At 40.0% G+C, this 49,972-nt stretch carries 48 protein-coding genes, 2 pseudogenes and 1 other annotated feature; of the genes and pseudogenes, 17 read left to right on the top strand and 33 right to left on the bottom strand.

Annotated elements, in window-relative coordinates; genetic code table 11:
* Positions 1 to 588 (top strand): annotated as a pseudogene (locus FTT85_RS10570) (hypothetical protein); the annotation flags it as partial.
* A 55-nt stretch (positions 589 to 643) separates the two neighbouring features.
* Here FTT85_RS10570 and FTT85_RS10565 read toward each other — a convergent pair.
* The 6 genes from FTT85_RS10565 to FTT85_RS10540 all read right to left on the bottom strand — a co-directional run bounded on the left by FTT85_RS10565 (position 644) and on the right by FTT85_RS10540 (position 6,266).
* Positions 644 to 1,423 carry a M48 family metallopeptidase gene (locus FTT85_RS10565; RefSeq protein WP_180183510.1) on the bottom strand — a complete coding sequence of 260 codons (780 nt, stop codon included), beginning with the start codon at positions 1,421 to 1,423 and terminating at the stop codon, positions 644 to 646.
* A 112-nt stretch (positions 1,424 to 1,535) separates the two neighbouring features.
* Positions 1,536 to 1,844: a hypothetical protein gene (locus FTT85_RS10560; RefSeq protein WP_078194385.1), complete on the bottom strand. Its 309-nt coding sequence runs from the start codon at positions 1,842 to 1,844 to the stop codon at positions 1,536 to 1,538.
* Positions 1,845 to 1,941: 97 nt separating this feature from the next.
* Positions 1,942 to 2,745, bottom strand: coding sequence for a M48 family metallopeptidase (locus FTT85_RS10555; protein ID WP_180183509.1), 804 nt, complete (start codon positions 2,743 to 2,745; stop codon positions 1,942 to 1,944).
* A gap of 192 nt (positions 2,746 to 2,937) precedes the next feature.
* On the bottom strand, positions 2,938 to 4,257 hold the full coding sequence (locus tag FTT85_RS10550) for an adenylosuccinate synthase (RefSeq protein ID WP_078189071.1): 1,320 nt from the start codon (positions 4,255 to 4,257) through the stop codon (positions 2,938 to 2,940).
* Positions 4,258 to 4,323: 66 nt separating this feature from the next.
* Complete coding sequence (locus FTT85_RS10545) at positions 4,324 to 5,490, bottom strand: ATP phosphoribosyltransferase regulatory subunit (protein WP_180183508.1); 1,167 nt, start codon at positions 5,488 to 5,490, stop codon at positions 4,324 to 4,326.
* A gap of 320 nt (positions 5,491 to 5,810) precedes the next feature.
* Positions 5,811 to 6,266 (bottom strand): Lrp/AsnC family transcriptional regulator, encoded by a 456-nt coding sequence (locus FTT85_RS10540; protein ID WP_078189073.1) that lies wholly within the window; start codon positions 6,264 to 6,266, stop codon positions 5,811 to 5,813.
* Positions 6,267 to 6,408: 142 nt separating this feature from the next.
* Between FTT85_RS10540 and FTT85_RS10535 the strand changes: the two genes are divergently transcribed.
* A complete protein-coding gene (locus FTT85_RS10535) occupies positions 6,409 to 7,155 on the top strand; it encodes an AzlC family ABC transporter permease (protein ID WP_180183507.1) in 747 nt (248 codons plus the stop codon).
* On the top strand, positions 7,152 to 7,451 hold the full coding sequence (locus FTT85_RS10530; protein WP_180003989.1) for an AzlD family protein: 300 nt from the start codon (positions 7,152 to 7,154) through the stop codon (positions 7,449 to 7,451). Before FTT85_RS10535 ends, FTT85_RS10530 begins: the two co-directional genes overlap by 4 nt.
* A gap of 158 nt (positions 7,452 to 7,609) precedes the next feature.
* On the opposite strand, the gene FTT85_RS10525 is transcribed toward FTT85_RS10530, so the two are convergent.
* Positions 7,610 to 7,912 (bottom strand): hypothetical protein, encoded by a 303-nt coding sequence (locus FTT85_RS10525; protein WP_180183513.1) that lies wholly within the window; start codon positions 7,910 to 7,912, stop codon positions 7,610 to 7,612.
* Between the two features lie 200 nt (positions 7,913 to 8,112).
* Entirely contained in the window at positions 8,113 to 9,141 is a 1,029-nt protein-coding gene (locus FTT85_RS10520) for a type I glyceraldehyde-3-phosphate dehydrogenase (RefSeq protein ID WP_180183506.1), read from the bottom strand.
* A 573-nt stretch (positions 9,142 to 9,714) separates the two neighbouring features.
* Here FTT85_RS10520 and alaS point away from each other — a divergent pair.
* The 3 genes from alaS (at position 9,715) to csrA (ending at position 14,538) form a co-directional block, all read left to right on the top strand.
* Entirely contained in the window at positions 9,715 to 12,408 is a 2,694-nt protein-coding gene (alaS, locus tag FTT85_RS10515) for an alanine--tRNA ligase (RefSeq protein WP_180183505.1), read from the top strand.
* A gap of 346 nt (positions 12,409 to 12,754) precedes the next feature.
* A complete protein-coding gene (locus FTT85_RS10510; RefSeq protein ID WP_180183504.1) occupies positions 12,755 to 14,035 on the top strand; it encodes an aspartate kinase in 1,281 nt (426 codons plus the stop codon).
* A 248-nt stretch (positions 14,036 to 14,283) separates the two neighbouring features.
* Positions 14,284 to 14,538: a carbon storage regulator CsrA gene (gene csrA, locus FTT85_RS10505; protein WP_078189080.1), complete on the top strand. Its 255-nt coding sequence runs from the start codon at positions 14,284 to 14,286 to the stop codon at positions 14,536 to 14,538.
* Positions 14,539 to 14,633: 95 nt separating this feature from the next.
* Here csrA and rnhB read toward each other — a convergent pair whose 3' ends face one another.
* Positions 14,634 to 15,200, bottom strand: coding sequence for a ribonuclease HII (gene rnhB / locus FTT85_RS10500; protein ID WP_180023961.1), 567 nt, complete (start codon positions 15,198 to 15,200; stop codon positions 14,634 to 14,636).
* A 93-nt stretch (positions 15,201 to 15,293) separates the two neighbouring features.
* The gene (locus FTT85_RS10495; protein ID WP_168379346.1) at positions 15,294 to 15,680 is read right to left on the bottom strand and encodes a hypothetical protein; all 387 of its coding nucleotides are present in this window, start codon (positions 15,678 to 15,680) and stop codon (positions 15,294 to 15,296) included.
* A gap of 212 nt (positions 15,681 to 15,892) precedes the next feature.
* Here FTT85_RS10495 and FTT85_RS10490 point away from each other — a divergent pair.
* Positions 15,893 to 16,451, top strand: a pseudogene (locus FTT85_RS10490) (cytochrome b).
* A 52-nt stretch (positions 16,452 to 16,503) separates the two neighbouring features.
* Here FTT85_RS10490 and FTT85_RS10485 read toward each other — a convergent pair.
* The 4 genes from FTT85_RS10485 to yaaA all read right to left on the bottom strand — a co-directional run bounded on the left by FTT85_RS10485 (position 16,504) and on the right by yaaA (position 21,065).
* Positions 16,504 to 16,878: a hypothetical protein gene (locus tag FTT85_RS10485; protein ID WP_180183503.1), complete on the bottom strand. Its 375-nt coding sequence runs from the start codon at positions 16,876 to 16,878 to the stop codon at positions 16,504 to 16,506.
* Between the two features lie 56 nt (positions 16,879 to 16,934).
* Positions 16,935 to 17,936: an adenosine deaminase gene (locus FTT85_RS10480; RefSeq protein ID WP_180183502.1), complete on the bottom strand. Its 1,002-nt coding sequence runs from the start codon at positions 17,934 to 17,936 to the stop codon at positions 16,935 to 16,937.
* 66 nt (positions 17,937 to 18,002) lie between these two features.
* A complete protein-coding gene (locus FTT85_RS10475) occupies positions 18,003 to 19,325 on the bottom strand; it encodes an NCS2 family permease (protein ID WP_180183501.1) in 1,323 nt (440 codons plus the stop codon).
* A gap of 957 nt (positions 19,326 to 20,282) precedes the next feature.
* Positions 20,283 to 21,065 (bottom strand): peroxide stress protein YaaA, encoded by a 783-nt coding sequence (gene yaaA / locus FTT85_RS10470; RefSeq protein WP_078189087.1) that lies wholly within the window; start codon positions 21,063 to 21,065, stop codon positions 20,283 to 20,285.
* A 124-nt stretch (positions 21,066 to 21,189) separates the two neighbouring features.
* Between yaaA and FTT85_RS10465 the strand changes: the two genes are divergently transcribed.
* A complete protein-coding gene (locus tag FTT85_RS10465; RefSeq protein ID WP_078189088.1) occupies positions 21,190 to 21,816 on the top strand; it encodes an alpha/beta hydrolase in 627 nt (208 codons plus the stop codon).
* 283 nt (positions 21,817 to 22,099) lie between these two features.
* Positions 22,100 to 22,624 carry a hypothetical protein gene (locus FTT85_RS10460; RefSeq protein WP_180183500.1) on the top strand — a complete coding sequence of 175 codons (525 nt, stop codon included), beginning with the start codon at positions 22,100 to 22,102 and terminating at the stop codon, positions 22,622 to 22,624.
* Between the two features lie 82 nt (positions 22,625 to 22,706).
* On the opposite strand, the gene FTT85_RS10455 is transcribed toward FTT85_RS10460, so the two are convergent.
* The 4 genes from FTT85_RS10455 to pheA form a co-directional block, all read right to left on the bottom strand.
* Entirely contained in the window at positions 22,707 to 23,078 is a 372-nt protein-coding gene (locus tag FTT85_RS10455) for a hypothetical protein (RefSeq protein ID WP_180010854.1), read from the bottom strand.
* A 112-nt stretch (positions 23,079 to 23,190) separates the two neighbouring features.
* The gene (locus FTT85_RS10450) at positions 23,191 to 25,440 is read right to left on the bottom strand and encodes a bifunctional prephenate dehydrogenase/3-phosphoshikimate 1-carboxyvinyltransferase (protein ID WP_180095076.1); all 2,250 of its coding nucleotides are present in this window, start codon (positions 25,438 to 25,440) and stop codon (positions 23,191 to 23,193) included.
* 3 nt (positions 25,441 to 25,443) lie between these two features.
* Positions 25,444 to 26,535, bottom strand: coding sequence for a histidinol-phosphate transaminase (gene hisC, locus FTT85_RS10445; RefSeq protein WP_180010858.1), 1,092 nt, complete (start codon positions 26,533 to 26,535; stop codon positions 25,444 to 25,446).
* Between the two features lie 69 nt (positions 26,536 to 26,604).
* Positions 26,605 to 27,714, bottom strand: a complete 1,110-nt coding sequence (gene pheA / locus FTT85_RS10440) for a prephenate dehydratase (protein ID WP_078194414.1) — start codon at positions 27,712 to 27,714, stop codon at positions 26,605 to 26,607.
* Between the two features lie 571 nt (positions 27,715 to 28,285).
* On the opposite strand from pheA, the gene FTT85_RS10435 reads away from it, so the two are divergent.
* Positions 28,286 to 28,816 (top strand): DJ-1/PfpI family protein, encoded by a 531-nt coding sequence (locus tag FTT85_RS10435; RefSeq protein ID WP_180009485.1) that lies wholly within the window; start codon positions 28,286 to 28,288, stop codon positions 28,814 to 28,816.
* 145 nt (positions 28,817 to 28,961) lie between these two features.
* On the opposite strand, the gene FTT85_RS10430 is transcribed toward FTT85_RS10435, so the two are convergent.
* Together FTT85_RS10430 and FTT85_RS10425 are read right to left on the bottom strand one after the other, a co-directional pair.
* Complete coding sequence (locus FTT85_RS10430; protein ID WP_180009486.1) at positions 28,962 to 30,104, bottom strand: acyl-CoA dehydrogenase family protein; 1,143 nt, start codon at positions 30,102 to 30,104, stop codon at positions 28,962 to 28,964.
* Positions 30,105 to 30,275: 171 nt separating this feature from the next.
* The gene (locus tag FTT85_RS10425) at positions 30,276 to 31,622 is read right to left on the bottom strand and encodes a dicarboxylate/amino acid:cation symporter (protein ID WP_180005246.1); all 1,347 of its coding nucleotides are present in this window, start codon (positions 31,620 to 31,622) and stop codon (positions 30,276 to 30,278) included.
* Positions 31,623 to 32,030: 408 nt separating this feature from the next.
* On the opposite strand from FTT85_RS10425, the gene FTT85_RS10420 reads away from it, so the two are divergent.
* Positions 32,031 to 33,026, top strand: a complete 996-nt coding sequence (locus tag FTT85_RS10420) for a glycosyl transferase family protein (protein ID WP_180183499.1) — start codon at positions 32,031 to 32,033, stop codon at positions 33,024 to 33,026.
* A 420-nt stretch (positions 33,027 to 33,446) separates the two neighbouring features.
* On the opposite strand, the gene FTT85_RS10415 is transcribed toward FTT85_RS10420, so the two are convergent.
* The 3 genes from FTT85_RS10415 to FTT85_RS10405 all read right to left on the bottom strand — a co-directional run bounded on the left by FTT85_RS10415 (position 33,447) and on the right by FTT85_RS10405 (position 35,152).
* Positions 33,447 to 33,863, bottom strand: a complete 417-nt coding sequence (locus tag FTT85_RS10415) for a hypothetical protein (RefSeq protein WP_180183498.1) — start codon at positions 33,861 to 33,863, stop codon at positions 33,447 to 33,449.
* An 81-nt stretch (positions 33,864 to 33,944) separates the two neighbouring features.
* Positions 33,945 to 34,211 (bottom strand): YeaC family protein, encoded by a 267-nt coding sequence (locus tag FTT85_RS10410; protein WP_078189099.1) that lies wholly within the window; start codon positions 34,209 to 34,211, stop codon positions 33,945 to 33,947.
* A gap of 2 nt (positions 34,212 to 34,213) precedes the next feature.
* Positions 34,214 to 35,152 carry an NAD(+) kinase gene (locus FTT85_RS10405; RefSeq protein ID WP_078189100.1) on the bottom strand — a complete coding sequence of 313 codons (939 nt, stop codon included), beginning with the start codon at positions 35,150 to 35,152 and terminating at the stop codon, positions 34,214 to 34,216.
* Positions 35,153 to 35,304: 152 nt separating this feature from the next.
* On the opposite strand from FTT85_RS10405, the gene mrcB reads away from it, so the two are divergent.
* Together mrcB and FTT85_RS10395 are read left to right on the top strand one after the other, a co-directional pair.
* Positions 35,305 to 37,698: a penicillin-binding protein 1B gene (gene mrcB, locus FTT85_RS10400; RefSeq protein WP_180183497.1), complete on the top strand. Its 2,394-nt coding sequence runs from the start codon at positions 35,305 to 35,307 to the stop codon at positions 37,696 to 37,698.
* 76 nt (positions 37,699 to 37,774) lie between these two features.
* Complete coding sequence (locus FTT85_RS10395) at positions 37,775 to 38,257, top strand: tetratricopeptide repeat protein (protein ID WP_180183512.1); 483 nt, start codon at positions 37,775 to 37,777, stop codon at positions 38,255 to 38,257.
* Positions 38,258 to 38,398: 141 nt separating this feature from the next.
* Here FTT85_RS10395 and FTT85_RS10390 read toward each other — a convergent pair whose 3' ends face one another.
* Positions 38,399 to 39,298, bottom strand: a complete 900-nt coding sequence (locus tag FTT85_RS10390; protein WP_180183496.1) for an NUDIX domain-containing protein — start codon at positions 39,296 to 39,298, stop codon at positions 38,399 to 38,401.
* Positions 39,299 to 39,445: 147 nt separating this feature from the next.
* Here FTT85_RS10390 and hemP point away from each other — a divergent pair, with 147 nt between their 5' ends.
* Positions 39,446 to 39,616, top strand: coding sequence for a hemin uptake protein HemP (gene hemP / locus FTT85_RS10385; protein WP_078189103.1), 171 nt, complete (start codon positions 39,446 to 39,448; stop codon positions 39,614 to 39,616).
* A gap of 196 nt (positions 39,617 to 39,812) precedes the next feature.
* Here the strand turns inward: hemP and FTT85_RS10380 are convergent, their stop codons facing one another.
* The 4 genes from FTT85_RS10380 to FTT85_RS10365 all read right to left on the bottom strand — a co-directional run bounded on the left by FTT85_RS10380 (position 39,813) and on the right by FTT85_RS10365 (position 44,164).
* Positions 39,813 to 41,132, bottom strand: coding sequence for a HAMP domain-containing sensor histidine kinase (locus FTT85_RS10380; RefSeq protein ID WP_180183495.1), 1,320 nt, complete (start codon positions 41,130 to 41,132; stop codon positions 39,813 to 39,815).
* 4 nt (positions 41,133 to 41,136) lie between these two features.
* Positions 41,137 to 41,805, bottom strand: coding sequence for a response regulator transcription factor (locus FTT85_RS10375; RefSeq protein WP_180183494.1), 669 nt, complete (start codon positions 41,803 to 41,805; stop codon positions 41,137 to 41,139).
* A 133-nt stretch (positions 41,806 to 41,938) separates the two neighbouring features.
* Positions 41,939 to 42,301: a NirD/YgiW/YdeI family stress tolerance protein gene (locus tag FTT85_RS10370; RefSeq protein WP_180183493.1), complete on the bottom strand. Its 363-nt coding sequence runs from the start codon at positions 42,299 to 42,301 to the stop codon at positions 41,939 to 41,941.
* Positions 42,302 to 42,406: 105 nt separating this feature from the next.
* Positions 42,407 to 44,164: a GspE/PulE family protein gene (locus FTT85_RS10365; protein ID WP_180027311.1), complete on the bottom strand. Its 1,758-nt coding sequence runs from the start codon at positions 44,162 to 44,164 to the stop codon at positions 42,407 to 42,409.
* A 327-nt stretch (positions 44,165 to 44,491) separates the two neighbouring features.
* On the opposite strand from FTT85_RS10365, the gene FTT85_RS10360 reads away from it, so the two are divergent.
* Positions 44,492 to 45,478, top strand: a complete 987-nt coding sequence (locus FTT85_RS10360) for a hypothetical protein (protein WP_180183492.1) — start codon at positions 44,492 to 44,494, stop codon at positions 45,476 to 45,478.
* A 47-nt stretch (positions 45,479 to 45,525) separates the two neighbouring features.
* Here FTT85_RS10360 and tsaA read toward each other — a convergent pair whose 3' ends face one another.
* Positions 45,526 to 46,233, bottom strand: coding sequence for a tRNA (N6-threonylcarbamoyladenosine(37)-N6)-methyltransferase TrmO (gene tsaA, locus FTT85_RS10355; RefSeq protein ID WP_180183491.1), 708 nt, complete (start codon positions 46,231 to 46,233; stop codon positions 45,526 to 45,528).
* A gap of 106 nt (positions 46,234 to 46,339) precedes the next feature.
* Between tsaA and FTT85_RS10350 the strand changes: the two genes are divergently transcribed.
* A complete protein-coding gene (locus tag FTT85_RS10350) occupies positions 46,340 to 47,119 on the top strand; it encodes a ferredoxin--NADP reductase (protein WP_078189109.1) in 780 nt (259 codons plus the stop codon).
* Positions 47,120 to 47,201: 82 nt separating this feature from the next.
* On the opposite strand, the gene FTT85_RS10345 is transcribed toward FTT85_RS10350, so the two are convergent.
* The 3 genes from FTT85_RS10345 to FTT85_RS18725 all read right to left on the bottom strand — a co-directional run bounded on the left by FTT85_RS10345 (position 47,202) and on the right by FTT85_RS18725 (position 48,036).
* Positions 47,202 to 47,384 (bottom strand): hypothetical protein, encoded by a 183-nt coding sequence (locus FTT85_RS10345; protein WP_180005252.1) that lies wholly within the window; start codon positions 47,382 to 47,384, stop codon positions 47,202 to 47,204.
* A gap of 19 nt (positions 47,385 to 47,403) precedes the next feature.
* Positions 47,404 to 47,655, bottom strand: coding sequence for a hypothetical protein (locus tag FTT85_RS10340; protein ID WP_180010878.1), 252 nt, complete (start codon positions 47,653 to 47,655; stop codon positions 47,404 to 47,406).
* Between the two features lie 153 nt (positions 47,656 to 47,808).
* A complete protein-coding gene (locus FTT85_RS18725) occupies positions 47,809 to 48,036 on the bottom strand; it encodes a transposase (RefSeq protein WP_257245643.1) in 228 nt (75 codons plus the stop codon).
* 67 nt (positions 48,037 to 48,103) lie between these two features.
* Here FTT85_RS18725 and FTT85_RS10330 point away from each other — a divergent pair.
* A protein-coding gene (locus tag FTT85_RS10330; RefSeq protein ID WP_180183490.1) for an IS3 family transposase occupies positions 48,104 to 49,323 on the top strand; the annotation gives its coding sequence in 2 pieces (ribosomal slippage) (positions 48,104 to 48,380 and positions 48,380 to 49,323; 1,221 coding nt in all).
* Positions 48,379 to 48,495, top strand: a sequence feature (AL1L pseudoknot). (Overlaps the previous gene by 117 nt.)
* Positions 49,324 to 49,537: 214 nt before the next feature.
* Here FTT85_RS10330 and FTT85_RS10325 read toward each other — a convergent pair.
* On the bottom strand, positions 49,538 to 49,972 hold a 435-nt coding region (locus FTT85_RS10325), incomplete at its 5' end, for an integrase core domain-containing protein (protein ID WP_180183489.1).

Here is a 49,972-nt window from a genome sequence, read left to right as displayed (position 1 = left end):
GTTTGTATACAGATGTTAAAATGCTGTGCTGCTTTTCGCACAGACATTTCATCTCGAATCATAATTTCTATGACTTTGTCTTTAAAATCTTTTGAATATCCCATATCTCTATTGTTCTATAGTTTTTTAGGATTTGGCTATAGACGTGATATTACACCGCAAACAACTCAATTACGTGCATTACCCCAAAATGCATTACAAGTTAATGAGCAATTCTTTAATAAAAACTATAATCACATGTGGCGGCGTTTGTTTTTCAAACAACAAAAAGATGCATTCTTAGTCCCCGATGAGCTTCTAAAGAGAACTTATATTGATGGTTCACTGGTATTTAAAGATAATGTTTGGTATGGAACTAAATTTGCAAAACATTTTTTAACCGACCTAGAAAATTCATCCATTAAAATAAGTAACGAAAAAAAATGGAACCCTTATCAATGGAAAGAATCGGATCAAAAGCTAAAGCAATGGAATTGTACAATCTTTAAAACTTATCAAAACAACCTTAAAGAATTTGATAAAAAAGATAATGAAATTAAATCTCTAAATGAAATATCATCAAAATCTATCAATGATTTTTGTTCGTGATAGAAAAAAGCAGGCCACGGCCTGCTTTTTTAAAATGGATAATTCATTCATACTATTAACGACGTTGGTTATAAATCTGCTGCGCTGCAGGTAGATTTTTACGCATCGCTTCAATACGTTGTGAGTTTGATGGATGCGTTGATAAGAATGATGAACCTCCCGCACCTTCAAGCTTATTCATTTTTTCCCAAAGCGTAATCGCCGCTTGTGGGTTATAACCTGCACGTGCCATTAACATTAAGCCACCTTGGTCTGCACGGCTTTCCAAAGAACGTGAATAAGGCAGACCTATACCAATTTGACTACCCAACTGCGCGGCCGCAGTACCAAATTGACCGACATTATTACCTGCCGCACTTAAACCAATATTCAATGCAAGATCAGTTAAGGCTTGCGCTCCCAATTTACTTTTTGCATGCTCTTCAAGAGCATGGACCATTTCATGTCCCATAACTGCCGCAATTTCTGCATCAGTTAAATTTAGTTTATTGACGATACCTGTATAAAATACAACTTTACCGCCTGGAGCGACAAAGGCATTGACTTGGTCTGATTTCATGACTGCCAATTGCCATTGGAACGCTTGACCCGTTTGGTTCATTTGGTCTGCAAATGGGCGAAGTTTGAGGAATACTGAATTAATTCGTTTATACGTACTTGATGAAGTATCTAACTGATTTTTAGAACGCGCATCTGTCACCATTTTGTTATAACTTTGTGTTGCTTGCGCGTTCAATGTAGCAGTATCCGCTCCTGCCATATCTGCCACTGTCGCACAGCCCGAAATCGTCATTACACCGGCCATACACAGGCTCGTTAGAATTATTTTTTTCATTAAGGATACTCCAGACCATTAAAATATAAGTGAATTTATGGATATTATATTCTTATGATTTGGAGCTTAAAACGAAGTTATAGCGACTTATAATAGTATTTATGTAATTTTTTTAAGCTGAAAATTGAAGAACCAACCAATAGATTAAACAAACCACATTCAAGCCCAAATACACATGCATTAATGGCTTAATTTTTTCTTCTAACTGCACATTTTTTCGCTTAAAAAATAGGACAGCATTTTGTATCAAAACTATGGGCACAAGAATACAGGCAATAATCACCGACAACCCAATCAGGGCTTGATAAATTAATTGTGGATCTTGAGTTTGGGCACGAATGATCATCATAGCAATAGTGGGTGCTCCCCCCATCGCAAATAATAAAGAATAAAAAATGGTGGTCGAAATATTCTTTTGCATCCTGCACTTCTCTTCCTAATTCAAATTGCATTTTAGCAACTCAACACAAAGTGTGTAGCGTACTAAAATGCAACTTTAGTCTTGAAAACCGCAGATATTAACGACGTACTCTCGAAGGTGTCGCATTTTTATAATATTGCTGCGCTTCCGGCATCATTTTTTGCATAGCAGCAATACGGTCATTATTGCTTGGGTGTGTAGACATAAATTTGCTCAGTGCGTCGTTGCCACTGTTATCATTCGCATTCATTTTTTTCCACAATGAAATCGCCGCTTCTGGATTGTATCCAGCCTTTGCCATCATCACTAGGCCACCTTTATCCGCGCGACTTTCCAAATTACGTGAATACGGCAAGCCCACACCAAATTGACTACCCAAATCAAGCAAGGTTGCACCATAGCCGCCTGCAGCATTGCCTACATATTGTGAACCGATACTCACCGCAAGATTGGTTAGTGCTGAAGCGCCAATTTTATTTTTTGCATGTTCTTCTAAGGCATGAACCATTTCGTGACCCATGATTGCAGCGACTTCATCATCCGTAAGTTTGAGTGTTTCGACGATTCCTGTATAGAAAACAACTTTGCCACCGGGTGCGACATAGGCATTGATTTCTTTAGACTTGATCACGGCAACTTTCCAATCAAAAGCCTGCCCTGTCTGGTTCATTTGATCTGCAAAAGGTTTCATTTTCCAGAAAACACGGTTTACTTTTTGATAAGTCGCAGACTTGGTATCGAGCACTTGTTTGGTCTGTGCGTCTTTCAGCATTGCGTTATAAGACTGTGTTGCCTGTAAGTTCAAAGATGCAGAATCAGCACCTGCAAGATCAGCAATCGTGGTACAACCTGATAAAGAAGCTGCTACGGCAAAGCATGCCAAAGATTTTTTATAATTCATCATGATCTCTAGTTATTTATAAAGAGTGTCAAATATATACAAAAAATTGACTGACTCAATATTTTTATGCTTATTTTTTCAAAATCTTTATTTTTCCATCATTTAAATTTAATCAACTTTTTTGAAGTTGTATTCTTCGTTATATAAAAAAGCCCCGCTTTCGCGAGGCTTTTACATCTTAATTCAACAACATTATGCGTCGAATGGATGACGTAATACGATTGTTTCATCTCGGTCTGGACCAGTTGAAATGATGTCGATTGGACATTCAATCAATTGCTCTAAACGTTTCACGTAGTTAATTGCATTTTGTGGCAATTGATCTAGTGATTTCGCACCGAAAGTAGACTCAGACCAACCTGGCATAGTTTCGTAGATCGGTTTTAAAGTTTCAAATGCAAGCGCATCAGAAGAACCTACACAACCAGAATCAGCTGCTTCGTAACCTACACAGATTTTCACTTCTTCTAAACCATCTAGAACGTCTAGTTTAGTTAAGCAAATACCAGAAAGTGAGTTTACTTCTACTGAGCGACGCAGAATTTCAGCATCGAACCAACCACAACGACGTTGACGGCCAGTAGACGCACCAAACTCAGAACCTACTGTACCCAAGTGTTTACCGATCGCATCACCAACATCGTTCGCAGCATCATAAACAAGTTCAGTTGGGAACGGACCAGCACCTACACGAGTTGTGTACGCTTTAGTAATACCCAATACATAGTCAAGGTGTAATGGACCAAGACCTGAACCTGAGCTTACGCCACCAGCAGTCGTATTTGAAGAAGTAACGTACGGATATGTACCGTGGTCAACGTCAAGAAGTGAACCTTGCGCACCTTCAAACATGATTTTCTTACCTGCTTTACGGTAAGCATGAAGTTCGCCAGTAACGTCCATCACCATAGGTTCGATGACTTTACGCCATTCGTCACATAGAGCGATCACATCTTCAACTTTAACGGCTTCAACACCGAAGAATTGAGTCAATTGGAAGTTATGGTACTCAAGAAGCTCTTCTAGTTGAGCTTTAAGATGAGCACCACCACGAACCAAGTCAGCAACACGGATTGCACGACGAGCCACTTTATCTTCGTATGCAGGACCGATACCACGACCTGTTGTACCAATTTTCGCATTGCCACGTTTTTTCTCACGTGCTTGGTCAAGTGCGATATGGTGTGGAAGGATCAATGGACAGTTTGGAGAAATACGTAGACGTTCACGTACAGGCACGCCTTCTTTTTCTAAAACTTCCATTTCGTGGATTAAAGCTTCAGGTGATAAAACAACACCATTACCAATTAAGCACAATACGTTGTCACGTAAAATACCAGATGGAATGAGGTGTAATACAGTTTTCTTACCACCAACCACAAGTGTATGACCTGCGTTGTGTCCGCCTTGATAGCGAACTACCGCAGCCGCTTGATCTGTGAGCAGGTCGACGATCTTACCTTTACCTTCGTCGCCCCATTGGGTACCAAGTACCACAACATTCTTGCCCATAATAGCCTCATTGCATCATGCTGTTAAAATTGGAAAAAACGTGTGTGCCCGCAGGCACATCCGCGATTAAATTTGTTTGATTGTCCACTCGCCATTTGCATTCACCAACTGGTGCGTTGCATATGGTGCAGAGCTTAAATCATCATTACCTAACAATTGAACCACACTGAACCCTTCGGTACGTGCTGCCTCAATTGCCTTTAATAAATCTGCTTCGATGCCTTTTGGTGCAACCAAAAATTGGCTTTTCTGAACTTGACCTGCAGTTAATGCATATAAGTCACAAGAGAAACCTGTTGCTGGACGCGCACGGCCGAAGTGTTCACCAATACCGTCATAACGGCCGCCTTGAGCCAATGGCGCAGCACGGTTTGGTGCATATACGGCATACATTAAACCAGTGTGATAATGATATGAACGAAGTTCTACAACATCGATACCAATATGTAGTTCTGGCCAACGCACCTGAATTGCGGCTTGTGTCGATTTCACTGCATCAAAAGCCAGTTTAAATGCTTCGTTATTTAAAACTTCAGCACTTAAATTTGCTTGTAACGCATCTAAATCACTTGCAAAACGACCTAAGGTATAAAAATCTTGACCGAATGGAAGCTTTTGTGTGAATTCAGCAAGTTCAGGTAAAGCTTTACGTTGATACAAGTCAGATAACTGACGTTCAACTACTTTGCTCAAGCCAGCTTGTTTCACCATGCTGCGGAATAAACCGACATGCCCTAAATCAAGATGGATACCATCTGCATGACCTGCTTTAGCAAGCAAGTTGATCATGACATCAATCAGTTCAACGTCAGCATCAATGCTGTCTGAACCAAATAATTCTGCACCTAACTGTAAAGGTGCACGTGTGGTATTAAAACCCTGTGGTTTAGTATGTAGTACTGTACCAGCGTAGCAATAACGAGCTACACCTTCGACAGGATGTACATGCGCATCAATACGAGCCACTTGTGGTGTCATATCGGCACGCACACCAAGCAAACGACCTGAAAGTTGATCGATCACTTTAAAAGTGGCTAAGTCTAAATCTTGATTCGATTCTGAAAGAGAAGATAGAGATTCGATGTATTCAATGAATGGCGTGTACACCAACTGATAACCTCGAGATGCGAGGAAGTCTAATGCTTCACGACGCAAAGATTCAATCACTTGCGCCTGTTCTGGCAGTACATCAGCTACACCATCAGGTAATAACCATGTCTCTGAAATGGGCATGTTGTAAACCTAAATTCTTGTCAGCGCGGAACAAATCCGCATAAAAAAATCGGGAGCACACCCGATTTCTCCTAGTTTAGCACGATAGTTTTACGCTTGCACACGACTTTTTCATAAAAGATGCTTCAGCATTTATTACTTCATAAACAGCTTTAATTTTTACAACTAAATATATGTTTATGCTTATATTTTAAAATTCTGTGAACGTTATTTTTTAACCATTTGATAAAAAATAATCAGCACCCTGCTTTCTATAGATGAAGTTTTAAACAAAGTTATAAATATGATCAGGCTCAATAACTTAATTTAAGACACGAACATCAATCCAATGGAAGCGCTGTAGTTTGTTTAACGGCCTGTAAAGGTATCTCTGTTTTTACATTTTGCACACTGGCAATCTGCGTTAAATGATGAATCTGAAACTTTCGATAGGCTTCTAAATCTGCCACGACGATACGTAAGAAAAAGTCACAATCCCCTGCCATGAGTTGACATTCAACGACCTCAGGCATCGTTTGAATCGCTGCGACAAAATCATTCACGGTTTTTGCATCTTGACCTTTTAGCCAAATCCGCGCAAATACCGTTAAACTTAAATTCAATTTTGACTGATTCAGTAAAGCAACATATTTCTCAATATAGCCTTCATCTTCTAGTTGCTTAACCCGTCTCAAACACGGCGAAGGTGATAAACCAACAAGTTGGGCCAATTCATTATTTTGTAGTTTTCCATTTTGCTGTAATGCTTGCAAAATGCGTTTATCTATCTGATCCATCAATAAAGGCACTAAATTTCACAATAATCTTTATTTTAGCAATTTCATTACACAATAAAAGCAATCTTCCATAAAATAGCTGCCAAATGCTGCTCAGATATCCATAAAATATTGCTTTCGATCTCGCTTAATGGAAAACGTCATGTTGATGTTTAGACAAAGTACACTCAATCACACCCACTCACAGCATTCTATTGAGTTTAAACGAGGTCTAAAAACATCTATTCCAATGCTGCTGGGCATTATTCCTTTTGCATTAGTTTTGGGTGCTCAGGCAACACATAAAGGCTTTTCTAGTTTAGAAGTACCGCTTTTGACTGGTCTTAACTTTGCCGGTGGTTCTGAATTTGCCATTTTGCAAGTTTGGACCAATCCTCCTAATATTCTCATGCTGATGTTTATTACGTTTTTAGTGAATAGTCGGCACCTATTAATGGGGGCGAGCCTTGTCCCGTATTTACGACATCTACCGAATCGTAAGGTTTATACCGCTTTATTTTTTATGTACGATGAAAGTTGGGCTGTGGGTTTGGCTGATGCGCAAAAAAAATCTAATGTTTTGGGAATTCAGCGCGCCTTTAGTTTGATGTTCTATGCAGGCTTATGCTGTGCTCTATATTTGATGTGGGTCGGCTTTACCACTTTAGGAGCAATGATCGGACCGATACTTGGCGATATTAGTCGACTTGGTTTTGATATGGCCTTCCCTGCTGTATTTCTTGTTTTACTACGTGGCATGTGGAAAGGCTTTAAAGCGGCGCGTCCATGGCTGGTCAGTTTGATTGCCGCATCTCTGGCTTATTTGTATCTCCCTGCGGGCTGGTATGTTCCGATTGGCGCAGTTACGGGTATTGCTTCTGCATTTTTCCTAATTGGAGATGATGTATGATCCACTCTAGCACCCTGATCGCGATTCTATTTATTGCCTTAACCACTTACCTGACCCGTATCTTGGGTTATGTGTTACTGAAAAACCGTAGCCTCACCAACAAACAACGTCAAATTATGGAAGTTGTTCCCGGCTGTGTGTTGATCTCAGTGATCGCGCCTTATTTTGTTAAAGATAATCCTGCTGATTTGATCGTGATGGCCATTACCCTATTTGCAGCATCACGTTTTTCATTATTGCCTACCGTTGTGATTAGCATGCTTTCAGCAGCCGTGTTAAGACAAATTTTGATTTAGTCCCATACGATCATATGTTGAAAAACGCGTGAACTACGATTTGAACCCAATGACAATAAATATTGAGAATCATCTTATTGGATAAAAAAATACCCATACCTTGAGATTACATGCTTCATGCAGATATCGAGCTATGGGCAGTCTTCTTTATCTTTCGATTAGTTTTGATCGGTTTTGACCACTTTTGCCAAAATGTTCACCAATTCTGCATTTTGCAATTCAACTTGCTGTAATTTGTGAGTGGTTTGATCTAATACTTCTTGCTGGATATGCATTTTCTTTGCAAGGTCTTGCATAATTTCCAAGGTCTTTTTCAGGTTGGCTTCTAGATGCACCACTTTTTCTTCAAGTGGCAATGTTTCATGCGCGGTAGATTGCGATACGTCACGATTAAACTGTAGCCAAATTAAAAATATAACCGCCAGCGCCAATAATAAAATAAATCCCCAAAGTAACATCAACATCATGCTCAATACTCTTTATATATTTCTTTGACTTTCATCTTAAACAATAAATCGGCTGTGCTTGAATATTTTTTAAAGTTTTTCAATATTTTCGAGATACATCAACGTCATTACGCATGATTTTTCATCTAATTTTAGAAAATAAAAAAACACCTACAAGCTAGTAGATGTTTTTTATATCGGATAAGTTTGAATTTTTAAAGAGAATGAAAGCTTTCACATAAATCGAGTAAGCGGTTCGCATAGCCCCATTCATTGTCATACCATGCGAAGACTTTTGCTTGTTTTCCTACCACCATGGTTTGATTCAAATCGACAATCAATGAATAAGGTGAATGATTAAAATCACTTGAGACCAAAGGTTCATCGGTTACTGACATAATTTCATGATAATCAAAACGTGCAGCTTTGCTTAACACTGCATTTAACTCATGCTTGGTGATAAGCGATTGGGACACAAAACTTAAATCGATTGCAGCGACATTGATCGTCGGTACACGAATCGAATAGCCATCGATTCGATCTTCCATTTTCGGCATGACCCGTTTCAATGCCCCTAGAGCTGAAGACGTCGTTGGAATAATATTTTGACCCGAAGCTCGCGCACGACGTAAGTCACGATGTGCATGATCCAATACAGACTGATCCGCAGTCACAGCATGAATTTCTGTCATGAGTGCTGTGTCTATAACAAATGCATCATCAATAATTTTGACTAAAGGCACCAAAGCCTGTGTGGTACACGACACACTCGAAATAATTTGATCCGTCGCTTTGACTTCATGATGATTAACACCATACACAATCGCAGCATCAACACTGTCAAACGGCGCCGCACCAATAATCACACGTTTGGCACCTGCACCAATATGTTGTGTGGCTGCCTCTCGCGATCTAAATAAACCTGTGCATTCGAGTACCACATCGACATTCAGTTGCTGCCAAGGCAAAAGACTCGGCTGTGCTTCATTTAAAACTTGCACTTTGAGATGCGCTTGAGCACAAGAGATATCTAGAAAAATAGCGCCATCTTGTTCAATGATTTCGACTTGGCCTGCAAAACGACCATGGGTGGTGTCATATTTAAACAAATGCACCATGGTTTCCACATCAGCGACATCATTTATGGCAACAATTTCATAATGAAATTCTTTTGGATTTTCAAACCAAGCGCGTAATACATTGCGTCCGATTCGACCAAATCCATTAATTGCCACTCGCTGCATGACCAATCCTTCGTTTTGAAACAAAAATAAAGCATCTATATGTTAATGGATTTCAACATGAAAACGTTATCATTTATTCGTTTAATGCTTATTGGGCTATATTTTTATAAAGCGTTAGCGCCTGTTTAGATCTAAATATTAGCTTCACTGAAAATGTACAGCACCAAGATCAAGTCCAAACACTATGATTAAATTGGATGTAAACATGCACTTTCCCCAATGAACTGAAAAATATAAATGCAAAGCACCTTCACGTAGAGCATTTATCAACGTGCTGAATTTGAACATTGAAAACTTTCCAAGACATATAAATAAAACGCCGAAAACAGTGCTCACTAGATTAATCAATAAATACTTTCAGCGTTCCAAAGGTTTAAAAATCTAAAAATATAGGTGCTAAATTTAAAACATATAAAAAGTCATAGAGATAGCCGAAAATCATTGGTCACTACACCTTTTTCCGTTATAATTTAGCGTTTTTAAATTTTATGTCAGCATCTCAAGCCAGCTTTAAAATTTTGTAAGACTTGCTTGATATGCTATTACCAAATCGAAATTAGGAGAGACTTGGTTGTGAGTACTCGTTTTATGACATCAGCTGAAATTCGCGAAGCTTTTTTAAGCTACTTTGAATCGCAAGGGCATACACGTGTCGCGTCGAGTTCTCTGGTACCTGCCAACGACCCAACACTATTGTTCACAAATGCTGGTATGAACCAGTTTAAAGACTGCTTCCTTGGTCTTGAAAAACGTGACTACGTTCGTGCAACTTCTTCACAAAAATGTGTCCGTGCCGGCGGTAAACACAACGACTTAGACAACGTTGGTTATACAGCACGTCACCACACGTTCTTTGAAATGTTGGGTAACTTCTCATTTGGTGACTACTTCAAACGTGATGCCATCACATTTGCTTGGGATTTCTTAACCAACGAAAAATGGTTAGGTCTGCCAAAAGATAAACTTTATGCCACTGTTTACCATACAGATGACGAAGCATTTGATATCTGGAACAAAGAAATTGGTCTAGACGCTTCACGCATTATCCGTATTGGTGACAACAAAGGCGAAAAATACGCTTCAGATAACTTCTGGGCAATGGGCGATACAGGTCCTTGCGGTCCATGTTCTGAAATCTTCTTTGACCATGGTGACCACATTTGGGGCGGCTTACCGGGCACTCCTGAAGAAGATGGCGATCGTTTCATCGAAATTTGGAACAACGTATTCATGCAGTTCAACCGTACTGCTGATGGTGTTCTGCATGCCCTTCCTGCACCTTCTGTAGATACAGGTATGGGCCTTGAGCGTATTTCTGCAGTTTTACAGCATGTAAACTCAAACTACGAAATTGACCTATTCCAAAACCTACTTAAAGCTGCTGCTGAAATCATTGGTTTAGATACCACTGAACTTGAAGCAAAAGCACAAGCAGAAAACAAACCAGTTGAATACCCTGCTTCACTTAAAGTTGTGGCTGACCATGCACGTTCTTGCTGCTTCTTGATTGCAGACGGTGTTAACCCGTCTAACGAAGGCCGTGGCTATGTACTTCGCCGTATTATCCGTCGTGCAGTACGTCATGGTAACAAATTGGGTGCAACAGGTTCATTCTTCCATAAAATGTTGCAGCCGCTGATCGACGCGATGGGCGCTGCTTATCCTGAGCTTGCTGCACAGCAAGCACGTATCGAAGCACAGCTTTTGAAAGAAGAAGAACAATTCGCAAAAACTTTAGAGCAAGGTTTGAAATTGCTTGAAGGTGAATTGGCTCAACTTAAAGGTTCAGTGATTCCGGGCGAAACAGTATTTAAACTTTACGATACTTACGGCTTCCCGACTGACTTAACAGCAGACATTGCACGTGAACGTGATTTAACGATTGATGAAGCTGGTTTCGAAGTCGAAATGGCGGCTCAACGTCAACGTGCGCGTGATGCTGGTAAATTTGCTGTCGACTACAACTCAATTGTGAAAGTTGAAGGCGAGACTCAATTTGACGGCTATGACGCAACTCAAGGCCAAGGTCAAATTGTTGCAATCTACAAAGACGGCGAACAAGTTGATGAAGTTTTTGAAGGTGACGAAGCACTAATCGTTCTAAACCAAACTCCGTTCTATGCAGAAAGTGGCGGTCAAGTTGGCGATACAGGTATCTTCAAAAACGAAACTGGTATTTTTGAAGTTCAAGACACCAAAAAATCAGGCGGCGCATTTGTACACCAAGGCATCGTGACCATGGGTAACTTAAAAGCGGCTCAAGCGGTTGAAGCGATTGTTAAAGCAGATATCCGTGCAGCAACATCGCGCAACCACTCTGCGACTCACCTGTTGCATGCAGCGCTGCGCCAAGTTTTGGGTACGCACGTACAGCAAAAAGGCTCATTGGTTGCCAGCGAACTTTTACGTTTTGACTTTGCCAATGATCAGCCTGTTTCATTTGAACAGCTTCAAGAAATTGAACGCATTGTCAATGCCGAAGTGATTGCCAACACTGCTGTTTCAACTGAACTTTTAGACATCGATGCGGCCAAAGAAAAAGGTGCAATGATGTTGTTCGGTGAGAAATACGGTGACGAAGTACGTGTACTTTCAATGGGTACAACCAAAGATGAGAAAAACTTCTCTATCGAACTTTGTGGTGGTATTCACGTAAAACGCACAGGTGACATCGGCCTATTCAAGATTACATCTGAAGGCGGTGTTGCTGCAGGCGTACGTCGTATTGAAGCCGTTACGGGTACTAAGGCAGTTGAAGCTGCGCAAAAAGCAGATCGTGACATTCATGCAATCAACGATTTGCTGAAAGCGCAAAAAGATCAAACTTTAGAAAAAGTTGAAGCTTTGTCTCACACAGCGTCTAGCTTGCAAAAACAAATTGAACAATTGAACCAAAAACTCGCGAGCTTCCAAGCAGCTGAGTTATTGAGTCAAGTTCAAGAGATTGCTGGCCGCAAAACCTTAATCACTACTGTTCAAGGTGTAGATGCGAAATCACTTCGCAACTTGCACGACGGTGTGAAATCTAAGTTAGACAATGCTGTGATCGTGATCGCAGCGGTTGATGCCGACAAAGTGAGCCTGATTGCTTCAGTTGCTAAAGAATACACTGCTGCTGTAAAAGCAGGTGACATCATCAAACACCTTGGTCAAGAACTTGGCGGTAAAGGTGGTGGTAAACCTGATATGGCTCAAGGTGGTGCGCCTTATAGCGACAAACTTGAAGCGGTAATGACTGACCTCGTTGCATGGTTAGCTGCAAAATAAGACCAAAAGTCCTATAGCTCAAAGTGACTCACCTCCTTTGAGCAAATCAACAGGTTTAAGCAGTGTGTTTTTTAATGCTGGATCCTGCTTAAACATTGTTGATGCGTGAAAGCGCAAACTCAATCATCATGTTGAAACTAATATTCAACCTCTGGCTAAATGATGAAAATGGAGTCTAAAAGGCTGGGTTCATGTGAATCCCCTGCAGACACAAAGTATCTATTTGAACTCCTCCTACCTTGGAGTTCATGAGCTACGTGGTATATTAAAATCGCGCTCAAGTGCGGTCTTAAAATATGTGTAAGTGCTTTAAGTCTTTAGACTTATTTACTTGGTAAGGATAGTTATGGCATTAATCGTTCAAAAATATGGCGGTACCTCAATGGGTACTCCAGAGCGCATTTTAAATGTTGCTCGTCGTGTAAAGCGTTGGCATGATCACGGTCACAAAGTTGTGGTTGTTGTATCTGCAATGAGTGGCGAAACCAATCGTCTACTTGCTTTAGCGAAAGCCATTACCGAAACACCTGATCCACGCGAATTAGACCAAATGGTGTCTACGGGTGAACAGGTAACGATTTCTATGTTAGCAATGGCACTTAACTCTATTGGTGTTGAAGCTAAATCACTTACAGGTCGTCAAGTTGGTATTAAAACCGACAGCGCATTTACCAAGGCGCGTATTGAAGCGATTGATACAGATGTATTGACTTCAAACCTTGACGCTGGACGTGTCATTGTTGTGGCAGGTTTCCAAGGCTTTGATGCCGAAGGTAACACTACGACTCTAGGTCGTGGTGGTTCTGACACTTCAGGTGTTGCATTGGCTGCTGCACTTAAAGCTGACGAATGTCAGATTTACACAGACGTTGATGGTGTTTACACCACTGACCCTCGTGTCGCTCCAAAAGCTAAAAAAGTTGATCGTATTTCTTTTGAAGAAATGCTTGAAATGGCATCACTTGGTTCTAAAGTCCTTCAAATTCGCTCTGTAGAATTTGCCGGTAAATACCAAGTGCCTTTACGCGTATTATCAAGTTTTGATAATGACGATGATGGCGCATTCGACGAAAACTTTAAACAAAACGTCGGGACACTAATCACCACTGAAGCGGAAGACAACATGGAACAACCAATCATCTCAGGTATCGCGTTCAACCGTGATGAAGCTAAATTAACTATTCTTGGTGTACCGGATAAACCAGGTATCGCTTCAAACATCCTTTCACCAATTGGTGATGCCAATGTTGAAGTGGATATGATTATCCAAAACGTTGAAGAAGACGGCACAACTGATTTCACATTTACAGTTAACCGTAGTGAATTATCAAAAGCGAAAGCCATTCTTGAAGCGACTGCACAAGAAATTGGTGCACGTGAAGTTGCAACTCGCGCAGACATCGTAAAAGTATCGATTGTTGGTGTTGGTATGCGCTCACACGCAGGTGTTGCAAGCAAAATGTTTACTGCTCTTGCAAAAGAAGGCATTAACATTTTGATGATTTCGACTTCTGAAATCAAAATTTCAGTGATCATCGATGAGAAATACTTAGAGCTTGCTGTACGTGCTCTACACACTGCATTCGGTCTAGACCGTGAAACAGGTGAATCAAGTGTACGTGCTTAATTAACCTTGCTGTGTGTCAAAATTTGTCATTGTTAGACAGATTTTGAAAAACATCGTAAAAATTTAGAGCCACTATAGTTTTTTTTATAGTGGCTCTGTTATATTAAACCTGAGGATTTTAAAATTTACTCAGTTTGCGACTGTCACAATGATTGTTTCAGATGCACTGCTAAATTTTTTGCTTTTACAAGTTATGAATTTTACATAACAGATCATTTGCAGGTTTTGCATTTTGCAAGGAGAGAAACATGCTGATTCTGACTCGTCGTGTCGGAGAAACATTAATGATTGGAGACCAAGTTAGCGTGACTGTACTTGGTGTTAAAGGTAATCAGGTTCGTATTGGCGTGAATGCTCCAAAAGAAGTATCTGTTCATCGTGAAGAAATTTACCAACGAATTCAACATGAACGCGCAATGCACGAACATCTCCAAAACATTGATCAAGAATATCAGCCATCTTTTGAAGAAACTGATTATTCCCAAAATAACTATAATCGCTAAGATTTAAGTTGTTTAAATCATAAAGCGGCTCATTAGGCCGCTTTAAATTTATCTAGAACATGCTTTTACTATAGACGTTCAACTAAGCTTTATTACTACCCTTCTAGAACTTTACGTACGGGGCCAAAACTGCGGCGATGTTCATCAATCACCCCATACTGCGCAATCGCTTCGAAGTGCGCTTTGGTTGGATAGCCCTTGTGTTTCGCAAAACCATACTGTGGATATTTTGCATCTAGCTCAACCATTTCGTGGTCTCGAGTCACTTTTGCCAAAATACTCGCAGCCGAAATCTCTGGATGAATCGCATCTCCGCCTACCACAGCATCACAGCTCATCGCTAAACCAGCTGGGACTTTATTACCATCTACCAACACGTGTTCTGGCTGTACATTGAGTTTTTCCACTGCACGACGCATTGCAAGTAATGATGCTTGCAAAATATTGATCTCATCAATTTCTTGTGCGGAACTTTCAGCAATCGCCCAAGCCAAGGCTTTTTCTTGAATCTCAATAAATAACTTTTCACGTTTTTTTTCAGTGAGCTTTTTAGAATCGTTTAAACCTTCAATCGGGTTATTTGGATCTAAAATGACAGCTGCCGCAACAACCGAACCCACCAATGGACCGCGACCCGCTTCATCTGCACCAGCAATTTTCATATATCTCTCACTCAAAATAAAATACGACCCTTAATTTGGATTTGCTAATACTCAGCAATACCAATGTCTGGGTCGTATAAAATGTTCTAAATCTTAGTTTTTAAATGTTTCGATCACGCAAGCATTTAAAGTATTTGTCACAATTTTAGCCGCAAGATTAGCTTGTGAAGTTTTATCCATTGCTGCTACAACCAAATCCGTTGCAGTCACGCTAGTTGTCGCTTTCTCGCCTACACATGAACACACTTCAGTTTGTAGTTCAGATTTTTGAGTTTCTGTTAATAATTTTGAACCTGTTTTCCAGTAGCTGTTGTTATTAAGCTCAGTCACGCATTTCGCTTGAACACCCACTTTAACCGCCATCATTGCCAAGCTGTTTGCTGAAGTTGTACCTGTAGAACTTGTACCTGTTGTACCAGTCGCAGCACATGCAGAAAGAACAAGCGCTAATGGCGCTAGAACAGCAACTAATTTTTTCACGAATATTTCCTTTGTTCTGTTAATTAACGCGCATATTGTGCCCCAAATCACACACCATCCGATATGACTATTTAAAATAAATTCGGTAATTGTGTAGTTAATCATCAAAGCCTGTGTTGCATATTCACAACACAGTGTCCCGATTTTAAACGACGCATATTTTTGTGGTCTGTATTAGAATCTGCATAAGATTGAACGCTTAAATAATCAACATGAGCAATAACACACAATACTACACTCGAACAGCTCAGGTCTTACATTGGCTGATGGCGATCATATTCATCGTGGCATAGTTAATTGGCTTTTATAGTGGCAATTTTCTGAGTTATGACGTCGATGGCAGCTTTAAAGGACAAGTCATTACCCTCCATAAAAATATTGCGACTACGATTATTTTTTTTGGTGGTGATACGAATCTTTTGGCGCTATACCCACCCCACACCTGAATTACCTGACAGTATGTCATCCGGCATGAAAACCTTGGCACATTTGGGTCATTTAGCACTGTATTTTGTACTACTGGCTTTACCGATTACAGGTTGCTTATTTAGCTGGAGTGCAGGTCACCCTGCTCCCGTATTGTATTTGTTTGAAATACCACGTTTGGTACAAGATAATTCTGAATTATTAGCCATCGTGAAACCATTACATATTTGGATTTCTTGGGCAGCAGGATTGCTCTTAGTGGGTCATATTTTGGCAGCATTGAAACATCATTTTATTGATAAAGACCATGTGCTCAAAAGCATGACACGACAACCAAAACCCTAATAAAGACAAAATAAAAGCCACATCATGTGGCTTTTATTGTGAGCATCATCTTTTAATTCAGCACTTGCTGAGCACAGCCACGCATACTATTCAAAACCGCTTTAGAAATCAGTTTATTCTTTTCAGTTTCATTCACTGCAGCAGTCATCAGATCTTTCGCACTAATATCATCCATGGCATGCTCACTCACGCACTGACAAATCGCAGTTTGATTGTCTTTTTTCTGTTGAGCACTCATAAACAACGCAGCGCCTTTCCAAATTTTAGAACTATTTAATTCTTGCGAGCATTGATATTCAATCACAGGCTTTAGCATACGCTGACTTAAACTTGATTTATCTGCAATAGCAGCCGATAAAATCAATACTGAGGCTAAAAATGTAATCGATGGGGCAAATATAGAGCGATTTGAATGAGAGAAAAGCATGATTTAAACATAAAAAAGGCAGTGAATATTCACTGCCTGAGATTATACGCTGATTATTAATTCAACGCTTCAATCTTTTTAATCCAAGCTTGCTTTTCAGCAACTGAAATAAATGATGCTTCAAAAGAGTTGATTGCCAGTTGCTTTAACTCTGCATTGCTTAGATCAAGCGCTTTGGTGATCGCAATGAAGTTATCATTAATATAACCACCAAAGTACGATGGATCATCTGAATTGACGGTCACATGCACACCTTGTTGCAATAGACGGCGAATATTATGCTCAGCCATATCTTTGACCACGCATAGCTTTAAATTGCTCAATGGGCAAACGGTTAATGGCATTTTCTCTGCAATTAAACGTTGCATCAAAGCAGGATCTTCTTCTGAACGTACACCATGGTCAACACGATTTACTTTCAACAAATCCAAGGCTTCCCATACGTATTCTGCTGGACCTTCTTCCCCTGCATGCGCAACGATAAGAAAACCGGCTTCACGGGCTTTTGCAAAAACACGTTCAAATTTTGATGGTGGATGACCCACTTCACTCGAATCTAAACCGACACCAATAATTTGATCTTTATATGGTAAAGCTTGTTCTAGAGTTGCAAATGCTGCGTCTTCAGATAAATGACGCAAAAAGCACATAATCAGATGTGAGCTAATGCCCAGTTTCGTTTTAGCATCATCACACGCGCGTTGTAAGCCATTCAAAACCGTTTCAAAAGCAACACCACGGTCTGTATGGGTTTGTGGGTCGAAGAACATTTCAGTATGAACCACATGATCTTCTTCACATTTTTCGAAATATGCCCATGCTAAATCATAAAAATCTTGCTCATGAATCAGTACATTTGCACCTGCATAATAAATGTCTAAAAAAGACTGTAAATTATGAAAGTTATACGCTTCTTTTAATTCTTCGACTGATTGATAAGGGATTGCAATATTGTTGCGTTGGGCAATTGCAAACATGAGTTCAGGCTCAAATGTCCCTTCAATATGCACATGTAGCTCTGCTTTTGGCAAAGCGCGAATCAGCTCAAGTTGATCCATCTCTTATCCTCATAAAAATAAAAAAGGGTGCAAACTGAGTTTACACCCTTTCGCTGTTTGACAGTATTAACCGCCAAATGCAGCAAATTTTAATGCCCAAAGTACAGCAATAATCCATACCATATACGGTACAGTTTTCGCCTTACCTGTAAGCAATTTAACTAATGCATAGCTGATGAAGCCCATTGCAATACCGTCTGCAATTGAATAGGTAAACGGCATAAATACAATTGTTAAGAATGCAGGGACTGCTTCAGTAATATCATCCCACTCAATATGAACGATACCTTGAATCATCAACACGCCAACAAACAACAATGCTGGCGCAGTTGCAAAACCTGGTACAGACTGAGCAAGTGGTGCTAAGAACAATGCCAAAATAAACAATACAGCAACTACAACTGCAGTTAAACCTGTACGACCACCGGCAGCAACACCTGCTGATGATTCAATATAAGGCGTAGTTGATGACGTACCCAATGCCGCACCCGCAACAATTGCAGATGAGTCTGCAAATAATGCTTTCTTCAAACGTGGTAATTTACCGTCTTTTAATAAACCTGCACGGTGTGATACACCGACCAATGTACCTGTAGAATCAAATAAATCGACCAAGAAGAATACAAAGATCACGCCAATCAAACTTGCGGTGAATAGACCTTCGAAGTTCATTTGCATGAATGTTGGAGCGATTGAAGGAATAGCACCTACAACACCTTTAAATTCGTTGAAGCCCAGCAGGGTTGAAATTGCAGTAATCACCAAAATACTGATGATGATTGCACCTCGTACTTTGAAGTGATGCATAACCACAACCATCAAGAAGCCAAGTAAAGCTAACAAGACAGACGGCTGTTTTAAATCACCCAGACTGACCAGTGTTGCAGGGTTATCAACAATAATGCCGGCATTTTTCAAAGAAACCAGCGCAAGGAATAAACCAATACCGCCGCCGATCGCCAGTTTAAGCGACATTGGAATCGCATTGACAATCGCTTCACGGATTTTGAACATGCTGATAGCGATAAAAACAAGGCCAGAGACAAAAACAGCTGCTAAAGCAGTTTGCCAATCCACGCCCATACCCAAACATACAGAATAGGTAAAGTAAGCGTTTAAACCCATACCGGGTGCTAAGGCAATAGGATAGTTAGCAACAATACCCATCACCAAACAGCCAATGGCTGCTGCTAAACAGGTTGCGACAAAAACAGCGCCATGATCCATACCCGTTTCGGACAAAATCATTGGATTGACAATAATGATGTAACACATTGTCAAGAAAGTAGTTACACCTGCAATGACTTCTGTTTTGAAACTGGTTTTGTTTTCGCTCAGTTTAAACAGACGTTCAAGCATGTTCTCGGAAGATGGATTAGGAGTCGTCATGACCTAGCCCCTATGAAGTAAACTTTATGCATATAAGCATTCCACAAAATTAATCATGTGATGTATTCATCATTAATTTTATGTATGCCTAAGCAACGAATATGCCAATTCGGCAGATTGTAGGCTTTAAAAAATCCTATTTTCAACAGCATACAACACAGTACAAATGTTGAAATTTGCAAACAAAAAAGCTGCATAAACCTATGCAGCTCCTCTATTTATGTCATTTAATTCGTATTTAATATCAATAAATACTGATCAAATTAATTTCGGCAAATTATAACACATTGATTTTTTAATGTTTCCACATTTTCATCGCTTTTCAATTTAGTAAATTTAAGACATTGTTTTCTTTATAAAGTTTCAAATTATTATATATAAAAACAAAATATCAATATTTAAACGAACACTTCAAGACCATGCTTGAGCTCAATGCAAAAGCAGCAAGATTGATTTTTTTTAGCGCATATAAGGTGATGCGCTCAAATCATCATTGAACACATGATTAATTTCTTGCTGTCGCTTTAACTCTGCATTCTTATAAACACTAAACCCTAAAAACACAATGCTGAGTATAAAAATTGGTATCAGTATTTTTTTCATAACAAAATTTTATTCATGTTTAAATATTTAGCTATAATAACAAAAAACTTAAACAAAAAAGTGATGTATTTCACAATTTTATATCTTATTAAGTCATTTAATAAGCTATTTGTTCGATCAATGTTAACTTTGTAATATATTTTAGACTGATAGACAAGATAATAACTGAATGTTTTTTCGAAGCCTTTTCCGCAAAAAACCTCAAATCATAGATCATTTCACCTGCGAAATTTAAAGCACGATCAATTTCACAGACCCACCATTACATCTCGAATGAAGAAGATAAAAAAAGCCGCTGAGTTCTAAGCAGCGGCTATTCATATTCTTTTCGGTCTAAGTTTTTCAATTTCGAAATTAAGCGGCTTGTTGTTCGTCTCGCTTAAAGACCAATTCGCCCTTTAAGCTACTCTCTGCATCGAAATAATAACCATCGGTATTGAACGACTTGATATCTTCAATACGTTCAATTTTATTTTCCAACAAATAACGCGCCATTAGGCCACGTGCTTTTTTGGCATAGAAGCTGATGACTTTATATTTGCCGTTCTTTTGATCCAGAAAAACAGGTTTGATGATTTCGGCTTTAATTTTTGATTCTTTGACCGACTTATAGTATTCATCTGAAGCGATGTTGACCAAAAGTTCAGAGCCGGCTTTTTCCAAATCGTCATTGATGAGATTGGTGATTGTATTATCCCAAAACTCGTACAAGTTATGTCCACGTGGGTTTTGCAACTTGGTCCCCATCTCTAAACGATATGGCATCATTAAATCCAGTGGACGCAATAAACCGTAGAGACCCGAGAGCATACGCAAATGGGTTTGTGCGTATTGAAGGTCAGTATTTGCAAGTTGATAAGCATCTAAACCGGTATACACGTCACCTTTAAAGGCAAAAATTGCTTGACGTGCATTGGCAAAATCAAAATCAGGCTGCCAATCTCGGAAGCGCTCAACATTTAAAGTCGCAATTTTCTCACTGACACTCATCAAGCTTGAAATTTCACTTGCCGACAATTTACGTGCGACTGAGATCAATTCTTCAGAATGATCTAATAGCCGTGGTTGAGTGAATTTTTCAGTCGGTAAAGCGGTTTCGTAATCTAAAGTTTTTGCTGGAGAAATTAAAGCGAGCATAAACATCCTGATTAATTTTTAATTAAACAAACTATAACAGTAGAGTATTTTCAAATCCAATCTGTGTTTTAGATAATATTAATCTGTAAACTATAGACTCTCCCGCTTTCACATTTTAGTCATTATGTCAGAACAAATGTTCATTCAAGGGCCGATGGGTCAACTTGAAATTTTTGTTGATTATCCACAGGGTGAAGTGAAAGGATTCGCGGTAGTTACACACCCTCACCCATTGCAAGGTGGTACACCACAGCACAAAGTCCCTGTGCTTTTAGCGCAAATGTTCTTAGAACGTGGCTATGTTGTTTACCGCCCAAGTTTCCGTGGTTCTGGCCAAAGTGCAGGAATACATGACGAAGGCAATGGTGAAACCAAAGACACTATGCAAGTCATTGAATTTGCTCGTAACCAACATCCGAACCTGCCATTTTATGCAGGCGGTTTTAGTTTTGGTGCAAATGTCATGACTAAATGCTATGCCCTATTGCCAGTAGAATTGCAGCCTGTACAAACTATTTTATGTGGCCTACCAACCACAACAGTTGCAGGTGTACGTCACTATGTGACACCGCATATCAAGGGGGATATTTTATTTATTCATGGTGAAGAAGATAATGTCACACTGTTATCTGACTTGATTCAGTGGGCCAAACCACAGCGCCATTTAATCACGGTTTTACCAGGTGCAAACCACTTCTTTACAGGTTATCTAAAACAGCTTCGTATCGCAATTTCACGCTTTTTAGTATAAAAAATACAAAAAAATGAGTCAGCTTAACTGGCTCATTTTTTTTGCCTAGCGAACGCTCTATTCCCCCAATATTTCAGATAAACTGAACTACTCGCTTTTCGATTTATCCATTTTTTTTTGCATTAGCGATCATAATTCGTTCAACATGTAATGACTTAAGCCGATGCTCGTTTAATTTTGATTACGCCTCAATTTTTTATCTAAAAACCAATAATTTACTTGTTTAAATAATCAACTACAGAAATAATACCCAGAAAAATTAAGATAAAATTTAGAGGGAAAAATGAAATTTATTGTTGCTGTGATTTTAAGTCTAGGCATTGCAGCTTTGGTCTATTATTTTAATTCACCCCCATCCACAACGACAAATTTGCCAGCATCTACGGTTGCTGCGAACGATGGTCCCAAAGCCTATTTGACTGCGTCATACAAGATGAATGTCGATGGTCGTGATTTTAGCTTAAAGATGGTCTATGACTTTCCCAACAGCCAAGTGTGTGAAGCCCAACTCAACAGCACTGACACCATGAATATGATTTCAACCTTTAAGCAACGCTGTTCGAGTGACTCGGTGTGTAAAGAAGCTGAAATTTCGTCTTGTTCATCTTTTACCGATCAAAAATATAAAGATATGCTCGATAAAAACTATCATGACACCCATTATATTTATCTTAGCGATAGCAAATTGACTGATCAACGTGGTGTGATTGTGTTTTGGGGACTCAATGAACAAGAGTCAGAAAAAATGTGTGACTATGTGAAAAAGAGCAATCGAACTATTAATCCTATCAATATTGAATGTCTATAACGTTGTTCGATACACCGTTAAAAAATAAAAAAGCAGCACTATGCTGCTTTTTTATAGATGATTTTTAATTCAATTTTTCAGTTCATTTCGTCATTTGTTTCCATTGAAACTCACTATACGAGTCTTCTTCTTTTAAACTGTTTTCGACCGCTTGAGCCAATTGATTCAACAAACTTTGCTCAGTAATACGATCTAACCAATCTTGGTCTTCATCTGGATAAGAGGTAATTTCACAGACTAGACGACCTGATTCATCCTGCCCCTGACATGTCACTGAAAGTGGCAATTCATGTTGATCGACACTGACTGCAATCTGATCACCACTTTGCGATAACGTTTGAAAGCCATATTTCTCAAGCTTACTTGCTAAAAACTCAGCCACTTGAGTTTGCGTATCAGCACTGCTTTCAACTCGATTTGAATCGCTATGGGCGGTGAATTGTAGTTTTCTCATGTATCTATCCAAAGACATTCTTGTTGTATAGTTTTAGCATAAGCAATTAAAACCAAACAGCCAAGCATTTGCTTGGCTGTTGTTGAATAAATATACAAATTTAGTGAATTATTTATTCACTTACCGCAATCGTTAAACCGGCTTGAGTCGCTAGCTCTGTAAATGTCGGGAAGCTGGTCGCAACAGTTTCTGTACCCACGATATTAATTTCACCCGAAGTACGTAAACCTGCCATTGAGAAGCTCATTGCAATACGGTGGTCATGATGTGATTCGATTTGACCACCTGTGAAGATTGCACCCCACTCACCCGCTTTGCCTTGACCTTCAATGATAATGCCGTCCTCGGTTGGCGTACAATCGATACCCATAATTTTTAGGCCATCTGCCATCACTTGAATACGATCCGACTCTTTCACTCGAAGTTCAGCTGCACCAGTCAAAATGGTTTGACCCTCTGCACATGCAGCAGCAATAAATAACGCTGGGAATTCATCAATCGCCAATGGCACTTGATCTTCTGGCATATGAATGCCTTTGAGTGTACGTGAACCACGAATACGAATATCTGCAATCGGCTCACCGCCAGCGATACGTTCATTTTCAACAGTCAGGTCAGCACCCATCTGTTTTAAAATTTCGATCACACCTGTACGTGTTGGATTAATGCCGACCGCTTCAAGTGTGACATCTGAACCTTCAGTAATCGCTGCACCCACCATAAAGAATGCTGCAGATGAAATGTCAGAGGGTACTTGAATGTCTGTACCGACTAACTTGCCACCACCTTGAAGTGAAATGCGGTTGCCTTCTGTTTTCACGTCATAACCAAATGCACGAAGCATACGCTCTGAATGGTCACGTGTCGGTTCTGGCTCAGTGACAACAGTTTCACCTTCCGCCCAAAGACCTGCCAACAAAATACCAGATTTTACTTGTGCAGATGCCATAGGTAAGTCGTAGTGAATACCTTTCAGGTTTTGACTTCCAGAAATAGACACGGGCGGCGTACCACGCTCACCTGTGGTTTGAATTTGCGCACCCATTTCACGTAATGGTTTTGCAATACGTTCCATTGGACGTTTTGATAATGACGCATCACCCGTCATCACCGAATCAAACTTCTGTGCCGACAACATGCCTGAAAGCAAACGCATTGAAGTGCCTGAGTTACCCATATACAAAGCGCCTGCTGGTGCTTTTAAACCATGCATGCCTACACCATGAATGGTAACTTCGCCGTTTTTAGGTCCTTCAATACTCACACCCATATCGCGGAATGCTTGGAGAGTTGCCAAGGCATCTTCACCTTCTAGAAAACCAGTGACATGCGTTGTGCCTTCTGCAATAGCACCAAACATGATAGAGCGATGTGACACAGATTTATCACCTGGCACAGTAAATTTACCTTGGAATTGCTTTGGACCCGGTAAAATTTTGAATTGCTGTGTCGTCACTTTATTTTTCTCCATCAGTGGTTTCTTTGCGAGCATGTGATTGAAATGTTGGCGTGCCGCTTGTGCATGTCCCAACAGTCCCATCAACGCTTGTGAGTTTTCATCTTCAATCAGTTTGCGAAGAATAGCCAATTGTTTTTCAAAGCCATCTACCGCATTTAAAATTGCCTTTTTATTGGCAAAAAAGATGTCATGCCACATATGTGGGTCGCTTGCAGCAATGCGTGAGAAATCACGAAAACCGCCAGCGGCATAACGGAAAATATCTAAATTGTCTTCTCGGTTCGCGAGTTGCTCAACCAAGTTAAATGCCATCAAATGCGGAAGATGACTGGTATGGGCCAACACTTCATCGTGTTTTTCCACATCCATGCAAATCACTTCCGCTTTAGCAGCTTGCCACAATTGAATCAGTTTCTCTACAGCCCAATCTGCACTGCTAGGTAAAGGTGTCAAAATCACTTTGTGATTAGCAAATAAATCCACTTTACCGGCATGCACACCTGTCAGTTCAGCCCCAGCAATCGGATGCCCTGGTACAAAACCAGCAGGTAATTGCTCACCATAGACTGCTTTCGCTGCATCAACGACATTGCCTTTGGTACTTCCAACATCGGTAATAATCGTCTGTTCGGATAGATAAGGCTTGATCGCTTCAAGGACTTTTTGTGTCGCACGTACAGGCAAAGCCAAGACAACGAGATCTGCACCTTTGACCGCTTCAGCAGGATCGCTATAACCCTGCTGAATAAGCCCTAAAGCTTTTGCATCTTCTAAAGTTTTTTGTGAACGCGTAGACGCCACAATTTCCTTAGCCAATCCTTCAGCAATCATGACACGAGCTAGGCTTGAGCCAATCAGTCCAAGCCCAATAAAAGCAACTTTTTCAAATAGTGGCACAGACATGACTTAAGCTTTAACCTCTAAGCCCAAAACTTTAGCCAATGCCGCTAAGAATTTAGCATTTTCAGCTTCAGTCCCAATTGATACACGTAAATGCTCAGGGATACCAACTGGACGAACAATCACACCTTCTTTTAATAAAGCATTGAAAGTCTGTGCAGGATCTGCTTTTACATTTACTAAAATGAAGTTGGCACGTGAAGGTACATACGCTAAACCTAAAGCATCAAAGCCTGACTCAAGTTGAGCCATACCTGCTTTATTGACTACACGTGATTTTTCAATGAACGCTTCATCTTTAAGTGCAGCAACTGCAGCAACCATTGCTAAATGGTTGACGTTAAATGGTTGACGAATACGATTGAGGAAATCCGTCACTTCAACTGAAGCCAAGGCAAAACCAACACGTAACGCAGCCAAGCCATAGCATTTTGACATGGTACGGCTAACGATTAAGTTTGCGTATTGATCTAAGAATTTCAAGCTGTTGAAGTTTTCTGGGAAATATTCCACATAGGCTTCATCTAAAACCACGATCACATTTGCAGGTACTTTTTGCATGAACGCTTCAAATTCAGCTTCTTCAAACCATGTACCTGTTGGATTATTTGGGTTCGCAATAAAAATCAATTTAGTATTGTCTTTGATTGCCGCAGCCATTGCATCTAGGTCATGTGAAAAACCTTTTGCAGGCACTTCAATCGCTTCAGCATTAATGGCTTGTGTCACCAGACCATACACAGCAAATGCGTGTTGGCTATACACCACAGAGTCTTGCTCTGAAACAAAAGCACGAGCAAAAATTTCTAGAAGATCGTTTGAACCATTACCCAACGTAATACGGTCATGTGCAATACCAAATTGTTTTTCAACTTGGTCTTTCAAAATAAAACCGCCACCATCCGGATATCGACCAATTTCTGCAAGTTCAGCAGCAACCGCTTCTTTCACTTTGTCAGAACAACCCAATGGGTTTTCATTTGATGCGAGTTTTACGATATCTGTAATACCCAACTCACGCTCAAGTTCACTAATTGGTTTACCTGGTTGGTAAGGCTTTAGCTTTGCAATGCCTTCATTGGCTGGGACAAACGTCATTTTACACTTCCAGTTTTTTCAAATGATGAAGGTGATCAACTCCTGATGGAATTGATCACAGTTGTGATCTTAAAGAACAGCAATCGGATATGAACCCAATACACGAATTTCTTTTACTAACGGACGAATTTCTTCAATTGCCGCTTTCACGTTTTCTTGCTCAACATGACCTTCCAAGTCCACAAAGAATACATAAGCCCATTTTTCTGGTAATGCAGGACGTGTTTCGATACTTGTTAAGCTAATATTATGCTTGGCAAACGGTGCAAGAATTTCAAGTAAGGCCCCCGCACGGTCATGCGCAGAAATCAACAATGAAGTTTTATCATTGCCCGATTGCGGTACTTTCTCACGACCAATCACCAAGAAACGAGTAGTATTTTCAGGATTGTCTTCAATATTGCTATGCAAAATTTCAAGGTTGTAAATGTTCGCAGCGACTTCAGAAGCAATTGCTGCTGAGTGCCATTCATTGCGAATACGGCGTGCAGCTTCTGCATTTGAACTGAGTGCAACACGTTCTACACCTGGATAATGAGCATCTAACCAACCACGGCATTGCGCCAAAGTTTGTTGATGAGCATAAATTTGTTTAATGCTGTCTTTACGTGTGTTTTCAGACACTAGGAACTGGTGATGAATACGCAGCTCCACTTCACCAATAACATTCAGATGTGAAGATTTGAAGCAATCTAGGGTGTGGTTCACTACACCTTCAGATGAGTTCTCTACAGGCACTAAACCATAGTGCGCACTGCCTGCTTCTACTTCGCGGAATACTTCATCAATCGTTGGAAGAGGGCGAACAACAGCGTCTTGACCAAAGTGTTTCAACACCGCCGAATGTGTATATGTCCCAACTGGACCTAAGAACGCAATACTTTGCGGTGCTTCAAGGGCTAAACAAGCCGACATGATCTCACGGAATAAACGTGCCATTGTCACATCAGACAATGGGCCTTCGTTACGATCCATAACTTTACGTAAAACTTGTGCTTCACGTTCAGGACGATAAAACAGTGGATTCTCTTCAGCAGCAAATTTTGCTTTTGCAACTGCCTCAGCTAGTTTCGCACGACGATTGATAAGTTGTTGAATCTGCATATCAACAGAGTCGATATCTTCACGAATTTGAGCTAAGTCCAGAGAAGTCGGAGTGTTTTGATCATCGTTGATCATTGCTATGTCGCCCTTCAAAAAAATTTTGCAAACAGTATAACAATAGTTAGCTTTCAAATGTTGCGCAATACGACTTTGATGGTTTCAGCCTTAAAAACATACAGTTGATTAAAGCTTCATCAGCTTAACTTAAGAGCCAAAACAGCCAAACTGATAGGTAAAGCCATAATTAAGGCAAATCTTACTTTTTGACGGCTTTATTGATCATTCATCTTGAGCAGCACAATAAGTAGCCCTTCTCCTTTCTAGCTAATTTGAATAGATCCATCTCCTTGTATAAGCCCATCAATCAATTTGTTTCATTGGTCATTTCATTTTTAAATTTTGCTCTCAATACCTGCAGCAAAATAAAAAATTCAAAACTTGGCTTTCATGGCATAGAAATAATTTGAAACTTAAAGATGATCTGTATAAACACTTGGTCATTGATCGTTTTTTCAGTGACTTAATAGGCACTTTCATCTAGTGTTTACAGTCATTGACGCATTTATTACAAAAGACACAGGTAATTTTTATCATTGCTTTGTAGTCTAAATATCAGAAAAAAAATAACAGACCCATAGGTACAAGTATGCACAAGAAAATTGCAGTGTTAGTGACCTACGATTTTGAAGATATTGAGTATCTTGAGCCTGTAGAGGCATTTCGAGCCGCTCGGCACAGCATTATCAATATCGAAGATCAGGTTGGAAAAATCGTTCACGGCATTAAACGCCGTTCCCAGATCACCATTGACCAAAGTATCGACGACGCCTCTGTGAATGATTTTGATGCCTTGTTTATTCCCGGCGGTTATTCCCCAGAGAAACTCGCTTTAGATGACCGTTTTATCTATTTTGTACGTAATTTTGCAGATAGCCAAAAGCCGATCTTGAGCAGTTGCCATGGTCCACAGTTGTTATTAGAAGCTGGTGTCATACAAGGTCGCCATTTCGCCCAATCTGAAACGCTGAAATCTGCTTTACTAAACGCAGGTGTGGTGGTGTCGGATCAATCGGTCGTGAATGATAATAACCTGTATATATCGTCTCGCAGTACTTTAGATACCCCTGAATTTATTGAAGTCTGTCTGCAAGTTTTGGGGCAACCGTCATTATCATAGGTCTCAATATATTCACTTACACTCAACCGCACAATCTAATTCAAATAAGCAAATCTATAGAAATACATCGTCTCTATAGAAATACATCCTAAAAAAAATAGCGAAGTCTTCACTTCGCTATTTTAATTTCAGCCTGATAAATTGTTTATCGACCTAAAATACTTCGTGCCACGATTTCTTTCATAATTTCATTGGTGCCACCGTAGATTTGCTGAATACGTGCATCGACAAAGAAACGTGAAATTGGATATTCCGTCATATAACCATAGCCACCAAATAATTGAAGTAGATTATGGGCCACTTTCATTTGCATATCGGTAGAGAAGGTCTTGAGGGCTGCTGCAGTTTCAACATCAAGTTTGCCTTGCATATAAAGCTCAACATTTTGATTATAAAATGCCGCTGTAGCCAATTCGTCAATCTTAGCCTGTGCCAAGACAAAACGAGTATTTTGGAACTGTCCGATCGCCTGTCCGAAGGCTTGTCGCTCTTTAACATACTGCGTTGCCACATCAATGGAACCACGAATCGCACCAATTGCAGTCGAGGCAATTGCGGTGCGTTCACGCGGTAACTCTTGCATCAAGTAAGCAAAGCCTTGTCCAGCTTGACCCAAAAGTTGCTCTTTTGGCACTTTGACGTTGTCATAAAACAACTCTGAAGTGTCTTGCGCATGCAGACCAATTTTGTCGAGGTTGGTACCTTTCTTAAATCCATCCAAATGTGTATCGACTAAAAGTAGTGACACGCCTTTGGCACGTGCTTGCGGATCGGTTTTCGCCGCCAATACCACTAAGTCTGCATGTTGACCATTTGAGATAAAGGTTTTCGAACCATTGAGAAGATAATAATCACCCTGCAAAATTGCACTACTGCGCATAGACTGCAAGTCCGAACCTGCTCCCGGCTCTGTCATACCAATAGCACCGACCACTTCACCTGTGATCATTTTCGGTAACCAATATTGTTTTTGTTCTTCTGAACCAATGTGCAAAATATACGGTGCTGCAATTTCAGAATGGCATGAAATACCTGTCGATAATGCACTAAAACCTGCTCGCGCAGATTCTTCGACTAGCATCAGTGAATAATGCGTTGGGACGCCATAGCCGCCATATTCTTCAGGCACATCCACACATAAAAAGCCATTTTCACCCAAGGCATTCCATACTGATCGCGGCATAATGCCTTCACGTTCCCATTGCTCATAATGTGGTGCGACATGCTCTGCCATAAAACGGCGAAAGTTATCTCGAAATAATTCTAAGTCTGCATCATAAGCCAGCATGTGTTTCTTCCTTGGTTAAGTTTGTTGTTTTGTTGAACTCCATCCTATTGCAGTTTAGAACAGCCGTCATGCCTAAAAACTAAAGCGTTCAAATTTGGCTTTAGTTCTGCATTAAAAAAGGAAGCCGAAGCTTCCTTTTTTAATTACATCTTTTACATCACAGCATCTGCCTTAGGCATGATGTGCATTGCCTTCTTCTTGCATCTGACGGTCAATTTCTTCAGGATTTGCTAAAGCAAAATCCAGTTTTTCTTTGTCTAATTGACCCACCCATTTCGCAACCACAATCGTTGCCAATGAGTTACCGACAAGGTTGGTTAATGCACGTGCTTCTGACATGAAACGGTCAATACCAAGAATCAATGCCAAACCAGCAACAGGAATATGCCCCACAGCAGACAATGTTGCAGCCATGACAATAAAGCCTGAACCCGTCACACCCGCAGCACCCTTAGATGAGATGAGTAGGACCAACAACAACGTGATCTGATGCGAAATATCAAGCGGTGTATTGGTCGCTTGTGCAATAAAGATTGCTGCCATGGTCAGGTAAATAGACGTACCATCTAGGTTAAATGAATAACCTGTTGGAATAACCAGACCCACTACAGATTTTTCTGCACCAGCAAGTTCGAGTTTTTTCAACATACGTGGCAGTACAGATTCTGAAGATGACGTACCCAGTACAATCAAGAGTTCTTCGCGAATCATACGAATCATTTTGAGGATACTGAAACCGCAAATACGTGCAATTGAGCCAAGTACAAGAAAAATAAACAGCAAACAGGTAATATAGAAGCAGATGATCAACTGACCCAATTGCGCCAAACTACCGATACCATATTTACCAATGGTATAAGCCATCGCACCGAAGGCACCAATTGGCGCAAGCTTCATGATCATGTTTACAATGTTAAAGAATACATGTGCAATTTGATCAATAAACTTCAATACAGGCTTACCTGCATCACCAAGTTTATGCAATGCAAAACCAAATAATAAGGCAAATAATAGAACTTGAAGAATCTCACCCTCAGCAAACGCACCAACAACGGTGTTTGGGATGATATTCATAAAAAATTCTTGGGTAGATTGTGCTGCACCAGATTCAACATATTTAGAAATACCTGCAGTATCTAAAGATGCTGGATCTACGTTCATGCCTACACCAGGTTTTGCAATATTAATCACTGCAAGACCGATAATGAGTGCGATGGTCGAAACGATTTCGAAGTATAGTAAAGCGACCCCACCTGTCTTACCCACAGATTTCATGCTTTCCATACCTGCAATACCACTTACCACGGTACAGAAGATCACAGGTGCAATAATCATTTTAATCAGCTTGATGAAACCTTGTCCTAGTGGATAGAACAATTCACCCCAGCCTTTTACGTATTGCTCGGTACCATTGATAATTTGCGTGCCACTTGGTGAGAAATGCCCCACCAAAACACCCGCAATAATGGCAACGATCACTTGAAAATATAGTGACTTATAAATTGGTTTTTTAGCCATGACATTACTTCACGATATATTTCTGCTTCAAAGAAATATTCAGTTTTTGTCTATTTTCAAAAAATAAACAGCCCAAAACCCCTTTGTCTTCGACAAAAGAGCACCAAAGGTATTTGACTTAGCCAAATACAGAAAAACGAAATATGTATGGTGATTAAATAATCACATCAGGACCTGATATAAAATCAGCGCATTGATCAGGAGATGAAACACATACTAAAGTAGGTTAAATTTTACCTGTTTTTTAAGGGCTTGTTCTGCCACAAATGTTAATTTCGGTTAAATAATAGACCGAGTTTATTAGACGATAGTCTAAAGACATCCTTTTTAAAACCTGTTATCAGGCTGAAAAATACCAACTATAGAAGTAAACTATCCTTAAGTCCTAATTTTAAGCCCCGTATTTGCATGAACAATAAACGAAATATTTACAAAGATTTTGAACATCCTTTTGCGCAATTTGTCCGTATCGTGGGTAAAGGAAAGAATGGTGCACGTTCGCTCACTTATGATGAAGCCTACCAAGCGTTCAGCATGATCTTAAAAGATGAGGTTTTAGACGTTCAATTGGGCGCTTTCCTGATGTTATTGCGTGTAAAAGAAGAATCTGTCGATGAACTCACTGGCTTTGTCCAAGCCTCCCGTGATCAACTCAAGTTTAAAAAGCTTGATGTCGATTTAGATTGGTCATCTTATGCAGGTAAACGTAAACATTATCCTTGGTTTTTATTGGCCGCATTAACGCTGGCAAAACACGGCTACAATGTCGTGATGCATGGTGCTTCAGGTCATACCATTAACCGCCTTTATACAGAACAAGTATTAGAGTATTTGGGTTTTCCTATTTGCCAAAATGATACAGATGTGGAACAGCAGCTCAATCAGCGTCATTTTGCTTATATTCCGCTCGACGTCATTTCGCCAATACTCAGTGATCTAATTTCACTGCGCAATGTGATGGGTTTGCGTTCCCCAATTCACACCCTTGCCCGCCTAATAAATCCGTTTAATGCCAAAGCCACCATGCAAGCGATTTTCCACCCAGCCTATCGTGGATCACATCAACGTGCGGCATTCCAATTGGGTTATCAAAATAGTGCTGTCATTAAGGGTGAAGGTGGTGAATTCGAACGTAACCCCGATGCAAAAACCTTAATTTGTGGCATCAAGGATGGTGAAATGTATGAACATGAATTGCCTAAACTGACGGACAACCGCAGTCCCGTCGAAGAAGAACTCGATTTGGCCGTCTTTAAAGCCGTTTGGGACGGTCAGCAGACACATCAATATGGTGACATCGCGGTCACCGAAACCATGGGAATCGCACTGTATACCATGGGTGCCGTCGCAAGTTTTGATGAAGCGATGCAAAAAGCCAAAGCGCTTTGGGCAGATCGGTTCTAATATAATTATTGTGGCTCTAGACTAGGAGAGTGAATCATTTCTCTGAATTCACTCTCCTATTTTTTCATATTTAACTGATGTTACGCGCGTAAAAGTAGTTACGCATTTTTAAAATGATTTTTTAAGTCTATTCGACGGAGTCTTGCATCTAGGGTTTGAATAAAGGGATTAGCCTTCGGCTGGAAGTACTTTTGTTTCGGCAAAAGTACCCAAAACCATTGTCATCCACAAAACTCGTTCACTACCGTCAAATTATCCAAAGTATCGCAAAAACATTTTTGATTAGAAGTAGCCCTGTCTCAAACACTTGCGGATGACGTTACCGCGTATCATTCTTTTATTTGAATCAAATTGCGCTTCTAATGTTACTGCGTAACATCAGTATTTAAGTTGATTTCTGACTTTAATTATTTCCCCTACTTATTCAGCTTTAATCGGAAAATAAAAATCCACCCAAAAAGGATAATGTTTTCCAGAGCGATGAATATTTTTCAATTCGAGTTGATCGCCGAGTTTAATTTGAATGTTATTCGACTCATATCGCCCAGACAAATAGGCATCTTTACGTTGCCCTACTAAGCTGGAACAATATTTCTGATGGCTTTGAATTTTCACCGATTTAAAAGCGGCTTTTGCCTTTTGAATTTTAATTCCAATCAGCAACATGGGCGAGCTATCATTTTTGATTTGTGTATATTGAGTTTTTGGTTCAGCAAATTTGCTACTTGAAATAACGATAACCTGCATTAAACATTCAATTTTATTTTCAGCAAAAACCTGACCCGACAGCAAAGCAATCACTGTACTCATCAAGTATTTTAATTTTATTGATTTCATTTAAATATTTTTTACTTATTTTTAAGATTTAAAAAAGCCATATGATTGATCTAACCATATGGCTTTTTGAAGTGAATTCGATTAAACGAAACGAATGGGCTTGAACTCAGGTTCTTCCACATGCGAGTCGCAATGCTCATCTTCTTCTTTGGTCCCGCGGTCGATATAACCACTACGCTCATCTTCTGGCAAATGTTTAATTTCCCATGCATACACCGCTTGCATACAAATTTGACGTTGTTCTTGAGTCAGCGCTACGCCATTTGGCCATTTACCAATTTCAATTGCCGTTTTTAATCGACCAACAATTTCAGGATCGAGTACGGCAAGCATCTGTTCAATATTCATAATTAATCCTGCTTTAATGAGTCAAAATCTTGGTTCCAGCCTAGCTTGGTACGACATGCCATATAGAAGTCATAACCAGGTGGATGTAATAAGTTGAGCTTAAATGGATGTTTGCGGATATGTAAACTATCGCCTACACCCAATGATACACTGTGTTGACCATCGGCACTGACCATTGGTAGAACACGATTTTCACGAATCAAAATTTTAATTTCGCTTTGTCCGCCGACGACAATCGGCCGTGACGACAAAGTATGTGGATGCATTGGCACTAAGGCAATCGCATCCATACTTGGGTGGACAATCGGACCACCACCAGATAATGCATAAGCTGTAGAGCCGGTTGGTGTCGAAACAATTAAACCGTCACTGTGTTGGCGGTATACATATTGCCCATCAATATTCAGTTCAAAGTCGATCATGTGTACCGATTTACCCGAGTGCAGCACAATATCATTTAAAGCTACAGCATCATAAATCGACTCGCCTTTCGAGCGAATTTCCATTTCCAACAAGAAACGTCGGTCTAGCTGAAACTCACCTTTGAGCACTTGATCTAACTTGAAAATCACTTCTGTCGGTTTGATATCGGTCAGGAAGCCCAAACGACCACGGTTCACCCCAATCACAGGGGTATTATATTTCACCAAGGCACGTGCGGCATGAAGCAATGAACCATCACCGCCGACAACGATCACCAAATCGACAACTTCACCCAATAAATTACGGCTGACCGTCTGAGTATTATTGTAGGGAACCAGCTGCGCTGTTTGCGTATCAAATACAGGATGTAATCCCAAACTCAAAATATGATCGTGGATCAAACATAGGGTTTCGATCACTGATGATTTGTCTGGACGACCAATCAACCCAATGTTTCGAAATGATTTATGTGAAATTTGCACCTGCGCTTTTGCTCCGCTTCGCCTCATTGGTATCATATCACTAACAGAAATGATTTAAAAAAACTTTAAAGTTTCGACTTTAGTGAAGTAGCTTCCAATATTTTGCATACATATAACAGTTTAAATATTGCAAAATACTGAAAAGCTTCGCATGATTAGCAAAATTTCTCAGGGTATTATCACTATTTATGAAGTCTGAACGTGGCATAGGCATAATTGCACTGATTTTTTCGCTGTTGATTATCGGCGGATTTCTCGTGTTCAGCATTTATCTTATTCGTCTAGATAATATTGTACGGGATAAATTCGAAGGTCAACGTTGGGACATTCCAGCCAAGGTATTTGCTCGTCCTTTAGAAATTTATACCAATGCGCCTGTAAGCCAAGCAGACCTCAACCAAGAACTGAAACTTTTGGGCTATAACGCTCAAGATAGCTATGCGAAAACAGGGAGTTACGTTACTTCTGGCAATGTGACCTATATCCATACGCGTGGTTTTGACTTTGGTGATAGTGTCGACCCTGAACAAGTCCTTAAAGTGACCTTTGGTGAAGATCAAATCACTGAAGTAAGTGCGACTAAACCTTCAAGTAGTGGTATTGCCCGTTTAGAGCCGATGTTAATTGGTGGTATTTATCCTCAGCACAATGAAGACCGTGTGCTGATTAAACTCGATAAAGTACCTAAGCCTTTAATCCAAGCTTTAATTGCTACAGAAGACCGTAATTTCTATCAGCATCATGGTATTTCCATTCGTGGTACAGCACGTGCCATCGTGAGTAATGTCACAGGTGGTAAACGTCAAGGTGGTTCAACCCTCACTCAGCAATTGGTGAAAAATTTCTATTTATCGCCTGAGAGAACCATTAAGCGTAAGGCCAATGAAGCCTTAATGGCGATGCTGATTGAACTTCACTATGACAAAGATGAAATTCTTGAAGCTTATTTAAACGAAGTGAACTTAGGGCAAAACGGTAACTATTCCATCAATGGTTATGGTTTAGCTTCACAATTCTATTTTGGTTTACCGCTGCGTGAACTAAATATTGCTCAGCAGGCGTATTTAGTCGGTTTGGTTCAAGGTCCGACCCTATATAATCCGTGGAAAAACCCTGAAAGTGCGATTAAACGCCGTAATATTGTGTTAAACAATATGGTGGTGATGGGCTATTTAACTCAGGAACAATATGAAACTGAGTCTGCACGTCCATTAAATGTCATTACAAAACCAACATTGGGCCCTTCTCGCTTCCCAGACTATATGGATATCGTGCGTCGTCAACTGCGTACTGAATACCAAGAAAGCGATTTGACCAATCAAGGTCTGCGTATTTTCACCGCGATGGACCCGATTGCACAAACTCGTGTACAAACTGCATTTAAAGAATCTGTGGCACGTTTAAGCAATGCCAATCCAGCACGCTTGAAAGAATTACAAGGCGCGGTACTGGTGTCTCATCCTGAAAATGGTGAATTGGTTTCAGCAGTGGGTTCAACGCAGGACTTTACTGGCTTTAACCGTACGATGGATGCTAAACGTCAAGTTGGTTCATTGCTAAAACCTGTGATTTACCTCAGTGCGATAGAATCCAACCGCTATAACTGGGCGAGTCAAATCGAAGACAGTCCTATCAGCATTCAAAGTGATGGCAAAGCTTGGACACCAAAAAACTATAGTGGTGGTGCACATGGTGTCGTACCAATGGTCGATGCCCTATCAAACTCTTATAACCTCTCTGCGGTACGCTTAGGTCAAGAGTTCGGTATGTCGACTTTTATTAACCATCTGAAAAAGTTTGGTGTGACTTCTAATATTCCAAGCTACCCTTCGATTTACCTCGGTGCTATCGATATGTCACCGATGGAAGTGATGAGTGTGTATGGCAACTTTGCAACCGGTGGCTTCAAATATCCAGTGAAAGCTATTCGTTCAGTGGTCGATGCCAATGGTCGTTTATTAGATCGTTATAGCTTAACGGTACAACCGACTATTGCACCTGATGCAGCCTTTATCTTGAACTATGGTTTACAACAAGTGATGAGTTCAGGGACAGGCCGTTCGGCTTATGCATCATTACCAGCTTCACTCAAACTTGCAGGTAAATCAGGGACAACCAATGATACGCGTGACTCATGGTTTGCAGGTTATTCAGGTAATTACTTAAGTGTGGTTTGGTTAGGTTTAGACAACAACAAAGTTACAGGCTTAACTGGTTCGTCAGGAGCACTTCCTGTTTGGACCAATGTCATGAAGCAGTTACGTCAAAAACCAGTTAATTTACGTCAACCAGACAGCGTACAGTGGCATTGGTTAGACCGTTATTCAGGTAATTTATCTGCACAGCATTGTACAGGTGCGATGTATATTCCTCTGTCGCGTAACTCTATTCCAAATCAGGCTACGGCATGTGGTTCGACACAATATGAAGTAGAACCTTACACAGTTGATACTGAAGAGACGCAGCCAACTCAGGAACAAAATGATAGTTTAGGTGACTACATTCGTGAAAGTGATGTCGATAATGATCAGGGGACATCTGATCAACCTCGCATCATCTCAAGTGGAGAGTATTCAAATTAAACTGCAAAAGATTAAAGTTTTAAAAACGTTCAGTATTCTGAGCGTTTTGACGATCATTTTGGCAGGTTGCCAAACCATGATCGAACCTGAGCAAAAGCCGACTGCTCCACCTGAAAAAAAGGCAGATATCCATGACCCTTCTGGGGTCATTATTACACCATATGACCATCCAGAAATTAAGCGTCAACGCATCGTTATCCCTGAGCAGAAAACCCAAATTCAAAAGTTTGATGATGGTCGTGACTTACCTGCATTCAAAAAATTGATGCAAACTACGCAAACCGCTTATGCCAATGGAAAATGGAATGAAGCTGAAAGTGCTGCAACTCAAGCACAGCGTTTGGCACCACAATCTGCGGAAACTTTTTTATATTTGGCAATGATCGCCAATCGAAAAAGTCAGCCTGCGAATGCAGAATCGTTGGCACTGCGTGGATTAAGCTATGCTCAAACCAAGCCGATGAAACAACAGCTTTGGAATGTTGTTTTAAAAGCCGGTCAAATGCAAAAGAAAAGCAGCACCATTCAAAAAGCACAACAAGCCATTAAAGCTCTTTAAGCACCCCGTAAAAAAGCTTGATCTTAATTGAGATCAGGCTTTTTTATTTAAAACATACTAAAAGTAAGCTTATTTCCAATAGTTACTTTAAGTCTAAAATATCGACTTTAAATACAAATTTAATTCAATACACACTTTAATTTAAAAATTGCGAATACCTGCCACCCCATAAGCATGATGCTGCTGTGCAATAGGTAGCAATTCAGGACGCATGCCACCTAAAGCAAAAACAGGGATTTCTATGCCTCGTGCAATCTCAGAAAAATGCGCCCATCCCATACCTTGCGCCTCTGGATGACTTTGTGTCGCCAGAACTGGGCTCATAAAAATAGCCTCACAGCCAATTTTTTGCGCATGCAGTGCAGAAACTTGATCATGACAAGCGGCGATATAGCGCTTCCCAAGCTGTAAATCACCTTTATTTTTTTTCAGCAATTGGTGCTGCTTAAGATGTAAAGCCGAAATATGTGCTTGCACCTCTGTAGAGAGTAATGACCATAGATCTTCATTAATTATCAATTGCTTTAAAATCACGGTAGGTAATTGATTTAATGCCTCTGCATTTTCTGCGCTGGCATCGACTCGCCAATAATACAACAGCGTCTCTTGAAGCGTTTCAAATGTTGGTAGATCGGCGGTGATTTTGATCTGTTGCTGCCAATATAAGCGCTGCAAAATAGCTTGATTGGCCTTTGGAAAATTCAAACTCATGAGTTGTTGACGTGAATACCAGGCCCATGGCTTTTGGATTTCATTCAGCAACGCATGCGGGACTGTGGCATGAAATAAATGTAATTTCACAATAACATCATCGTATTCATGTTGAATAAAATCAAAAGCATGCCAGTCATGTAAACCAATTCCAACCTCTTCAAAAATTTCACGACGACACGCTTGTTCAGGACTTTCACCCTGCTCGACTTTACCGCCCGGAAACTCATGTTTATTGCCCTGATGTTGTTTTGCTTCACGCCAACCCACCAGTACTTTGTCTTGATGCAATAAAATCGCAATGGCGACATCGATTTGCGGTTTAGACATAGTTCCCTGCTCTCTACTCTGTTCCAATTGATTTCCAAGTGTAAGCAAATTTATCTTTTTTATAAAATCCTAAAATTACCGTTGACAGGCCTATTCGATAATGATTATCATTTAAACCATTCAGAAATACACCACGGAGTCGACGGAATGAACGCACCATTTAGCCTTTTTACTCGTAGCAATGAAGCACACCACTCACTGCCAATGCTACATTCAAACAACCTTTTTGCCTTAGGACGTGAAATTCGCATTATGCATGCAGGTGAAGAATATCGACTACGTTTAACACGAAATAATCGCCTTATTTTGACCAAATAATTTCTGATAAAAATAATAATTATCAGCGCAATAAAAATAATCGTGGACACAAGCAGTAAGCCATTCGCTTACTGCTTTTTAAGTTTTGTGCTTAGTTAAATTAAGTTTTATAGCTACTCAAACTTAATTTAAATCGCAACACTCATCTTCCTCTCACAACACTCTTTCGCTAAATTCCTTAGAGCAAATCGTGTTTTTAACGGATTGGAAAAGTGAGTTGTACCTTTAAGCCACCCAGTTCAGATGCATCCACATTTAAATGGCCTTGATGTAACTGTACAATTTTTTGGGCAATTGAAATACCTAAACCTGAACCTTGCGTCTTCGTTCCCAATACACGGTAAAATCGCTCGCCAATGCGTTGCAATTCTGCGACTGTCAGTCCCGCACCTTGATTTTCAATCGTCCAAACCGCCTGCTGTGCTGTTACCGTTAAATCAATCTTGACCTGTCCTTGCTCAGGACTATAGCGAATTGCGTTATCGACTAAATTGCGTAGACAGCTAAACATCAACTCTGTGTTCATCGCAAACTGTACAGACTGGGTCTGTAGCTTCAATTCGATCTGCTTTTCTTCAATAAAAGGCTGTAAAGCATCAAGGACTTGTAAACTCAGCTGTTCTAAGTCGTTCTGTTTTTTATCTAATTGCTCCGATTGCGTCGGGTCGAGCCGCGCCAAAATCAGTAGATTTTCCAACACGCGCGTTCCTCGATTAACATCGTGCTGTATGCTCAATAAATCCTGCTGAATGTCGGGATATTTTCGTTTTAATACCTGAAGTCGCATTTGAATCGCAGACAGCGGTGAGCGTAATTCATGTGAGGCATCGGAGGTAAAACGCTGTTCCGCCTCTAAGGCTTGATCTAATCGGCTTAATAAAAAATTCAGCTGTGTTTGGATCGGCTCTAGTTCTTGTAATACAGGTTCAGCTAAGACGATGGCTTGTAAGTCATCTACATTTTTTTCAGCGATTTGTTTTGAAAATAGCTGTAAAACTTTCAATTGACGTTTAATCAAAATATGTAGTAATAGCCATTGGATCAACCAGACAATCAACAGAATCCCTGCATAGCCTAGTACGCTTTGCAGCGTTTCTCTCAGCCGTGTTTTCATCGGTTGAACGATTTGTACGCATAATCCATCGTCCTGAAGTGCATAGCTACGCCAAAGCGCGCCGTCTCTCCATTGATAATGTAATCCTTGTTTTATATTGGACTGATGTTCAAATGCTGTATGTTGTTCCGACGTGGTTAAGACTTGCGACCCTTGTATGAGTTGATATTGCATATCAAACTCTTCACTCAACTCATCTATTTGTTCGTCTTGCTTCAGCGTGAGATCAGTAGCAGTGAGCATGTCAGCCACTTCGTCCATCAGGGCATCATGTACACTCATGATGTGATACAGACCAAATCCCAACATCAGACACAGAGAGATTGCTCCCGCCCAAATTGCACTGAGCAGTGAAGTTTTAATCAGTTGCGACTGCAAGGAAATGCTTTTTTTATCACTCATAGACTTAACTTTGTTGAGGAAGATTCATGCGATAACCCAAGCCCCTTAAGGTTTTAATGTAATCACTGCCAATCTTCTTACGCAATTGGTAAATAAAAACTTCGATCGCATTACTTTCCACTTCATCGCCCCATGCATAGAGCGATTCTTCGAGTTGGCTACGCGTCATAATATGCTCAGGATTCAACATCATCTTATGCAAAATTTGATATTCACGCGATGTCAGCGTAATCAATTCCGCATTTTTACGCAGCGTTTTGGCTAGTACATCTAAACTTAAATCCCCGAAAGTCAGAGAATTATCACGCTGCTGATGATGCAAACGTAATTGGGCACGTACCCTTGCTGACAACTCTTCCAAGCTAAAGGGTTTTACCAAATAATCATGAGCACCCAGATCTAAACCTTCAACACGATCTGCAATACTGTCACGAGCAGTAATGAATAAAACTGGTGTAAGCGGATGCAACTGTACGATACGTTTTAAAATTTCATCACCAGTTACTTTTGGTAAGCCACGATCTAAAAGTATGCAATCATATTGATGTTGTTCTAAAGCCAAAATAGCGTGATCGCCTCGCTCAACCCAATCGACACTGTAGCCATCCATTTCAAGCCATGTTTTTATACTGTCTGCTTGGGATGCATCATCTTCTGCCAATAAAATTCGCATCTTACCTACCCTATTTCTATGGTTCCGACTTTAGTGTATCGAACTTTTGCTCATATCTACTCATATCATAAAAAAACCACAGCTTGCTGTGGTTTTTTTCATGGCGCAGCACTGTATTGAATGACAGGCTAAATTAAAATTTTACTTGATCGACATCCACTTCAACACGTTTTGTTGGTTTGTAATCAATGTCGATTCCTCCAATGAGCGTTACCGGTGTTTTAGCTGAAATCGCTTTGCCTTGCCAAAGTTCATCATCAATATCCACTGTAATGCTGCCTGTGCTATCGCGGAACTGATATTTTTCATCGCCCATCGATTTCACAACATAACCTTTCAATTGAACTTTACTATCATCTTTTAAGCCTAAGGCATGTTTCACAGATGTGGTTTTCATCGGTGCAACTGCTGTTTGATTAACGGCTGTATTCGCGACTGCAACCGATGCCACACCTGCAAATGCTAAACCACATACCAATTGAGTGAATGTTTTCATCTTCGGTCTCTCTTACTGTGTCTATTTCGATAGCGCTATTTAAACAAACCAAGATGAGTCGAATCTTAAGCTGCAAAGACGTTTTTATTTACTTTGATCGAACCATTAGTTGAGCGGCACGACACGCAGGACTTCTTCTAAAGTGGTTACCCCTGCAAGTACTTTACGCGCACCGGCAATTCGTAATGGCTCGACATGCTCTTTACGAGCCTGTGTACGTAGTTGGGTTAGATCTGCATTGGCACCAATCAATTGCTTGGTTTCAATACTGAGCGGCATAAATTCATAAATCCCCACACGGCCTTTATAACCCGTTTGACGGCATTCATCACAGCCCACCGCCTCGTAGACAAAATCAGGCATTTGAATCGCATATTCAAAGGTCAGATGTTTCCACTCTTGTTCATTGATAAAAGTCTCACGCTTACAATGTGGACAGAGTTGACGAACTAGACGTTGTGCCAAAACCCCTAATATGGTCGCTGCGGTTAAAAAAGGCTGAATACCTAGGTCATGTAATCGCGTCAAACTCGATGGTGCATCATTGGTATGTAAAGTTGAAAGCACCAAATGACCTGTTAATGCAGCTTGGATCGCCATATTTGCCGTATCATGATCTCGTATCTCCCCGACCATGATAATGTCAGGGTCTTGACGCATTAAAGCCCGTACACCATCAGCAAAGCCCAGATCAATCCCTGTATTCACCTGCATTTGGTTAAAGCTTGGCTCTAACATCTCAATCGGGTCTTCAATGGTGCAGACATTCACTTCTTCAGTTGCTAATTGTTTGAGTGATGAATAAAGCGTGGTGGTCTTACCTGAACCTGTCGGACCAGTCACTAAAATAATACCGTGACTATGACTGGTTAAGGCCTTCCAATCATCCAGCAGACGCCCTTCAAAACCGAGCTGTTGGAAGCTACGTACCAAGACTTCAGGGTCAAAAATACGCATAACCAACTTTTCACCAAAAGCTGTTGGCAACGTCGATAAACGTAGCTCTGTTTCTTGGCCTTTGGGTGTACGGGTTTTTAAACGTCCATCTTGCGGCTTACGCTTTTCCGCCACATTCATCCGACCTAAGATCTTAATTCGCGAGACCACGGCTGTCAGGGTATTTGCGGGCATGTTGTAGATGGTATGTAATACCCCATCGATACGAAAACGCACCTTTCCTGTATCTTTACGCGGCTCGAGGTGAATATCACTTGCACCTTGTTCGAAGGCAAACTGTAAGACCCAATCCACAAGCTTCACAATATGCTGATCATTGGCATCTGGATTTTGTGTATCACCTAATTGTAATAGTGCTTCAACGCCTTTATTTTCACGGTCATAACTCGATGATTTTTGCGAATTACTGACCGCACGACTCACTTGGTAATATTCAACCAAGTAACGCTGTAGTTGGTCTGGACTGAGTAATACACGCTGAATCTTGCGTGGTAATACCGTTCTCTCTAAATTGGCAATCCATTCATTTTTATAAGGTTGATCCGTTGCAATCAGCACATGCTCATTTTGTAATTCAACCGCTAAAATGCGATTTCGTACTGCAAATTCCTGAGACATAATGGCTGTCAAAGCAGGCACATCAGCTTTTAGAGGATCGATAATATAAAACGGTACTCCAGACTTTTCTGCCAACCATTGGCAAAGTCTATTCAATGTTAAGGTAGACTGCGGATGACTCTGATCGACTAAATTAAAATTGGCAATCCATTGTAAAGGATGCCATTTCAACTGCTCACGCTGACGGTGCGTGGTTTGAATCAGTATTTTGTCCCGTTCAGTAATACGTCCATCTTTTTGTAATTGGTCTAAACACCAAGAAGTGTCAATTTCAAAATTAAAAGTCATTGTTCTATGTTCCCCAAACATAAAACTACTATAGCAAGTTTTTTACATCGGATTAGATAAATTGGGCACAGCAGGTGTGTAATTAACTAGATCACACAACATTAGTATAAGATTAAAAGCGTGAATTTATTGCTCAATTCATGTTGCTTGGCTGCTCATACTGATATCAATAGCAACAAATGCAGTTAAATTTAATAATGACTCAGATTCATTAGAATAAATAAACCTATTAACATTTATTCAAATAAAAATTTCATTTATTACATTATTTTTACAATAAGATCACCCTGATTAAATATTTGTATATCAAAAAAAGAGGGAAAAACAATGCAACTTAAAAGCCTGAGCCTTTCAATCCTTACAGCAATGGCATTAATTGGCTGTGGCGGCGGAGGTGGAAGTTCAAGTGAATCTTCCGCAAATAATAATTCGAATACACCTGAAGAAAATAAAGATTTTCAGCAATGGGGATTTTTTGAAATTAATGGTGGCTATAATGATGATGCTTTAACGTTGAATTATTCAGTCGGTACGATTGATCAAGGAAAAATCTACGACCAAAATAATTTTGAAATGGATAATGATCTAACCATCACTCAAAATGGCATCTATCAAGACTTTGGGCCCAAGGATTCTAAATATGGCTATTTGGTTGGTACTGGCTCATTTAAGGACTTAGTACTTACTCATCAGCACTACTCACCTATCGGTTCCACAGGTTTAGTCTTTACTTCGACCTACAAAAAAATTGATTTAAGCGGTAAAAATGTCTTAGCCACACTTGAGCCTGAACATCAATGGGATCTTAGCAATAAACCTACAGTAAACTTTGGCACAGTCCGTAATACCTATTACAACCGTGTTAAAGACCTGACATTCCCAGCAGGCGCTTACTGTATGCAGCAGTTGACCTACTCTAATAACCAAGAAAATCTGCTTACTTACAGCAATGGCGATGAGAAACAATATTTTGATGATTATGCTGCGCAATATAGTCAAAATGCTCAAAGCAGAATCTTTAAGAAAACTTATAAAGATACTGTAGCGTACCTGTATTCTTCTGAAGGAACTGATGCAGATGCAACCTACGGCTATGCAGAATATAAAGGACAATATTACGAAGTAGAACGTCATCCTAAAGGGTTGCAGTACAGCCTTGCAGATGAAATTCAAAATGAAAAGGATAATCTTCCATCAACTTTAACTGATGTAGATCGAAAACTTGCCATTCAACGTATTGAAAGCCAAAATAATTTATGTACTTGGTATAACGATACAGCTAGTACATTTATTCAAAACAATATGAAACCGTAGATCAGCATTGAAGCTATAAAAAAGGAGCTAAATTAGCTCCTTTTTTATTAAGATATTTCAATAATCAGAATTTGTAGATCACAGACCTGAAATTTTACATTCAATCCACCAAATAACATGCCATACACACGTTCATCATCATGCTGATAGGCAGGACGTGGATCTAAACTCAATACCTGCTCAAGTTCAGCCTTTAATTGCTCGGTTAGATTGCCATTATTCAAAAATACCTGTTTTTGTTGCTCAGCGTGCTCTGACCAAATCACAGATTTTCGTTCTGGCTCATCCTGCGCATAACCGCTTTGCGCATCCATAACTGCATCTGAATATTGAATATAGGGTTTGATATCTAAAATTGGTGTTCCATCCAACAAATCACTACCGACCACATAGACACGTACCGATTTACCGATTTTTTCCACCCCTTTGAGTTGCACAACCGACAAACCCATAGGTGACGGTCGGTACATACTCCGTGTCGCAAATACTCCGATTTTTTGATTACCACCTAAACGAGGTGGGCGAACTTGCGGACGAAATTTTGTCGAATCTGCATTTTTATTTTCATGAAACTGCCAAATCAACCAAAGATGACTAAAATCTTCAATCCCCTCAAAAGCCAATAAATCGTTATAAGGTTCTACCATTTCAATATAAGATTCGACCTGCACTAAATTCGGCTGACGTGGAATACCAAATTTTTCTCGGTAGGGAGATTTCATATACCCGATAATTGGCATTTTAAGCTCAGACATAATCACTTTTTCTGATAAGTTCAATTAAATATATTCAGTTTATCGAGAATGATTTTAGATTAGAATAGTAAGCTGTTCTAATTTGATAATTTTATTGAGACCTTTAATGGCTGCTTTTAACGTCGAAAAGATTACTCACGTCCACCATTGGAATGACACTTTATTCTCTTTTAAAACCACTCGCGATACAGCGTTACGTTTTAAAAACGGTCAATTTGTGATGATCGGCCTTGAAGTAAATGGTAAGCCTTTAATGCGCGCTTATTCTATTGCAAGCGCAAACTATGAAGAAGAATTAGAGTTTTTCTCTATTAAAGTTCCAGATGGTCCTTTAACGTCTATTTTACAAAAAGTAAAAGTTGGCGATGAAATTTTAGTATCTAAAAAACCTACAGGTACGTTGGTTCTAGATGACTTAAACCCTGGTAAAAACTTATACCTACTTTCTTCAGGTACAGGTCTTGCACCGTTCCTTTCAGTGATTCGTGACCCTGAAACTTACGAACGTTTTGAAAAAATCATCGTTGTACATGGTACTCGTTTCATTTCGGAATTGGCTTATCAAGATTTAATCTTAGATGAAATTCCTAACCACGAATTCTTTGGTGAATTAGGCGCGAAAGAAAAATTGGTTTACTACCCTACAGTAACCCGTGAAGAATTCCATACTCAAGGCCGTGTAACTACTGCCATTGAATCTGGTCAACTTTTCGAAAAAATTGGTCTTCCTCGTTTCAACCCTGAAACTGACCGCGCAATGCTTTGCGGTAGCCCTGCTTTCCTTGACGACGTTGCTGCACTACTTGACCAGCACGGTCTTAAAGAATCACCTAAAATGGGTGTGCTCGGTGACTACGTGATCGAACGTGCATTCGTTGAAAAATAAGATTTCTTATTATTTCCAATAATATTGGATCAAAAAACCGAGCTATTTAGCTCGGTTTTTTATTGCTATCATCACGAAAAAATTAACGTCCACGGCCTTCTTGGTTTGCAGAACCTGAACAACCTGCGCCCCCCCCAATAATAAAACCTCTTTCCGCCTTACATGAACCGATCATACGACCATGTGAGTCAAATGTAGTAACCGTCGATGCACAACCCGTCAGTACAACCGTTGCTACTAATGCAATAAGTGCTGATAATTTCACAATATTTCCCCTCTATTATTTACGGTGCTAAATTAATCTGATTTTGACTTGGTGGTACTGGTAATAGTCCAGTCTTGGCATCCACTGTATTGTAATTCACACCAATCGCATTGCCTGAGCCACCACAATGGGCACTGGCAGTCGAAAGTAAACCACGTGTTGCTTTACATGATCCAATCACCTGACCAGTTGCATCATAGGTCACAACTTTCGAGCTACACCCAGTAATTAACAACACAGCACCTACGACTAAAAATTTAATTATTTTCACTACACCCTCTGCTAAAAATCTCTAAAATATCCAGTTTATTTTTAGAAATTACTTACATTACTTATACTTAATTTAAATTCTATCAAAATGTTTTTATTTGTAAAGAAATAAATATTATGTGAATTTAAAAATATATTAGACCTCTTGCATAAATCATTTTTTATCCAACTCCATATTGTAAACCCCAGCAATTAAATTGAATCGTAATCCCAGTCTTTTATCTCTATTTCGATAACGCTCAGCCAAAATTTTAAAGGTTTTAAGGCAACCAAATATGTGCTCAATCCCAATTCTTCTTTTGTTGATCTCTTGGTTATAAATTTTAAGTTCAGGATCTAACTTACAGTGACGTTTAGCTTTTGATAGCAACAGACTATTCACATATACAACATAAATTCTGAACCGTACCGGGTTTGTCGGAGACTCAGTATTCTGAGAGAATGTTCCGATGACCAAATTAAAATATACCCCTGAAATCAGAGAAAGAGCGGTTCAATTATTGATTGAATCTGAAAAAGATTATCCTTCTACTTGGGCTGCAATCACAGCAATTGCGCCTAAGATCGGTTGTACTCCTGAAACACTACGTGTTTGGTATCAAAAATACTTAGATCAACAAAATCCCGCCAAAGTACAACAGATATCTGATCAAGAAAAAATGAAGCAAATGGAACGTGAAATTAAAGAATTAAAACGTGCCAATGAAATTCTACGTAAAGCAGCCGCTTTTTTCGCCCAGGCGGAGCTCGACCGCCCATACAAATCATGGTGGATTTTATCCATAACAATAAAGATCGATATGGTGTTGATGCGATTTGTAGGATTTTACCGATCGCAGCTTCAACCTATTACCGAACTTTAGATCTCGCTGACAATCCAGAACATCGAGCGAAACGAGATCTACATGATGAGCATCATGCTGAACAAATTAAACGAATTTGGAAGGAAAGTTCAGGTCGATATGGTGTACGTAAGGTCTGGCAACAACTGAAACGTGAAGGCTATGTGATTGCACGTTGTACAGTTGCTCGATTGATGCAAAAGCTAGGTATACAAGGTGTTTGGCGTGGTAAGAATAAACAAACCACCCGTAACCGAGATGACCAAAAACGGGCAGATGATTTAGTGAAACGTAATTTTAATGCTGATTATCCAAACCAACTATTGGTGGGTGACTTTACGTATATTCAAACTCATTCAGGCTGGGTATATACCGCATTTGTTATTGACGTGTTCTCACGAGCAATTGTTGGATGGAAAGTATCTACACGGATGAATACAGATATGGTGCTCGATGCATTGGAGCAAGCATTGCACGATCGAGGCATGCCAAAGAATGTGATTCATCATTCCGACAGAGGTGTGCAATATCTTTCTATTCGCTATACCAATCGTTTAGAAGCAGCAAATTTAAGAGCATCAGTCGGTACGACTGGTGATTCATACGATAATGCTTTGGCTGAAACAGTGAATGGCTTATACAAAATAGAGGTGATTGAATATTTAAAAGCAGATTGGCAAGGTTTAGCAGATGTACAGCTTGCGACACTAAACTGGGTAGATTGGTTCAACAAAAAGCGTGTACACAGTGCACTGGGTTATGTATCGCCTTTTGAGTTTGAAGCAATGTACTATGATAAGATTAACCCGTTAGGTCACGTGGCCTAACTTAAATAAAAATGTCTCCGACAAACCCGGTACGGTTCAAAACAAGGGGAGAAGCCAAAGCAGATATTACAAAATACATAGAGCTATTTTATAATCAGAAGAGAATCTAGAAAGGACTGAGTTTTAAGACACCAAATCAAATGGCAGAGGACTTTTACGTGTACTAGCTCAAACCTGATCTGACAGTTACCCATTTTTTATTGTGTCTGTCAGGTTAAATTTGAGCTAAATTCTTCTCAGCCCAAATCCGTTTTCCATCAAGTAAAGTTTCAAGTGGTGTACGACCACAGCACATTTTTCCTTGATGAGTCCGTTCAGTATTATAGAATTTCAGCCAATCGTCTAGATCAACTTGTAATTCTTCCAATGAGCTATAAAGCTTCTTCCTAAACGTAATTTGATAGAACTCCTGCAAAATCGTCTTATGGAAACGCTCACATATACCATTGGTTTGCGGGGAAGCTGCTTTTGTCTTCGTGTGATCAATATCATTGACTGCCAGATACAATTCATAGTCATGTTGTTCTACCTTACCGCAATACTCAGTACCTCTGTCTGTGAGGATGCGAAGCATTGGTAAGTCCTGAGATTGATAGAATGGCAACACACGATCATTGAGTAAATCAGCCGCTGTAATCGGTGTTTTTGT

The organism is Acinetobacter sp. YH01020, assembly GCF_013420275.1.
Classification (GTDB): Bacteria; Pseudomonadota; Gammaproteobacteria; order Pseudomonadales; family Moraxellaceae; genus Acinetobacter; species Acinetobacter amyesii.
The sequence above is the reverse complement of the archived record's forward strand: the minus strand, read 5'-3'. Positions and strand labels throughout refer to the sequence as shown.

Coding starts and splice junctions, on each gene's coding strand:
- FTT85_RS10565 (WP_180183510.1), bottom strand. CDS start 1,423: ATGAAAAAAATAATTCTAACGAGCCTGTGTATGGCCGGTGTAATGACG.
- FTT85_RS10560 (WP_078194385.1), bottom strand. CDS start 1,844: ATGCAAAAGAATATTTCGACCACCATTTTTTATTCTTTATTATTTGCG.
- FTT85_RS10555 (WP_180183509.1), bottom strand. CDS start 2,745: ATGAATTATAAAAAATCTTTGGCATGCTTTGCCGTAGCAGCTTCTTTA.
- FTT85_RS10550 (WP_078189071.1), bottom strand. CDS start 4,257: ATGGGCAAGAATGTTGTGGTACTTGGTACCCAATGGGGCGACGAAGGT.
- FTT85_RS10545 (WP_180183508.1), bottom strand. CDS start 5,490: ATGCCCATTTCAGAGACATGGTTATTACCTGATGGTGTAGCTGATGTA.
- FTT85_RS10540 (WP_078189073.1), bottom strand. CDS start 6,266: ATGGATCAGATAGATAAACGCATTTTGCAAGCATTACAGCAAAATGGA.
- FTT85_RS10535 (WP_180183507.1), top strand. CDS start 6,409: ATGTTGATGTTTAGACAAAGTACACTCAATCACACCCACTCACAGCAT.
- FTT85_RS10530 (WP_180003989.1), top strand. CDS start 7,152: ATGATCCACTCTAGCACCCTGATCGCGATTCTATTTATTGCCTTAACC.
- FTT85_RS10520 (WP_180183506.1), bottom strand. CDS start 9,141: ATGCAGCGAGTGGCAATTAATGGATTTGGTCGAATCGGACGCAATGTA.
- FTT85_RS10510 (WP_180183504.1), top strand. CDS start 12,755: ATGGCATTAATCGTTCAAAAATATGGCGGTACCTCAATGGGTACTCCA.
- csrA (WP_078189080.1), top strand. CDS start 14,284: ATGCTGATTCTGACTCGTCGTGTCGGAGAAACATTAATGATTGGAGAC.
- rnhB (WP_180023961.1), bottom strand. CDS start 15,200: ATGAAAATTGCTGGTGCAGATGAAGCGGGTCGCGGTCCATTGGTGGGT.
- FTT85_RS10485 (WP_180183503.1), bottom strand. CDS start 16,878: ATGCTTTTCTCTCATTCAAATCGCTCTATATTTGCCCCATCGATTACA.
- FTT85_RS10480 (WP_180183502.1), bottom strand. CDS start 17,936: ATGGATCAACTTGAGCTGATTCGCGCTTTGCCAAAAGCAGAGCTACAT.
- FTT85_RS10475 (WP_180183501.1), bottom strand. CDS start 19,325: ATGACGACTCCTAATCCATCTTCCGAGAACATGCTTGAACGTCTGTTT.
- yaaA (WP_078189087.1), bottom strand. CDS start 21,065: ATGCTCGCTTTAATTTCTCCAGCAAAAACTTTAGATTACGAAACCGCT.
- FTT85_RS10465 (WP_078189088.1), top strand. CDS start 21,190: ATGTCAGAACAAATGTTCATTCAAGGGCCGATGGGTCAACTTGAAATT.
- FTT85_RS10460 (WP_180183500.1), top strand. CDS start 22,100: ATGAAATTTATTGTTGCTGTGATTTTAAGTCTAGGCATTGCAGCTTTG.
- FTT85_RS10455 (WP_180010854.1), bottom strand. CDS start 23,078: ATGAGAAAACTACAATTCACCGCCCATAGCGATTCAAATCGAGTTGAA.
- FTT85_RS10450 (WP_180095076.1), bottom strand. CDS start 25,440: ATGTCTGTGCCACTATTTGAAAAAGTTGCTTTTATTGGGCTTGGACTG.
- hisC (WP_180010858.1), bottom strand. CDS start 26,535: ATGACGTTTGTCCCAGCCAATGAAGGCATTGCAAAGCTAAAGCCTTAC.
- pheA (WP_078194414.1), bottom strand. CDS start 27,714: ATGATCAACGATGATCAAAACACTCCGACTTCTCTGGACTTAGCTCAA.
- FTT85_RS10435 (WP_180009485.1), top strand. CDS start 28,286: ATGCACAAGAAAATTGCAGTGTTAGTGACCTACGATTTTGAAGATATT.
- FTT85_RS10430 (WP_180009486.1), bottom strand. CDS start 30,104: ATGCTGGCTTATGATGCAGACTTAGAATTATTTCGAGATAACTTTCGC.
- FTT85_RS10425 (WP_180005246.1), bottom strand. CDS start 31,622: ATGGCTAAAAAACCAATTTATAAGTCACTATATTTTCAAGTGATCGTT.
- FTT85_RS10420 (WP_180183499.1), top strand. CDS start 32,031: ATGAACAATAAACGAAATATTTACAAAGATTTTGAACATCCTTTTGCG.
- FTT85_RS10415 (WP_180183498.1), bottom strand. CDS start 33,863: ATGAAATCAATAAAATTAAAATACTTGATGAGTACAGTGATTGCTTTG.
- FTT85_RS10410 (WP_078189099.1), bottom strand. CDS start 34,211: ATGAATATTGAACAGATGCTTGCCGTACTCGATCCTGAAATTGTTGGT.
- FTT85_RS10405 (WP_078189100.1), bottom strand. CDS start 35,152: ATGATACCAATGAGGCGAAGCGGAGCAAAAGCGCAGGTGCAAATTTCA.
- mrcB (WP_180183497.1), top strand. CDS start 35,305: ATGAAGTCTGAACGTGGCATAGGCATAATTGCACTGATTTTTTCGCTG.
- FTT85_RS10395 (WP_180183512.1), top strand. CDS start 37,775: ATGATCGAACCTGAGCAAAAGCCGACTGCTCCACCTGAAAAAAAGGCA.
- FTT85_RS10390 (WP_180183496.1), bottom strand. CDS start 39,298: ATGTCTAAACCGCAAATCGATGTCGCCATTGCGATTTTATTGCATCAA.
- hemP (WP_078189103.1), top strand. CDS start 39,446: ATGAACGCACCATTTAGCCTTTTTACTCGTAGCAATGAAGCACACCAC.
- FTT85_RS10380 (WP_180183495.1), bottom strand. CDS start 41,132: ATGAGTGATAAAAAAAGCATTTCCTTGCAGTCGCAACTGATTAAAACT.
- FTT85_RS10375 (WP_180183494.1), bottom strand. CDS start 41,805: ATGCGAATTTTATTGGCAGAAGATGATGCATCCCAAGCAGACAGTATA.
- FTT85_RS10370 (WP_180183493.1), bottom strand. CDS start 42,301: ATGAAAACATTCACTCAATTGGTATGTGGTTTAGCATTTGCAGGTGTG.
- FTT85_RS10365 (WP_180027311.1), bottom strand. CDS start 44,164: ATGACTTTTAATTTTGAAATTGACACTTCTTGGTGTTTAGACCAATTA.
- FTT85_RS10360 (WP_180183492.1), top strand. CDS start 44,492: ATGCAACTTAAAAGCCTGAGCCTTTCAATCCTTACAGCAATGGCATTA.
- tsaA (WP_180183491.1), bottom strand. CDS start 46,233: ATGTCTGAGCTTAAAATGCCAATTATCGGGTATATGAAATCTCCCTAC.
- FTT85_RS10350 (WP_078189109.1), top strand. CDS start 46,340: ATGGCTGCTTTTAACGTCGAAAAGATTACTCACGTCCACCATTGGAAT.